The sequence below is a fragment of the Sphingomonas sp. 37zxx genome, assembly GCF_000786205.1.
Classification (GTDB): Bacteria; Pseudomonadota; Alphaproteobacteria; order Sphingomonadales; family Sphingomonadaceae; genus Sphingomonas.
Genome location: NZ_JROH01000030.1, coordinates 1 through 44,099, shown reverse-complemented (window position 1 = coordinate 44,099; position 44,099 = coordinate 1). Strand labels below are relative to the sequence as shown.

The following is a 44,099-nucleotide window of genomic DNA, read 5'->3' as shown; positions in this document are numbered from 1 at the left end:
GCCAAGCCCTTTTTCAGCAGCCTGCTAAGTGCGGACAAGGAGTCGATCGTTCCAATCCGTCCATAGTTAGCCTGGCCGAGCAACGACGCGACATCTGCATCGAAATATAGCAATCCGGCTACGGGTATAGGCAGCATTCTGGCGTATCGTTTATTTCGTTCACGAGATGTGCGTAGTACATTCCGCGCTTCTTTCAATTCTCCGGCAATTACCAGATTTTCAGCGTGGGTCATCGTCGCTGCGATGTCCTCCTCTGGCGGGCAATTGTCCGCAATGCAATTTTCCAGCGCTTCGCGTGTCGCCCGGATGCGAGGCGCGGTCACTAAAATCGTATCATCAACACCCTGTACCTGAACCCGATTGACGATCGGGGCATCGACCACCCCGGCGCTCCAAGATGTGAGAAGCAACGAGGCAATAATCGACATGCCAAATCTCCTGTCGGCTCCCGGGACGGTCTATAAGGAGCGAGACGCGCTGGGTACTAAGGCTATGTTGCGGGCATGGCGACCGTCAAGGCTGCAGACTATCTGACTGAGCCCGGTTGCGCGCATACAGGCTACCGGAAAGAGCATATGACTGAACATTCGTTCAGCGTATCGCAACCTTTGGCATCTTCATCCATTTTCGCCTTTCGACAATTAAACCGTCAGGCGATTCCATGCGTAAGGCCGTACCTGTAATTTTGGCGCTCATCCCGCTGTTCGCGGTCGTGGGTGCCTGTGTCGCGGTGCCGTAAGTTTCTGCACCGAATTTGATATAAAAAAAGGGCCGCCCGGCATAACCGGACGGCCCTTTTTCATATCCGCACGTCGCGAGGCTTAGGCCGGTTCGGCTTCGTCCCCGGTCGCAGGTGCTTCGGCAGGTGCCGCGTCGTCGCTGCGCGCGATTTCGCCTGGCTCTGCGTTGGCGTCGTAATCCTCGGTGAAGCCGGCGGTGTCGGTTTCGAACATCGCCGCCATCACGTCGACGCCCTTGGCCTGCATTTCAGCTTCCTCAGGCGAACGGGCAACGTTCACCTTCACATTGACCGAAACTTCAGGGTGCAGCGCAACCTTCACTTCGTGCATGCCAAGCGTCTTGATCGGCTTGCCGAGCACCACCTGGCCCTTGTGGACCTTGTGGCCGTCGGCGACCAGCGCCTCGACCAGATCGCGAACCGCGACCGAGCCATAGAGCGCGCCGGCATTCGATGCCTGACGGATCAGCGTCACCGAAGCGCCCTCGAGCGACTTCGATTCGGCAGTCGCTTCCTCGCGGCGCGAAGCGTTTTCGGCTTCGATGCGCTCGCGATTGGCCTCGAAGACCTTGCGGTTGGCGGCGTTGGCGCGCAGCGCCTTCTTGTTCGGCAGCAGGAAGTTGCGGGCGAACCCGTCCTTCACGGTGACGACATCGCCGATGGCGCCGAGCTTTTCGACGCGCTCGAGCAGGATGATTTGCATGGGACCGGCCCTCCTTACTTAACGATGTAGGGCAGCAGGCCCAGATGACGGGCGCGCTTGATGGCCTGGGCCAGTTCGCGCTGCTTCTTGGCGCTCACCGAAGTGATGCGCGACGGCACGATCTTGCCACGCTCCGAAACGAAACCCTGAAGCAGCCGGACGTCCTTATAGTCGATCCGCGGCGCGTCCTTCGCGCTGAAGGGGCAGCTCTTGCGGCGGCGGAAAAACGGGCGGGCCATTAGTTGTTCTCCCCTTCTTCACGGTCGCGGCGCGGGCCACGGTCGGGACGGTCACCACCGTCGCGGTCACGACGACGCTCGCGGTCGCGCTCGCCCTTGCGCATCATCACGGTCGGGCCGGCTTCATGCTCGTCGACGCGGACGGTCATGTAGCGGATCACGTCTTCGTTGATCGCGGTCTGGCGCTCGAGTTCGGCGACGACGCCTGCGGGTGCGTCGATTTCGAGCAGCACATAATGTGCCTTGCGGTTCTTGGCGATGCGGTACGCCAGGCCGCGCAGGCCCCACGTTTCGGTCTTCACCACGGTGCCGTCATTGTCGGTGATAATCTTGGTGGCGTTTTCCGCCAGTGCATCCACCTGCGCTTGTGCCAGATCCTGGCGCGCAAGGAACACATGCTCATACAGAGCCATGCCTTGTCCTTCATCTTGGCCGATCGCTGACCGAGCGCCAATCGCGCGGCCCCTCCGGCTGTCGTCTCACAACTATCGCATGCAAATGCGAAGCGGGGCGGAAAGGACGATGCCTTCCACCCCGGATGCCAGTGCCATATCAATTTGTGGCCGAAAGGCAAGGAGGAAACCCCTGCCTGTCGCCGGGATGTGCCGGACGGAGCCCAAAAGCGTCACAGAATGTCGCAAGTCGGCGGGGACTTGAAAGCTTTCGGTGTTCGGGCGTACCCCGCCGGTCCTGAAAGCAGGAGATTACGATGCGCGCGTTCATTTTTCCGGGGCAGGGCAGCCAGGCAGTCGGCATGGGGCTGGCATTGTCACAGGCGAGCAGTGCGGCGCGCGAGCTGTTCCAAGAGGTCGACGATGCGCTGGGGCAGCATCTGTACCGGCTGATGACGCAAGGGCCTGAGGGAGACCTGCTGCTGACCGAGAACGCACAGCCTGCGATCATGGCGAATGCCATGGCGGTGCTTCGCGTGCTCGAGCGCGAATGCGGCGTGCGGTTGGCGGACAAGGCGGGGTATGTCGCGGGACACAGCCTTGGCGAATATACCGCTTTGTGCGCGGCGGGCGCGATTGATGTCGCGACCACGGCCCGGCTGTTGAAGCTTCGCGGGCAGGCGATGCAGGCGGCGGTGCCGGTGGGTGAGGGGGCGATGGCGGCGCTGCTGGGGGCCGATCGTGATAAGGCGCAGGCGATTGCCGATGCCGCCGCACAAGGCGAGGTCTGCACCGTCGCCAACGACAATGATCCGGGGCAGGTGGTGATTTCGGGCGCGCGCGCCGCGATCGAGCGTGCCGTGGCGCTGGCCAAGGAAATGGGGGCCAAGCGCGCGGTGCTGTTGCCGGTCTCGGCGCCGTTTCACTGCCCGTTGATGCAGCCCGCTGCCGAGGCGATGGAAGCCGCGCTCGCCGACGTCGCGCTGCAGGCACCGCTGGTGCCGGTGTTCGCCAACGTCACCGCAGCGCCGGTCGCCGACCCGCAGGTGATCCGGGCGCTGCTGGTCGAGCAGGTCACAGGCATGGTGCGGTGGCGCGAATCGGTGCTGGCGATGTGGGATGCGGGGGTGACCGACTATGTCGAACTCGGCGGCAAGGTGCTCGGCCCGATGGTGAAGCGCACCGCGTCTGACGCTACGACCGCTAGCGTGATTACGATGGATGACATCGAGGCGCTGGCGAAAGCGCTGTAATTTAGAAGGTGACGGTTCGCGCAGAGGCGCGGAGGACGCGGAGGGTTGGATGCGCGATGTTGATACGATTACCGGCGACGTCATTGATCTATCGATCCGCATCCATCGCGACCTGGGGCCAGGATTGCTCGAAAGCGTCTACGAAACGGTATTGGCAGCAAAATTGTCGGTGATTGGTTACCAGGTCGTCCGCCAACATCCGATCGACATCGAATTTGAAGGGTTTTGCTTTGCCGCCGCGTTTCGGATCGACATCCTGGTCGAAAACACGCTGATCGTTGAAATCAAGTCGGTCGAACAGTTTGCAAAGGTACATGCAAAGCAGGTGCTTACCTATTTGAGGCTGACCAAGCAGCCCGTCGGGCTGCTGATAAATTTTGGTGGCGAAACGTTGAAGCAGGGGGTTCGCCGACTAGTCAATAACTACACCCCCTCTGCGTCCTCTGCGCCTCTGCGCGAAAAACAATAGGAACTGAAATGTTCGATTTGACAGGTATGACCGCGCTGGTGACCGGCGCATCGGGGGGGATCGGTTCGGCGATCGCGCAGGCGCTTGCGGCGCAGGGCGCGCGGCTGGCGGTTTCGGGATCGAATGCCGAAAAGCTCGAAGCATTTCGCGCGCAGCTTGGCGGCGAACATGTCGCGGTGCCGTGCAACTTGTCCGACGGGGCTGCGGTCGATGCTCTGGTGCCGCAAGCCGTCGAAGCGCTGGGTGGGCGGCTGGATATTCTGGTCAACAATGCCGGGGTTACCCGCGACAATCTGGCGATGCGGATGAAGGATGACGAATGGAGTGACGTCATCCGCGTCAATCTGGAGGCGGCATTTCGCCTCTGCCGGGCAGCGGCTAGGCCGATGATGAAGGCGCGGTTCGGGCGGATCGTGTCGATCACGTCGGTGGTCGGTACGACGGGTAATCCGGGCCAGGCCAATTATGCCGCATCGAAAGCCGGCCTTGTCGGCATGTCGAAGGCGCTGGCGCAGGAGCTGGCCAGCCGCAACATCACCGTCAATTGCGTCGCGCCCGGCTTCATCCGCTCGGCAATGACCGACGCATTGCCCGAGGCGCAGAAAACCGCGCTGCTGGGCCGGATTCCAGCCGGCGACCTGGGCAATGGCGGCGATGTCGCAGCGGCGGTAGTCTATCTTGCCAGCCGCGAGGCGGGCTATGTCACCGGGCAGACGCTGCACGTCAATGGCGGCATGGCGATGGTGTAAGCGCTGGCCGAGGCTTGCCAGCCCTCGCACCGCGTTCTAGGTGCGTTCAGGAATCATGAATATCCGCAACTGAGGGATCACACTACCATGAGCGACACCGCCGATCGCGTGAAGAAGATTGTCGTCGAAAACCTGGGCGTCGAGGCCGAGAAGGTCACCGAGGAATCCAGCTTCATCGACGACCTGGGCGCAGACAGCCTCGACATCGTCGAGCTGGTGATGGCGTTTGAAGAAGAATTCGGCGTCGAGATCCCTGACGATGCCGCCGAAAAGATCACCACCGTGCGCGATGCGATCACCTATATCGATGAGCACAAGGGCTGATCGCAGCTGATGTCGACCGGCTCCGCCTGCGGGGTCGATGAATTGCAACGGCTCTCCGCCAACGGGCTAGTATCCCGGGTGGAGAGCCGTTTTGCTTTGATGAACTGAACGGAGAGATGCGATGCGTCGCGTAGTCGTAACTGGCCTGGGGCTGGTCACCCCGCTGGGGGCCGAGGTGGAAACCGTCTGGAAAAACCTGCTCGCGGGCAAGTCGGGTGCTGCGACGATCACGCGCTTCGACGCCAGCGAATATCAGTGCCGGATCGCTTGCGAGGTAAAGCCAGCCGATCATGCCTATGGCTTTGATCCGGGCAAGCGGGTCGATCACAAGGTGCAGCGCCAGGTCGATCCCTTCATCATCTTCGGCATCGACGCCGCGGGTCAGGCGATCGAGGACGCCGGCCTTACCGACATGACCGAGGCCGAGCGGTATCGCGCGGGTTGCTCGATCGGTGCCGGTATCGGCGGCCTGCCGGGTATCGAGAGCGAATCGCTGGTGCTCGCCGCCAAGGGGCCGCGCCGCGTCAGCCCCCATTTCGTGCATGGGCGGCTGATCAACCTGATTTCGGGCCAGGTCAGCATCAAATACGGCTTGATGGGGCCGAACCACGCGGTCGTCACCGCGTGCTCGACCGGCGCACATTCGATCGGCGACGCCGCGCGGATGATCGCGATGGACGATGCCGATGTGATGCTGGCGGGCGGCGCCGAAGGGGCCATTTGCCCGTTGGGGATCGCAGGCTTTGCCCAGGCGCGGGCGCTGTCGACCAATTTCAATGACACGCCCGAGCGGGCGAGCCGCCCTTATGACGTCGATCGCGACGGTTTCGTGATGGGCGAGGGCGCTGGCGTTCTCGTGCTCGAGGAATATGAGCGCGCAAAGGCACGCGGTGCCAAAATGTATGCCGAAGTGATCGGCTATGGTCTGTCGGGCGATGCCTATCACGTAACCGCGCCGCATCCCGAAGGTTCGGGGGCGTTCCGGTCGATGGAAATGGCGATGCGGAAGTCGGGGCTGAGCCTGAGCGACATTGATTATGTCAACGCGCATGGCACTTCGACCCCGCTTGGGGACGAGCTTGAGCTTGGCGCGGTGCGGCGGCTGTTCGGGTCGTCGATCGACACGATGTCGATGAGCTCGACCAAATCGGCGATCGGCCATTTGCTGGGCGGCGCGGGCGCGGTCGAATCGATCTTCTGCATCCTGGCGATGCGTGATCAGATCGTGCCGCCGACGCTGAACCTGGATAACCCAAGCGAAGCATGCCGCGGCGTCGATCTGGTGCCGCATGTCGCCAAGGAGCGCCGGGTAAAGGCAGTGCTGAACAATTCGTTCGGCTTTGGCGGGACCAATGCCAGCCTGGTGATGGTGCCGGTGGCTTGACCGATTCCCGCCGTTCGCACTGAGCTTGTAAAAATGCCGTCCTTCCTATCAGCGTCGAAAAGAAGAACAGTGCTTCGACAAGCGCAGCACGAACGGTTGAGGGGAGGTACCCGCACATGAAACGCCTCGGCTGCTTCGGCCTGTTTACGGGCCTCGCGCTCATCGCGGCATTGTTTTTCGTGATGCAGAGCTGGGGCGGGGCGGGTTCGCTCGAGCGGAACGTCAACGTCGTAGTGCCCGAAGGCGCGACCTTGACCCGCGCCGCTGAGGCAATGGAGCAGGCCGGGGTGATCCCGTCAGCCCGCCGGTTCACCCTGTATGCGCGGTTCCTGGGGTCGAGCGATCCGATCCGTGCGGGTGAATATCCGGTGCCGGCGGGTATCAGCCAGTCGGACGTGCTCAAGCTGATGCAGGGCGGGCGCACCGTGCAGCGGTTCGTGGCGGTGCCTGAAGGCTGGCCGTCGGTGCTGGTGCATGACGCGCTGATGAAAGCGCCTCAGCTCGACGGCGATGTCGAAATGCCCGCCGAAGGATCGGTGTTGCCCGACAGCTATAGCTACCAGCGCGGCGAAACGCGCGAGGCGGTGCTGGCGCGGATGCAGACCGCGATGGCCGACTATCTCGCTGCCGCCTGGGCAAAGCGCAAAGCCGACATTGCGGTATCGACGCCCGAAGAAGCGCTGATCCTCGCCTCGATCGTCGAAAAGGAAACCGGCAAGGAGGAGGAACGTCGGACGGTTGCGGCGGTCTATTCCAACCGGCTGCGGATCGGGATGCGGCTACAGGCCGATCCGACGATCATCTATCCGCTGACCAAGGGCAGGCCGCTTGGCCGGCGGATCCTGCGGTCCGAAGTTCGGGCGGTGAATGACTACAACACCTATGCGATGGCGGGGCTGCCCAAGGGGCCGATCGCCAATCCGGGGCGCGCCAGCATCGACGCGGTGCTCGATCCTGCCGAAACCAGCGCGTTGTATTTCGTCGCCGACGGCACCGGCGGCCATGTCTTTGCCGACACGCTGGAGCAGCACAACGCCAATGTCGCGAAATGGTATGCGCTGCGCCGCGCGCGCGGCGAGATGTAGGCGATCCCCCCTCCCATGCGGGAGGGGGAAGCGAGCATTAGCGGAGGTTGGCCGCCGCCTTTGCCTTTGCCTCGACATCGGCCATCGCCGCACCTGCTGGCGTTACCCAGCTACCGCCGACGCACAGCACCTTCTCGAACGCCAGCCAGTCGCGCGCCGACGTTTCGGTGATGCCGCCGGTGGGGCAGAACAACGCTTCGTGAAACGGTGCCGCCAGCGCCTTGAGCGCCTTCAATCCGCCCGAGGTTTCGGCGGGGAAGAATTTGAAATGGCGAAGGCCCAGGTCATAGCCACGCATGATGTCGCCCGCGGTGGCGATTCCGGGAAGGAAGGGCACGCGGCTGTCGACGATCACGCGCCCAAGTGTCTCGGTGAGGCCCGGCGACACGATGAACTCGGCACCGGCATCCATCACTTCGTCGAACTGGCCGGTCGATACCACGGTCCCCGCGCCAACGATTGCGCCCGGCACCTGCTTCATCTCGCGGATCGCGTCGAGCGCGGCGGCGGTGCGCAGCGTCACTTCGAGGACACGAAGGCCGCCCGCCACCAGCGCCTGCGCCAATGGACGCGCGGTTGCGGCATCCTCGATCACCAGCACCGGGATGACCGGGCTGGTACGCATGATGGTTTCGATCGTGACGTCGTTCATTGGGTGTGCTCCTGGGCGAAGGCGGCAGCCGCGCCATACAGGCCGGGCTGCGGATGGGTGATGAGTTTGACCGGGATCGACGCCATCAGCGATTGGAACCGCCCCTTGGCAACGAAGCGCTGGCCAAAGCCCGATGAAATCAGTCGGTCCTTCAGCCGCAGCCCGAGACCGCCTGCGATCACGACGCCCTTGGGGCCGTGCGCCAGCGCCAGGTCGCCTGCGACCGCGCCGAGGCTGAGGCAGAAGCGGTCGAGCGCGGCGCTGGCCAGGCTGTCGGTGCCGCTGAACGCCAGATCCCAGATCGCGCGATCGTCGAGCTGGTGGACCGGACGCCCCTCGATCCCGGCAAGCGTTTCATAGATCGCGACGATGCCTGGCCCGGCGACGATCCGCTCGGCCGAGACGCGGGTGAAGGTGCGGCGCAGGCGCTTGAGGATCGCATCCTCGATCCCGTCGAGCGGGCTGAAATCCATATGGCCGCCTTCGGTTTCGATCACGTGATAGCGATCGGCAGCGCGAAACACTTGCGCGACGCCAAGACCGGTGCCCGGACCACATATGGTGATCGAACCCTTGGCCGGCAGCGGCGCGTCGGGCCCGCACAGATGGACAAAAGCGTCATCGTGCATCTGCGCGACGGCATGGCCCACCGCGCCGAAATCATTGATGAGCGTGTAGGTATCTACCCCGAGCCGCTCCTGGATCAGCGGCGGGCGGATGATCCAGGGGTTGTTGGTCATCCGGATCATCTCGTCATTGATCGGCGACGCGATCGCGATGCCGGCGGCGCGCGGCAGCGGTCGGCCCAGTGCTTCGCCAAAGGCCTGCCAGGCGAGCTGCAGGCTCGAATGATCCTTGGTCTTTTGCGTGATCGGGTCGCTCATCGACACGACGCGGCCATTTTCGACCTCGGCGATGGCGAAGCGCGCATGCGTGCCGCCAATGTCTACCGCGATGATTTCCATATCGTCTTACTCCCTCTCCCCTCCGGGGAGAGGGCAGGGGAGAGGGGCAGGATCGCCGCCGTCTCGCACTGCCCCTCTCCCCGACCCTCTCCCCAGAGGGGAGAGGGAGGCTTGGTTACAGCCCCGCCGCCGCCAGCATCGCCGACGCGCCCTTTTCGGCTTCGTCAGCACCGAAGTTCATCATGTTGAACAGCTCACGCCCGGTGCCGTCGGCGCGTGGTGGTGCCTCGACCAGCTCGCGCGCTTCCCATTCGGCGGCGTCGACCAGCGCGGCGAGCGTGCCGGCTTCGGCATCGAGGCGGATGATGTCGCCGTCGCGCACCTTGCCCAGCGGCCCGCCACCCAGCGCTTCGGGCGAGAGATGGATCGCTGCGGGCACCTTGCCCGACGCCCCCGACATCCGCCCATCGGTGACCAACGCCACGCGGAAGCCGCGGTTCTGAAGGACGCCGAGCGGCGGGGTGAGTTTGTGCAGTTCGGGCATGCCGTTGGCGCGCGGCCCCTGGAAGCGCACGACCACGACAACGTCGCGATCGAGTTCGCCCGCCTGGAACGCCGCCTGCACATCGGCCTGGGTGGCAAACACGCGCGCCGGCGCCTCGATGATCCAGCGATCGGGATCGACCGCCGAAACCTTGATGCACGCACGCCCCAGATTGCCCTGCAGGATGCGGAAGCCGCCTTCGACCGAGAAGGGCGCGTCGATGGTGCGGACGATGGTGTCGTCGCCGCTGGTGGCGGGCAGATCCTGCCACACCAGCTTTTCATCCTCGATCACCGGCTTGCGGCCATATTCGGTGAAGCCGCCATCGGCGATCGTCAGGATGTCGCCATGCAACAACCCACCGCGCAGCAATTCGCGGATGACGAAGGGCGGGCCGCCGGCATCCTCGAAGCCGTTCACATCGGCCGACCCGTTGGGATAGACATGGGTCAGCAGCGGCACCGCCTTGCTCAGCCGGTCGAAATCCTCCCAGTCGATGATGATGCCTGCCGCGCGGGCGATGGCGGGCAGGTGGATCAGATGGTTGGTCGATCCGCCTGTGGCGAGCAGCACGACCGCCGCATTGACGATCGCGCGTTCATCGACGCATTCGCCGAGCGGGCGGTAGTCAGCGCCGTTCCAGCCGATCTGCGGCAGGCGCTGGACGGCGGCGCGCGTCAGTTCCTGGCGCAATTTGGTCTGTGGATTGGCGAAGGCGGCACCGGGAACGTGCAGCCCCATCGCCTCCATCATCATCTGATTCGAATTGGCGGTGCCGTAAAAGGTGCAGGTGCCCTTGCCGTGATAGGCCGAGATTTCAGCGTCGAGCAGCGCCTCGCGATCGACCTTGCCTTCGGCGTAGGCCTCGCGCACCGCCGCCTTGTCCTTGTTCGCCATGCCCGATCGCATCGGGCCGCCGGGGATCATCACCATCGGGAGATGGCCGAATCGAAGCGCGCCGATCAACAGACCAGGGACGATCTTGTCGCAAATACCAAGCAGCGCCGCGCCCTCGAAGGTGCGGTGCGACAATGCGACCGCCGTCGCCATAGCGATCGCGTCGCGGCTGAACAGCGACAATTCCATGCCCTGATAGCCCTGCGTCACCCCGTCGCACATCGCCGGCACGCCGCCCGCGACCTGCGCGGTCGCCCCGGCCGCGATCGCCCAAATCTTCATTTGTTCTGGATAGCGATAATAGGTCGCGTGCGCCGACAGCATGTCGTTGTACGCGGTGACGATGCCTATGTTCATCGCCTTGCCGTCGCGCATCCGGTCGCGCTGCTCGTCGGTGCCGGCATAGGCGTGCGCCAGATTGGCGCAGCCAAGCTTGGGCCGGTCGAAGCCCGAATCGCGCTCGCGCTGCATCAGTGCGAGATAGGCGGAGCGACCGGGCTTCGATCGCTCGATGATCCGGTCGGTGACGGCGGCCAGGGCAGGGGCCAGAGCAGGGTTTGCGGACATCAGGCGCTCCAGTGAATGTCGACGGGAAGCTCGGTATCGGCCAGCACGCGGCCGATGGGGTAGGGCGAGCCGGCGCCCTCGGCGATTGCGGCTTCGAGCACGCCGCGCTTGGCCTGGCCGGTGATCGCGATCAGCAGCGCGCGCGCGGTGACGATGGCCGATCGCGACAGCGTGACCCGCGCCACCGGCGCTTCGGGGGGAAGCGGATCGGGCATCACGCCAAGCGCGCGGCGCTCCTTGGGACCGGACAATGCCTCGTCAAGATCGGGGCCGGGGAAGATCGACGCGGTATGGCCGTCGCCGCCCACGCCGAGCAGGCACAAATCGAGCGGCCAATGCACGTCCTGCAACCGCGCATCGGCGGCGCGTCCGGCGGCGCGATAGTCGGTCGCGGCTTCGCTGGTGATCGGGAACACGCGCGCGCCCTTGGGCACGAATACCTTGCCGATCGCGGTGATGTTGCTCAGCGGATCGCCCATCGGCACCAGCCGGTCGTCGGTGGGGACGATCATCACCTTCTTCCAATCGAGCTTGGCCTGGCTGAGCTTCTCATAGATCGGCAGCGGGGTCTTGCCGCCGGGTAGCGCGATTACCGCGCCGCCGCGTGCATCGAGTGCGCTTTCGATGATGAACTGCACGTCGCCAGCGACCGCTTCGGCCATTTCGGCGGCGTCGTCATATTCCCACCATTCGATCTCGGTCATGCTTGTTCCTTTATCTTCTTCCCCTCTCCCGCGTGCGGGAGAGGCTGGGTGAGGGTCTTCTTCTTCGCGTTCTTCAGCAAAAGAAGGCCCTCACCGACTACGACTAGGCCGCGCAAGGGCGCGACCAAGTCTTCGTTGCCTCTTCCGCGCGCGGAAGAGGGTGCAAAACCTACTCGTTCCAGGTCACGCCGTCGCGTTCGGTCAGCGCGACGCTGGCCGATGGACCCCAGCTTCCCGAGGCATAGCTTTTCGGCTTCACGTCGCTCGACGCCCAGCCTTCGCGGATGCCGTCGATCCACTGCCACTGCGCCTCTACCTCGTCGCGCCGCACGAACAAGGTAGGGTCGCCCTCGATCAGGTCGAGCAGCAGCCGTTCATAGGCGATTCGGCGACGGGTGCCGGCAAATTCGGTGTCGAGGCTGAGGTTCAGCGGCACTTCGCGCAGCCGCACGCCTTCGCGATCGAGGCCCGGCTGCTTGGCCATCACCAGCAGCCGGACATATTCCTCTGGCTGAAGGCGGATCACCAGCGTGTTGGGCTGCAGATCGCCGCCGCGCTCGGCGAAGATCGAATGCGGCACCGGCTTGAACTGGATGCTGATTTCGCTTCGCCGCTCGGGCATGCGCTTGCCGGTACGGAGGTAAAAGGGAACCCCCTGCCAGCGCCAGTTATCGACATGCGCCTTGATCGCGACAAAGGTTTCGGTGTTCGACTTCTTGTCCAACTCCTCGTCATAGCCGCGCACGATTTCGCCCTTCACCGCGCCGCCGCCATATTGGCCGGTGACGGTGAGCTGGTTGACATCGGCCCCGGTGATCGGACGCAGCGAGCGCAGCACCTTCACCTTTTCATCGCGAACCGCGGTGCCATCGACCCGCGCGGGCGGCTCCATCGCCACCAGCGCCAATAGCTGGAGCATATGGTTCTGCACCATGTCACGCAGCGCGCCGACTTCGTCATAATAGCCGGCGCGCCCCTCCAGCCCGACGGTTTCGGAGATGGTGATCTGGACATGATCGATGCCGCGCGCATTCCAGACCGGCTCGAACAGCGAATTGCCAAAGCGCAGCGCCAGGATGTTCTGGACGGTTTCCTTGCCCAGATAATGGTCGATGCGGAAGGTCCGCTCTTCGGGGAAGCCGGCGGCGACGATGTCATTGATCTCGCGGCTCGACGCCAAATCGTTGCCGAGCGGCTTTTCCAGGCCGATGCGGACATTGTCGCCGGCAAGACCTGCCGACTCCAGCCCCTTGATCGTCGGGCCGAACAGCCACGGCGCGGTCGATAGGAAGATCGCCAGGCCGCCCGAAATGTCGCCCAGTTTTTTTGCCAGTTCGTCAAATCCCTCGATCGTCGAGGCGTCGAGCGGCTGATAGTGCAATCGCTGGATAAAGCGGTCGATCGTCTGCGCGTCCTTGCGATCCTCCGCCAGATGCGCGTCGAGCGATTTGCGCGCGAACCCGCGAAACCAGTCATCGTCCTGATCCGAGCGCGCGGTGCCGGTGATCGTCAGGCCATCGGGCAACAGCCCATCGGCATGCAGGCCATAGAGCGACGGGATCAGCATGCGCTGCGACAGATCGCCGGTGGCCCCGAATAATAGCAATTTGCCGACCGGTTCGCGCATACCGTAACGTCTCCTTGGGTTGTCAGCCGCCGGACTAGCGGCTGAGGCGAGGCGCGCAACCCATCGAGGGGCGGGCGGCGCGATATTTCCGGGGCGATATAGCGATACGCTTGCCCGGAGTCGTCGCCATTGTCCTTACAGCCGCAACCCGGCGGTCGGATCGATGCCTGCCATGATGTTCAGATTCTGGACCGCAGCACCCGCCGCACCTTTGCCCAGATTGTCCAGCGTCGCGATCAGCCGCGCTTGCCCAAGCTCGGCATTGCCGAACACGCGCAGCGTCATGCGATCGGTGCCGGCATCCTCTTCGATCCGCACCAATTTGGTCTCGCCGGTTGCGGCAACGCGCACCACGGGTGAGTCGCGATACGCATCCCGCAACGCGGTTTCGATCGCCGCCAGCGATGGCTTGCGGGGCAGGGCGTGCAGCGGCAACGGCACCTCGACCAGCATCCCGCGATGCGTCTTGGCGACGGCGGGCTGAAAGATCGGGGCATGGGCCATGCGGGCATGGCGCTGCATCTCGCCCAGATGCTTGTGCGACAGATCGAGGCCATAGGCACGATGCGCGGTGGTTTCGGCACCGCTTTCGAAATCGGCGATCATCGCCTTGCCGCCACCAGAATAGCCCGACACGGCATTGACGCTGAGCGGCCAATCATGCGGGATCAGCCCGGTGCGGACCAGCGGGCGAACCAGCGCCAGAAAGCCGGTGGGGTAACAGCCCGGATTGCTGACCCGAGCCCCTTCGGCGATCGCAACCCCCTGTGCCGGCTCAAGCTCGGCAAAGCCATAGGTCCAGCCATCGGCAACGCGATGGGCGCTCGACGCATCGATCACGCGGGTGCGATCGTTGACGATCATCGCCACCGCTTCGCGCGCGGCATCGTCGGGCAGGCACAGAATGACGAAATCGGCTTCGTTGAGCGCGTCGGCGCGCGCGGCGGTATCTTTCCGCGCATCACCATCGAGCGTGACGACGTTGAACTCAGGCCGACCGCTCAGCCGCTCGCGAATCTCCAGACCGGTCGTGCCCACCGCACCGTCGATAAATACCGAATGGCTCATGCGATCCTCCGCCGGGCCAGGATCGGCCCATAGTCGCCCGCCAGCAAGGCTGAGGACGATATTTCACACACGCGATCGACGACATGCAGCGCCTTGTCGGGCGAAACAAGCATGGCAACATGATCGGTAAAGAACCAGATTTCGCCAGCGCTTGAGGTGGCATCTTGCGCCACGGCATCGCCCAGATCGGCGGCCTGCAGATCGCCAAAGCGCGGCGCTGCCTGCCCGCACAAATCATAGGCCAGGAACACCAGCCCGTGCGGATCGACACCTGCGCCCGAACGGCCACCGGCACGCGCCGGCACCCCCTTCAGCCCCGCTGCCGCCGCGACGATGTCGCTCGACCCATGATCGATCGCCGCCAGATCGGTTGCTGCGATATAGCCATAGTCGGTCAGCAAAAACCGGTCACGCTCGCCCAGCGCGGCGATCCGCGCGCCAGCCGGGAGCGTCGCCAATATCGCGGCATTGATATTGGGTGCCTCGTGCAACCGCGCGGCGACCGACAGCACGCGATGCGTTGGCGCAGCGAACTCCATCAGGCCATGGGCATCGACATAGCCGACCACGCTGTCGGTGGTGCCGATTCCCCAGGCGACGCCTTCGGATAGTTCGAGCGTTTCAAATGTTTCGCCGGGCAGCAATTCCGACAGCACCAGCGAATTGCGATCGGGCAATTGGCGGATCGGCAGGATCGACGCAGCCGTCTGCCGCATCGCCGCAGCATAATGCGGCGCGAATACCGATGCTGCCAGCCGAACGTCGGTCAAGTCGGCGCGGACGGCACTGATACGCCGATCGATCGCGGTCGATCGGCCGATAAGCGCATGGCGGCTACGCGGCTGCGCGCCGATCGGTTGATCCGTTGCTGCTGTCGCCAGCGAGGAAATGCCCGAACTCTGCAAGAAACTCCGTCCCTTCCGGTGTCTGCGTGACGAAGATATTGCGCTTGTCGCTGTCGTCGCGTTGGCGGCGCAGATAGCCGAGCGCACCCAACCTGTTCAAGGCGCGCGTGACTACTGGCTTGGAGACGTTCAACGCACGCGCCAATCCGCGCACGGTATGCGGCCCGCGTTCGAGGTACACCAGCAGCAGCAATGCCATCTGCCGGTTGGTGAGATCGGGCTCGCCCGAGCGAACATAGTCGACCAGGGTCTGCTTCCAGGAAGAGAGCGAGGCTTCGCTAATGGCATTCACAGGACAAACTCATATGGTTACAGTCGCGCAAGGATCGGGACTCTCTGCACGTTTAACGCCCATCAGCCGCTGTGGTTTCGCGCAGGGTGAATGAAATGTTACACAGGCGGTAAGTAGCGCGGGAGCGTGTGGGTTTAGGCATCCTGTCGTGCAGGGTGTTGATCACACGCTCGCACCCGCCTATGTGCCGCGCTTTCCTGAGGTTGAAAAAATCACACCATGCTGTTCACGTTTCTGCTCATCGTTCATGCCATCATCGCGGCGCTGCTGGTCACGGTCATCCTGATGCAGCGTTCGGAGGGCGGTGGCCTGACGTCGGGCGGTAGCTCGAACGGCCTGATGTCGGCGCGCGGCGCAGCGGATTTCCTGACGCGATCGACCTCGGTGCTGGCAGGCGCGTTCATCACGATGAGTATCGTGCTGGCGGTGATCGCGGCCAATCGCGGATCGGATGCGATCGACACCACGCTGGCGCGGCCGGCCACTGCTGCGCCGGCATCGGGAAGCTTGCCTGCGGCCGATCCGCTGGGTGCGGCAGCCGGCGAAGTCGTGACCAACCAGGCCGCGCCGGTCGACAATGGCGCGGTGCCATTGGCGCAATAACGCGCCAACCAGGCTGCGGCGGACCAGTCCGCCAATATCTTTATTCCATCGGCGCCGGATTCGTGCGCTTGTTGTTCAGCGCGTTTCGGCGGTAGGCCCTTTCTCCCATGGCACGGTATATTTTCATCACCGGGGGCGTGGTTTCGTCGCTCGGCAAGGGCCTCATGGCGGCCAGTCTCGCGGCGCTGTTACAGGCACGCGGTTATCGGGTGCGAATCCGCAAATTCGATCCTTATCTCAATGTCGATCCGGGCACGATGAGCCCGTATCAACATGGCGAGGTGTACGTCACCGACGACGGGGCCGAGACCGATCTCGACCTTGGCCATTATGAGCGATTCACCGGGGTTTCGGCACGCCAATCCGACAACGTCACTTCAGGCCGCATCTATCAGACGATCATCGCGCGCGAGCGGCGCGGCGATTATCTGGGGGCGACGGTGCAGGTGATCCCGCACGTCACCGACGCGATCAAGGCGTTCGCGCAGGCCGAGACCGAAGACCTGGATTTCGTGCTGTGCGAGATTGGCGGCACCGTGGGCGACATCGAATCGCTGCCGTTCATCGAGGCGATCCGCCAGCTCCGCAACGATCTGGGGCGCGGCAATTCGATCAGCATCCATGTGACGCTGGTGCCCTATATCGCCGCAGCCGGCGAGCTGAAGACCAAGCCGACCCAGCATTCGGTGCGCGAACTGGCGGCACTCGGGGTGCAGCCCGATGTGCTGGTCTGCCGATGCGAGCACCCCTTGCCGATGAGCGATCGCCACAAGATCGCGCTGTTCTGCAACGTGCCGACCGAAGCAGTGATCCCGGCGCTCGACGCCAAGAGCATCTATGCCGTACCGCTGCAATATCATGCCGAAGGGCTGGACAACGAAGTGTTGCGCGCGTTCGGCATCGAGCCGGGTGAAGCGCCCAACCTCGATCGCTGGACCGAAATCGTCGATCGCCTGACCAACCCCGAGGGCGAAGTGACCGTCGGCGTGGTCGGCAAATATGTCGGGCTGCAAGACGCCTATAAGTCGCTCAACGAAGCGCTGATTCACGGCGGTATCGCCAACCGGGTTCGGGTTAACATCCGCTGGATCGACGCCGAGCTGTTCGAGGGCAATGATGACGAGGTCGCGGCGGCGCTGGAGCCTTGCGACGCGATCCTGGTGCCTGGCGCGTTCGGCGAGCGCGGGGCCGAGGGCAAGATCGCCAGCGTCCGCTTTGCGCGTGAGCGCGAGATTCCCTATTTCGGCATTTGCTTCGGCATGCAGATGGCGTGCGTCGAAACCGCGCGCGACTTGGCCGACATTGCCGGCGCATCCTCGACCGAGTTCGGCGCGACCAACGAGCCGATCGTCGGCCTGATCACCGAATGGATGAGCGAGAAGGGCCTGGAGAAACGCGAGGCCAATGGGGACCTGGGCGGCACGATGCGGCTTGGTGCCTATGAAGCGCGACTGGCCGGGAACAGTGTGGTCGCCTCGATCTATGGCAGCGACACGATTTCGGAGCGTCATCGCCATCGCTATGAGGTGAACACCCATTATCGCGAGGCGCTGGAGAAGTCGGGGCTGGTATTTTCGGGCATGTCACCCGACGGGACTCTGCCGGAAATCGTCGAGCGGCCCGATCATCCGTGGTTCGTCGGCGTTCAATTCCACCCTGAATTGAAGTCGCGGCCATTCGAACCGCATCCGCTGTTCGCAAGCTTCATCGCCGCGGCGGTGCGCCAGAGCCGGCTCGTCTGATCGATCGCTGATGCGATAACGCAAAAGGCACCCGGACCGATGATCCGAGTGCCCTTCGCTGCGGCACCCAAGGGAGCAAGGTGCCTGCTAGCTGGTCGACACCCTTATGCGGCTTCGGCCGTAGGGTGCGTCAGGATCGTGGTGTCGCGCGGCTGGCTGCCGGCAATCGCGATCCTGCGTGGCTTCATTGCTTCGGGTACTTCGCGGATCAGGTCGATCGTCAGCAAGCCATCGGCCAACGCAGCGTTTTCGACCCGGACGAAATCGGCCAATTCGAAGCGTCGCTCGAAGCTGCGGTTGGCGATCCCCAAATGCAGGAACGCGCCGCGCTGCTCGTCGCTCTCTTCGGCCTTCTTGCCCGACACTTGCAGCAAATTCTGTTGTGCCACGATGTCGATTTCGTCGCTCTTGAACCCGGCGACCGCAAGCGTGATCCGATATTGGTCTTCGGCGGTCCGCTCCAGATTAAAGGGCGGGTAATTGTCGCCCGATGCCTGGCGCGAGCTTGCTTCGAGCAGGTCGAACAAGCGATCAAAGCCGATCGTCGAGCGGCGATAGGGGGTGAAATCAAAACGGCTCATGTCAAATCCTCCATGTGAGCAACGTGACGATGTGGATGCGCCCACCATTGTGCGGCGCGGCTAAAGGGCGGCCCATCTGGCACCGCCCTGCCATTAATTTGGTTTTGCCCGCTCAGACTTCAAGTATCGCAACACGGGTTTTTGGACGGGATGGCCGGTGGCTCGACGGCGCCTGCCCCGGCAAGATGGGCCGATCCGATTTCAGCAAGGTCTGACAAATGGATGTGGCAGTGGCGGCAAGACATCCCCAGGACTGCTCACCACGAACAAAAGAACATCATCAGACACACAAACGCCCGGATCGTTGCCGATCCGGGCGCCTGCGTGACGATCGCTCGTCAGCCCCCATTTTTTCGCTTCCGCCAGCGCGCCGATCTTTCGATCAGCGGGGCCTGAAGCCTCCCCGAACCGCGGCCATTGCCTGCGTCTCGACGTCTTTTGACTAGGCGGGTCGTCGGTCGATGTCATCGGAAATGCACCAAGGTGAATCCGAATCGCTTCACCATGTGTTCATTTGGCAACAGCATTGATTGCGCGGCGTGTGACAGGCCCTTAAGGCACCCATAGCAGCATGAATTCATACCCCGTAACCCAAGGCTTCCCATGATCCTGTCGCGCTACGAACGCATGATCGCCCGGCGCTATTTGCTGCCGGGCAGGGGCGAGGCGTTCATCTTCCTGGTCGCGGGTATCAGCCTGTTCGCGGTGATGCTGGGTGTCGCGGCATTGGTCATCGTCATGAGCGTGATGAATGGCTTTCGCGCAGAGTTGTTCGACAAGATCGTCGGGCTGAACGGCCATGCCGTGGTGCAGGGCTATGGCGGCCAGTTGCGCGACTGGCGCGACATTGTCCGCGAAGCGCGCGCGACGCCCGGAGTCACCAGCGCGACGCCGCTGATCGAGCAGCCGCTGATGGCCGATTTCAACGGGCGCACCCAGGCGGTGTTGCTGCGCGGCATGCGGGTCGAGGACATTCGTGGCAACCCGACGATCAGCGACAATGTCGTGCTGGGCGACCTGTCGCGGCTGACCAACGGGTCAAATACCGTCGCGGTCGGGTCCCGATTGGCCGAGGCGCTGGGGGCGACCGTGGGCACCGATATTTCGCTGATCAGCTTTCAGGGGGTGGCAACGCCGATGGGCACGGTGCCGCGCATCGTATCCTATCGGATCGGTGCGATCTTCGAGGTTGGGGTGTTCGACTATGACAAGGCGTTCGTCATCTTGCCGATGGAGGATGCACAGACCTTGCTGCTGATGGGCGATTCGGTCGGGATGGTCGAAATCGATACCGTCGATCCTGACAAGGTGGGCGAGATACTTCAGCCGCTGGCGGTAAAGATCGGCGCGCGCGGCGTGCTCAACGACTGGCGACGATTGAACTCCGAGATATTCGAGGCGCTGGCGGTCGACCGGCTGGTCACCTTCACCGTGCTGTCGATCCTGATCCTGGTGGCGGTGTTCAACATTCTGTCGTCGCTGATCATGCTGGTGCGTGCCAAGACGCGAGACATCGCGATCCTGCGGACGATGGGGGCAACGCGCTATGGCCTGATCCGCATTTTCGTGACGGTGGGCACGACGATCGGCTCACTTGGCATACTCGCCGGGCTAATCCTGGGCTTCATCTTTCTGTTCTTCCGCCAGCAGGTGCTGAGCTTCATGGGCGCGGTGACCGGGCAGCAGATCTGGGACCCCTCGATGCGCTACCTCACCGAATTGCCCGCCAAGACCGACCCCTGGGAGGTTGCAGGCATCGTGCTGATGGCGTTCGTCTTTTCCTTCCTCGCCACCTTGTACCCCGCGTTCAAGGCGGCGAGTACCGATCCGGTTCAGGTGCTTCGCTATGAATGAACCCGTCCTCCAGACCAGCGGGCTGAAGCGCTCCTTTCACCAGGGCGGGCATAAGATCGAGGTGTTGCGCGGCGTCGACCTGGCCGTGGCACCCGGCGAAATCGTCGCGCTGCTGGGGCCTTCGGGATCGGGCAAGTCTACGCTGCTGCAAGCGGTGGGCCTGCTCGAAGGCGGGTTCGAGGGGTCGATCCGCATCGCTGGCACCGAAGTTGCCAAGCTCGACAGCAATGGCCGCACCGTCACAAGGCGCGACCAGATGGGGTTCATCTATCAGTTCCACCATTTGCTGCCCGACTTCACCGCTGCCGAAAACGTCATCCTGCCGCTGCTGATCCACGGCGCGACCCAGGCCGAGGCCGAAGCGCGGGCCGAAGAATTGCTGTCGGCGCTTGGCCTGGCACAGCGGCTGACGCACCGGCCCAGCCAATTGTCGGGGGGCGAGCAACAGCGGGTCGCGGTAGCCCGCGCGCTCGCCAATCGGCCGGCTTTGGTGCTGGCCGACGAGCCGACCGGAAATCTCGACGAAGCAACCGCCGATGTGGTTTTTGCCGAATTTCTGCGGCTGGTGCGCGGCGAGGGATCGTCGGCGCTGGTGGCGACGCATAATGAACGGCTCGCGCTGCGAATGGATCGGGTGGTACGCCTGCACGAAGGGAGATTGCAATGACCAAGCTGACCGCCATTCCCGTCACCGCCGCCGATGGCAAGACCACCGATCTTTCGGATCATGCCGGCAAGGTGCTGCTGATCGTCAACGTCGCATCGAAATGCGGCTTTACCCCGCAATATACCGGGCTCGAAGCGCTGCACCGCCGCTTTGCCGATCGCGGGTTCGAAGTGCTGGGATTTCCCTGCAACCAGTTCGGCGCGCAGGAACCGGGCGACGCCGCCGAAATCGCGAAATTTTGTTCGCTGACCTATGACGTGACCTTCCCGGTCTATGCCAAGCTCGACGTCAATGGCGACAAGGCAGCGCCGCTATACCGCTATTTGAAGGAACAGGCCCCGGGGTTGCTCGGCAGCAAGGCGGTGAAGTGGAATTTCACCAAGTTTCTGGTTGATCGCGACGGTCACGTGGTCGAACGCTACGCCCCGCAGACCACGCCTGAAGCGATTGCCAAGGATGTTGAAGCACTACTGTAAATCCCCCTCCCGCTTGCGGGAGGGGTTAGGGGAGGGTGTGTCTTCCAAGAACTGGCCGTATTTGACAGGCCCTCCCCCGACCCCTCCCGCAAGCGGGAGGGGGGAAGAAGGACGCCGGAAATGGGGAAAGAAGGTTGTGGATAATTTGCCCCCGCCCTTTCCACGCTCCGCCGCACGACCTACCCTGAAGCTATGTCTCATTCAGGCTTCGTGCCCCTCCGCGTCTTTTCCTGTTACACCATGCTCGACGGCGCGATCGAGCCAAAGGCGATTGCCAAGCATGCGCGCCGGCTGAACTTCCCCGCGGTCGCGCTTACCGATCGCAACGGGCTGTATGCGGCGATGGCGTTCGGCGATGCATGCAAGAGCGAGGGCGTCCAGCCGATCGTCGGCACGATGCTGTCGATCGCGCGACCCGGCAGCCCCGAGGGGCGCGCGCCGATTGTCGATTGGTTGGCGCTGTATGCGCAGGACGAGGCCGGATATAATAACTTATGCGCGCTGGTTTCCGAAGCGCATCTGGGCCGCCCGGTCGAATGGGAGCCGCATGTTCAGCTATCGGCGCTCGAAAGCCGCACCGACGGGCTGATCGCGCTGACCGCTGGCGGCGAGGGTGCGCTCGCGCGGCTGCTTGCCGAGGGGCAGGACAGTGAAGCGGTTGCCTATCTCGCCGCGCTCGAACAGCTCTTCCCCGACCGGCTCTATATCGAGCTGACACGGCGCGGCGATCCGATCGAGATGCGCGCCGAGGCCGGCCTGATCGACTTCGCCTATGACCGCTATCTGCCGCTGGTCGCCACCAACCCTTCGTGCTTTGCCGAGGCTGATTTCCACGCCGCGCACGACGCGATGCTGTGCATCGCCAGCTCGTCCTATGTGATGTCCGAAGACCGGACGCGAAGCTCGCCCGAGGCGTGGATGAAGCCCGCGCAGGAGATGGAGCGGCAATTCGCCGACCTGCCCGAGGCGCTGGCGAACACGCTGGTGGTGGCACAGCGATGCGCGGTGGCGGCACCCTATCGCAAGCCGATCCTGCCCAGCCTTGCCGGCGACCGCGAGGGCGAGGCGACGAAGCTGCGCGAGGATGCGCGCGCTGGGCTCAAAGCGCGGTTGGCGAAAATCGCGTCGCTCAAATTCCCCTCCCGCTCGCGGGAGGGGCTAGGGGAGGGCGTGTCGGCGAATGCGGCACATGAGCTTACAGGCCCTCCAGAAAGCGGGAGGGGGGAAGAAGAAGCTGACTGGACCCAGCCCTATCGCGACCGGCTGGAATTCGAGCTCGACGTCATCGTCGGCATGGGCTTCCCCGGCTATTTCCTGATCGTCGCCGATTTCATCAAATGGGCCAAGGATAATGGCATCCCGGTCGGTCCGGGGCGTGGTTCGGGTGCGGGCTCGGTCGTCGCCTGGGCGCTGACGATCACCGATCTCGACCCGATGAAGCTGGGGCTGCTGTTCGAGCGATTCCTCAATCCCGAGCGCGTGTCGATGCCCGACTTCGACATCGATTTCTGCGAAACCCGCCGCGGCGAGGTGATCCGCTACGTCCAGCAGAAATATGGCAGCGACCATGTCGCGCAGATCATCACCTTCGGTAAGCTGAAGGCACGCGCGGTGCTCAAGGATACCGGGCGCGTGCTCCAGATGAGCTATGGCCAGGTCGATCGCCTAGCCAAGCTGGTGCCCAACCACCCGACCGATCCCTGGACGCTCGAACGCGCGATCAACGGCGTGTCCGAAATGGCGCATGCCTATGAGCGCGAGGACGATGTTCGCCGGCTGCTCGACCTGGCCAAGCAGCTAGAAGGCCTGCCGCGCCATTCATCGACCCATGCCGCGGGCGTCGTGATCGGCGACCGGCCGCTGGCGCAACTGGTGCCGCTCTATCGCGATCCGCGATCGGACATGCCGGTGACCCAGTTCGACATGAAATATGTCGAGGGTGCCGGGCTGGTGAAGTTCGACTTTCTGGGCCTCAAGACGCTGTCGGTGCTGCGCAAGGGCACCGACCTGCTCGCCAAGCGCGGGATCAGCGTCGATCTCGACACGCTCGAATGGGATGATGCCGGGGTCTATGAATTGCTCCAGCGCGGCGACACCGTCGGCGTGTTCCAGCTCGAATCCGAAGGAATGCGGCGGACGCTGTCGGCGGTGCGCCCGTCGAACTTCGGCGACATCATCGCGCTGGTCTCGCTCTATCGGCCAGGCCCGATGGACAACATCCCGATGTTCGGCGCGCGCAAGAACGGGCGGGAGCCGGTCACCTATCCGCACCCGCTGCTCGAGCCGATCCTGAACGAAACCTATGGGATTTTCGTCTATCAGGAACAGGTGATGCAGGCGGCGCAGGTGCTGGCTGGCTACAGCCTTGGCGGCGCAGACATGCTGCGGCGCGCGATGGGCAAGAAGATCAAGGCCGAGATGGACGCGCAGCGCGCGGGATTCGTCGATGGCTGCCTGAGCGTCAACGGCATCAAGGCGGCAGAGGCGAATGCGCTGTTCGACTTGATCGACAAGTTCGCGGGCTATGGCTTCAACAAGTCGCACGCCGCCGCCTATGCGCTGCTCGCCTATCAGACCGCGTGGATGAAGGCGCATTATCCGCATGAATTCTATGCCGCGTCGATGTGCTTCGACATGGGGCAGACCGACAAATTGGCGATCTTCGTCGACGATATGAAGCGGCTGGGGGTGACCTGCCTTGGCCCCGATGTGAATGCGAGCGAAGCCGAGTTCGACGTGCAGGCGTATGGCGACGGGCTGGCGGTGCGCTATGCCCTGGGTGCGCTGAAAGGCGTTGGCGAGCGCGCGATGGAGCAGATCGCCGAAGAGCGCCGCAGCGCCGGCTTTGCCTCGCTCGACGATCTGGCGCGCCGGGTCGATCCCCGGATGCTGAATAAGCGCCAGATCGAAACGCTGGCCGCCGCCGGGGCATTTGATTCGCTCGAACCCAACCGTCCGGGCGTCCATGCCGCCGCCGAAACGGTACTGGCGACCGCGCAGCGGATTCATGCCGGCAAGACCAGCGGGCAGGGCGGCTTGTTCGGTGAGGGGGAGGCAAGCGAGCCGCCGATCCGCCTGCCAGCCAAGGCGAGCTGGACGCTGGCCGAACGGATCGGGGCGGAGAAGGACGCCTTCGGTTTCTTCTTCTCGGCGCATCCCCTCGATCGCTACGCGCATCTCGCCAAGGTACACGCCGCCCGGCCGATCGCGGCGCTGGGGGATGTCCATGTGCCCGATGGCGCGCGGGCAGGGGCGACGATCTCGGCGCTGATCGAGGATGCGCGCTGGCGGACTTCGGCGCGCGGCAAACGCTATATGATGGTCACGCTGTCGGACGCATCGGCGACGATCACCGCCACTTGTTTCGAAGAATCGACCGCCAACGCGCTGGAGGAAGCGGCAAAGGCGGGTGGCTGCGGGTTGTTGCAGGTCGAGCTTGATCGCCGTCCGGGTGAGGATGCCGCGCGCGTGACCGTGAAGACGGTGCAGGGGTTCGAGACGCTGTCGAACAATGCCAAGCTGGTGCTGACCTTGTGGCTGGAGTCAGCGGCGGCGGTTGCGTCGCTGGCGGCGGCATTGCGCGATCAGCGCGGCGGGCGCGGCCGGGTGCGGGTGATGGCGGCGCTGGCCGGTGGCGGCGAGGCCGAAGTGCTGCTGGGCGAGGATTTCCTGCTCGACGGTGAGTTGGTCGCGGGCTTGGAGGCGATACCCGGCATCAGCGCGGTCGATCTGATGAGTCCGAAACTGGCCTTGGCGGGCTGAAGCGTCGCCCGCAAGCCCCGGTTCGCCGCTGCCTTCACCACCATACTCAAAGCTGCTGGACGCGCGCGCGCTAAGGGCTATTCTCCATACCAAAGAAACGAATGGAGAGAGCCATGCTTGGTGGAATGCAGGATTTTGAACTGCGCATCCCGCGCCTGATCGAACATGCCGAACGCGAACATCCCACGCGCGAGATCCTGACGCGCTGGGCCGATGGCAGCGAAACCCAAACCGATTGGGCCGGCATCGGGCGTGATTCGCGCAAGCTGGCACAGGCGCTCGAGCGCTTGGGGCTGACGCCGGGCGATCGCGTCGCGACGCTGGCGATGAACCATTCGCGCCATCTGGTCGCCTGGTATGGCACGGTCGGCATGGGCGGCGTCATCCACACGATCAATCCGCGCCTGTTCCCCGATCAGCTCGCCTATATCGCCAATCACGCCGAAGACCGGGTGTTGATGTACGACCGGATGTTCCAGCCGATCGTCGACAAGATGAAGGCGCACTGGACAACCATCCAGCATTATGTCGTCTTCGATGGCGACGGCCCCGACAGTTTCGAGGCGCTGATCGCCCCCGAAAGCGGCGACTATGCCTGGGTCGAGGGGAGCGAGCGCGACCCGTGCATGTTGTGCTACACCAGCGGCACGACCGGCAATCCCAAGGGGGTGCTCTACACCCATCGCTCGTCGATGATCCATGCGCTGGTCGAATTGCAGCCATCAGTATTCGATCTGTCGGCCCGCTCGGTGGCAATGCCGATCGTGCCGATGTTCCACGCGGTGGGTTGGGGGATGCCGTTTGCCGGGCCTGCGGTTGGCGTGAAGTTCGTCTTTTCCTGCGTCAACGAGCCCAAAATCCTGTGCGACTTGATGAACCGCGAAAAGGTGACGCATTCGGCGGGGGTGCCGACGGTGTGGTTCGGCATGTTCCAATATATGGACGCTACCGGCGAAGCACCGCAGCATTTACAGGTCGTCACCATCGGTGGGTCGGCGGCGCCGCGATCGATGGTCGAACGGATCATGAAGATGGGGGTGCGGGTCAATCACGCCTGGGGGATGACCGAGACGTCGCCGATCGGCACCATCGGGGCCAAAAGCTATGACTGGGACGATCTGACGTTCGAACAGCAGGTCGATCAGGTGTGCAAGCAGGGCCGCGCGCCGTTCGGCGTCGATATGCGGATCGTCGACGATTCAGGGAAAGCATTGCCGCGTGACGGCAAGAGCTCGGGCCGGCTGCAAGTGCGTGGACCCTGGATCATCCATCAGTATTTCGGTGAGGAAACGCCGTGCTGCGATGCCGACAACTGGTTCGACACTGGCGATGTCGCGGTAATCCATCCCGACAATGTGATGCAGATCACCGACCGGGCCAAGGATGTGATCAAATCGGGCGGCGAATGGATCAGCTCGGTCGAGCTTGAAAATGCAGCGGTTGGCTGCCCGGGTGTTGCCGAGGCGGCTGCGATCGGGGTGCATCATCCGCGCTGGGAAGAGCGGCCGATCTTGCTGGTGGTACGCAAGCCCGGCAGCGATGTGACGGCGGAGGCGATCAACGCGCATCTGGTCACTGAGGTCGCCAAATGGTGGCTGCCCGACGAAATCCACTTCGTAGAATCACTGCCGCATACCGCGACCGGCAAGCTGCTGAAAACCGCGCTTCGTGAGCAATATAAGGACTTCAGCCTGGCGGCGACATGATGCGAAGCCTTGCCCGGGTTCGCCCGGGCAAGGCTTCGTCGCGGGCAGTTAGTGCTGCGCGCCCATTGCGGTTTCGAGGTTGACCCGGACAGCCTCGAAAAACTGCTCGGTGGTCATCCACGGCTGATCGGGACCGATCAGGATCGCCAGATCCTTGGTCATCTGGCCCGCCTCGACCGTCTCGACGCAGACGCGCTCGAGCGTTTCGGCGAAGCGGGTGACTTCGGGCGTGCCGTCGAACTTGCCGCGATATTTCAGGCCGCCGGTCCAGGCGAAGATCGACGCGATCGGGTTGGTCGACGTTGCCTTGCCCTGCTGATGCTGGCGATAGTGGCGCGTGACAGTGCCGTGCGCTGCTTCGGCCTCGACGGTCTTGCCGTCGGGGGTCATCAACACTGAGGTCATCAGCCCGAGCGAGCCGAACCCCTGTGCGACGGTGTCCGACTGGACATCGCCGTCATAATTCTTGCACGCCCACACGAATTCGCCGTGCCACTTGAGTGCCGAGGCGACCATGTCGTCGATCAGGCGATGCTCGTAAACGATGCCCGCATCCTTGAACTGGGCCTCGAACTCGGTTTCGAACACTTCGGCGAAGATGTCCTTGAAGCGCCCGTCATAGGCTTTCATGATCGTGTTCTTGGTCGACAGATAGACCGGCCATTTGCGGTCCAGGCCGTAGTTCAGGCTCGATCGTGCGAAATCGCGAATCGAATCGTCGAGATTGTACATCGCCATCGCCACGCCGGCGCTCGGGAAGCGGAACACTTCCTCGTCGATCACGACGCCGTCATCGCCTTCGAACACCAGCCGCAGCTTGCCGGGGCCGGGCACGCGATAATCGGTCGCGCGATACTGGTCGCCAAAGGCATGGCGGCCGACGACGATCGGCTTGGTCCAGCCCGGCACCAGCCGCGGCACGTTCGAAATCACGATCGGTTCGCGGAACACCACGCCGCCCAGGATGTTGCGGATCGTGCCGTTGGGCGATTTCCACATCTTCTTGAGGCCGAATTCCTCGACGCGCTGTTCGTCGGGGGTGATCGTCGCGCACTTCACGCCGACCCCATATTTCTGGATCGCCTTGGCGCTGTCGACGGTGATGCGATCGTCGGTCTCGTCGCGCTTCTCGATCGACAGGTCGTAATATTCAAGGTCGATGTCGAGATAGGGGAGGATCAGCCGCTCGCGAATCCATGCCCAGATGATCCGAGTCATCTCGTCGCCGTCAATCTCCACGACGGGCGTTTTTACCTTGATCTTCGCCATCAATGTCTCTCTGTTCCTGAAGGGGGAGTTGCCAGCCGTCTACGGGGATGCGGCGGCGGGATCAACTCTATGCCAGCGATGAAGCGTTGTATCGTCGGGGCGGGAGCGCTATCCCCTGTAAATGGCATCGCTAGACAAGCCACCCGTCGGGACATCGACGGTGAAGTGGCGCTTCCCCGCAATGCACCCCGAGGGCCGTAAATACGCGCTCATCGCGGGCGCACTCGCTTTCCTCGTAATCATCTGGGCCGGCTGGTTCTGGGGCTGGCCGCTGATTATCCTGACGATCTGGGTCATTTCCTTTTTCCGCGATCCGGTGCGCGTGACACCGCAAGGGGAGGGGCTGATCGTGGCCCCCGCCGACGGGCTGGTGACGATGATCGAGCGGGTGGCGCTGCCGCCCGAGCTGCGCGGTCCGGGCGGCCTTGGCGACCAGCCCCTGGTGCGCGTATCGATTTTCATGAGCGTGTTCGACGTCCATATCAATCGCACCCCCGTGACCGGCACGATCCGCCAGGTGATTTATATTTCGGGCAAGTTTTTCAACGCCGATCTCGACAAGGCAAGCGACGAAAATGAGCGCCAGCATTTTCTGGTCGAGACTAGCGACGGCATGCGGGTCGGCTTCACCCAGATTGCCGGCCTGGTGGCGCGGCGCATTCTGGCATTCACCAAGCCCGGCGACATGGTCGTGGTCGGCCAGCGCATCGGCCTGATCCGCTTTGGCAGCCGGGTGGATGTGTTCCTGCCCGACGGGATCGAGCCGCAGGTGGCGCTGGGCCAGCGCAGCGTTGCGGGTGAGACCATTCTGGGGCGTCCGGGCCTGTCGGCGGCGCGCGGCGTGGCGCAATAGTGGCCAAGCGGGTTTCGCGCGCACGCGGCATTCCGCTGCGCGCCATTGCTCCCAACGCGGTCACCGCGCTCGCTTTGTGCTCAGGTCTGACCGGGGTGCGCTATGGCATTTCGGGTGAGTGGGAACGCGCGGTTCTGATGATCCTGCTGGCGGGGGCGCTGGACGGGATTGACGGCCAGATCGCACGGATGGTGCGCGGCGAAAGCCGGTTCGGGGCCGAGCTCGATTCGCTGGCCGATTCGATTTCGTTCGGCGTTTCGCCTGCGCTGGTGATGTATCTATGGTCGCTGATGGCGTTTCCGCGCATCGGCTGGATCGTGGCCCTGGTCTATGCAGTATTTGCCGCGCTTCGGCTGGCACGGTTCAATGCCCAGATCGACGTCGTTGAACAACCACACAAGTCTGCCGGTTTCCTGACCGGCGTTCCGGCTCCCGCCGGCGCAGGCCTGGCGATGCTGCCGATGTACCTGTCGTTCTGGACCGGCGAGGAACTGTTCCGCTCCTATTGGCTGGTCACCCCCTGGGTCGCGTTCGTCGCGTTCCTGATGGTGTCGAACCTTGCCACCTTCTCCTGGTCGTCGCTGAAACTGCGGCGGACGATACGGTTCGAGGCGATCATCGCGGTCGTCGTGGTGGCAGCCGCGATGGTATCGGCACCCTTCCAGACGCTGTCGGTGGTCTGCGTCGCCTATCTGGTGTCGATCCCGTTCAGCATCGCAAGCTATGGCCGGGTCAAGCGGCAGCGCGCAACCGTGCCGGCATCACCGTCACCCTCGGTGTGACGCCAACAGCGGCGCGCGGGCGTGGTGCGGGCAGTGGCATCGAGCGATACTGAACGCCGTGGGTGAGCAACGACCGGATGCGCATGGCATAGGGGCGGACGGTAAGCGTTATCGTCGCCAATGCTGCGGCGAGCGACGTCGAGAACAAGGTGGCGGCTAGAAAACTATCCATCAAACAGCTCCTGGTCTGAACGCGACCTTCCCGTTCAGCGACGTTGTAAGGATTTCGTAACCAAAGCCTGTGGCCAAAGGTTCCGCGTTCCCGGCGTAAGCGCCTTATGTTCCATTTCCGTTCCGCGTGTCAATGGTTGATTGCGCAGCCGTTTTGCGGTAAGCGCTACCTCTCAACCCCACATGGGAAGCACATATCCGGTGCCGCAACCTGCCTTTCAGGCTGGCCAGGTCCTTCGCTTCCCAGAGGAACAACCGGTAAGGAGTTATCCCTATGGCGGCACCCGTCGTCTCCATGCAGCAGCTGATCGAATCAGGCGCGCATTTCGGCCACCAGAAGCATCGGTGGAACCCCAAGATGAAGCCGTACATCTTTGGCGATCGCAACGGCGTTCACATCCTCGACCTGTCACAGACCGTGCCGCTGTTTGCACGCGCGCTCGATTTCGTGTCGGCCTCGGTCGCCGGTGGTGGCAAGGTGCTGTTCGTCGGCACCAAGCGCCAGGCACAGGAGCCCGTCGCTGAGGCGGCGCGTCGTTCGGGTCAGCATTTCGTCAACCATCGCTGGCTGGGTGGCATGCTCACCAACTGGAAGACCATCTCGGGCTCGATCAAGCGCCTCAAGGCACTTGAGGAGCAGCTGTCGGGCGACACCGCCGGCCTGACCAAGAAGGAAGTGCTTCAGCTTACCCGTGAAAAGGACAAGCTGGAAATGTCGCTGGGCGGCATTCGCGACCTGAACGGCATTCCCGACATCATGTTCGTGATCGACGCGAACAAGGAAGAGCTGGCGATCAAGGAAGCCAACACGCTGGGCATTCCCGTCGTCGCGATCCTCGATTCGAACGTGTCGCCCGACGGCATCGCCTTCCCGGTTCCGGGTAACGATGACGCGGCACGCGCGATCCGCCTGTATTGCGAAGCGATGGCGATCGCCGCCACGCGCGGCAATAACGAAGCGCAGATGCGTGGCCAGGACTTCGGCGCGATGGCCGAGCCTCCGGTCGAGCCAGTGCTGAGCGAGCCTGCCCCTGAAGCAGCGCCTGCTGTTGCCGAGGCACCTGTCGCTGCAAGCGAGCCTGCACAGGCTGCCGAGGGCGAGCGCCAGATCGACGCATGAATCGACGCCCCGTCGCGGGGTGTCACTCGATTGTAATCCGGGCGGGGCAGGGCGTGAAGCACTGCCTCGCCCGCACCCATGATGAAGGAAATGAATATGGCCGAGATCACTGCCGCTGCGGTAAAGGAACTGCGTGAGCGCTCGGGCGCGGGCATGATGGATTGCAAGAAGGCGCTGTCCGAAAACGGTGGCGACATGGAAGCCGCAGTCGATTGGCTGCGCACCAAGGGTCTTGCCGCCGCGCAGAAGAAGTCGAGCCGCACCGCCGCCGAAGGGCTGGTCGGTATCGCGGTCGCCGGCACCAAGGGTGCGGTGATCGAGGTTAACTCGGAGACCGATTTCGTCGCCAAGAACGACCAGTTCCAGGCATTCGTCCGCGACGTGACCCAGATCGCACTCGAGATCGGCGACGATATCGAAGCGATCAAGGCCGCCAAGATGCCAGCCGGCGGCACCGTCGACGAGGCGCTGACCAACAACATCGCAACGATCGGCGAGAATCAGGCGCTGCGTCGCGCCAACCGGATCGAAGTGTCGCAGGGCGCAGTGATCCCCTATGTCCACAACGCGGCGGCCCCCGGCCTCGGCAAGATCGGCGTGCTGGTCGCGCTCGAAAGCGCTGCCGGCGTCGACGTGCTCGAGCCTTTGGGCAAGCAGATCGCGATGCACATCGCCGCTGCCTTCCCGTTGGCGCTGCACGAGGACGAGCTCGACCAGGAAATCATCGAGCGCGAGCGTCAGATCGCGACCGAAAAGGCTGCCGACAGCGGCAAGCCTGCCGACATCATCGCCAAGATGGTCGAGGGTTCGGTCAAGAAGTTCGCCAAGGAAAACGCGCTGCTGAGCCAGCCGATCGTGATGGACGGCAAGACCCCGGTCGCCGACGTCGTCGCCAAGGCGGCCAAGGATGCCGGCAGCGCGATCAAGCTGGTCGGCTATGTCCGCTATCAGCTGGGCGAGGGCATCGAGCGCGAGAAGAGCGACTTCGCTGCCGAGGTCGCTGCGACTGCGGGTATCAATAAGGCGTAATTGGTCTTAACCCTTCTCCCGCCAGCGCGAGAAGGTTTGCCAATCGCCGGTTGGCATTGCGGCGCGGCCCTTCTAAGGTCCGCGCCGTTTTGCTGCTCCCTCAGGACCGATGGAATCCATGACCAAACCGCGCTTCAACCGCATCCTCCTCAAGCTTTCAGGCGAAGTCCTGATGGGCCAGGGCCAGTTCGGCATCGACCCCGCCACGTGCGAGCGAGTCGCCAATGAAGTGCTTGCGGCCAAGGAAACCGGGCTGGAAGTCTGCATGGTCGTCGGCGGCGGCAATATCTTCCGCGGACTGGCGGGCGCAGCGCAAGGGTTTGACCGGGCCAGTGCCGATTATATGGGCATGCTGGCGACGGTGATGAACGCGCTGGCGATGCAGAATGCGCTCGAGAAGGTTGGTGTCGAAACCCGCGTTCAGTCGGCGATCCCGATGGCGTCGGTGTGCGAGCCGTATATTCGTCGCCGGGCCGAGCGGCATATGGAAAAGGGCCGCGTGGTGATCTTCGCTGCGGGCACCGGCCTGCCGTTCTTCACCACCGACACCACTGCGGCCCTGCGCGCCGCCGAAATGGGCTGTGATGCGTTGTTCAAAGGCACCAGTGTCGATGGTGTCTATGATGCCGATCCCAAAAAGGTGCCGACCGCTACCCGCTATGATACCCTCAGCTTCAATCGCGTCCTTGCCGACGATCTGAAGGTGATGGACGCAAGCGCGGTCGCTTTGTGCCGCGACAATAATATCCCGATCGTCGTCTTCAACATCCGCGGCGAGGGCAATTTGTCCGCCGTCCTGCGCGGCGAAGGCACGTCGACGATCGTCCAGAACAACGTTTGAAGAGGATTTCTCATGGCCGCATATGACAAGGCTGATCTGGAGCGTCGCATGGCCGGCGCGGTCGAATCGCTCAAGGGCGATCTGAGCGGGCTTCGCACCGGACGCGCGTCGATCTCGCTGCTCGATCCGGTTACCGTCGAGGTATATGGCGCGCACATGCCGCTGAACCAGTTGGCGACGGTTTCGGCACCCGAGCCGCGCATGTTGAGCGTACAGGTGTGGGACAAGAATAATGTCGGCCCGGCCGACAAGGCGATCCGCTCGGCGGGGCTCGGCCTCAACCCGATCATGGACGGCCAGAATCTGCGGCTGCCGATTCCCGACCTGACCGAAGACCGCCGCAAGGAGCTTGCCAAGCTTGCCAGCCAATATGCCGAAAAGGCACGAATCGCGGTGCGCAATGTCCGCCGCGACGGGATGGACAGCCTGAAGGTCGATGAGAAGAAGGGTGTCTATTCGGAGGACGAGCGCAAGCGCCACGAAGGCGAAGTGCAAAAGCTGACCGACGCCACCATCGCCGATATCGACGCAGCGTCGGCGGCGAAGGAAAAGGAAATTCTGAACAAGTGACGTCGGTTCTGGGTCAACGGGCCAGCTGCAATCCCGTTCGTGCCAATCGGATTGAAAACACGTTCTTCTTTGCCGTTCGCGCAAAACAAGGGCAGTGCATCGTTAAGCTTGGCACGAATGGCACAGGGGAGGGTGCATGATGGCAACGGCAATTGAACCCGTACCGGCCCCGCGCCCGCGCCATGTGGCGATCATCATGGACGGCAATGGCCGCTGGGCAAAGGCCCGGCGGCTTCCCCGGATCGCCGGGCACAAGCAGGGCGTCGAAGCCGTCCGCAAAGTGACTCGTGCCGCGCGCGAACAGCAGATCGAAGTGCTGACGCTATACGCCTTTTCTTCGGAAAACTGGCGGCGGCCCGAGGATGAAGTGCATGACCTGATGGGGCTGCTGCGCCATTTTCTGCGCGTCGAGTTGAACGAATTGGTGAGCGAGAATGTCCGCCTGCGGGTGATCGGTGACTATCGCGCGCTGTCGGACGATCTGGTTTCACTGATCGACGGCGCGATTGCGCGTACCGCCACTAATACCGGGCCGATCCTGGTGATCGCCCTGAACTATGGGGCGCAGGCCGAGATCGCCGCCGCCGCACGGCTATTGGCTGCATCGGTGCAGGCGGGCGAGATCGGCGTCGAACATATCGACGAGCAGCGCTTTGCCGCAGCGTTGCAAAGCGGCGACCTGCCGCCGGTCGACCTGATGATCCGCACATCGGGCGAACAGCGTCTGTCCAATTTTTTGCTGTGGCAGGCGGCCTATGCCGAATTGCTGTTCGTCGACACGTTGTGGCCCGATTTCAGTGGCGAGACGCTGGCCCGCGCCATCGATGTGTTCGGCCAGCGTCAGCGCCGCTTCGGTGGTCTGTGACGGCTGATCATGCGGCCCGGCGTCAAGCCGATCTGCGCCAGCGCCTGATCGTCGGAGCAGCATTGCTGGTCGTCGCGGCTACTGCGCTGGCGATTGGTGGCCTGTTTTTCTGGCTGATCGTGGTCGTCGGCGCGCTGCTGACGATGGCCGAATGGGGGGACATGTTCAAAGCCGGGCTACGGACCAAGCGGATCACGCAATTCGCCTTGTCGGTGCCACTCGCCCTCATGGCCCCTGGCATCGCTTCGGGGCCGAGCTTCTTTGCGCTAGGCGTGTTGGTGGGGGCGGCGGTGTTCATCGTGGCGGTGACGCGCCGACCAGAGCTTGCGCGCGGCGTGCTGTATGTCGGCTTGCCCGCCTTGGCAGTGATATATTTGCGCAATCGCGACGATGGGCTGTTCCTGACATTTTGGGCGATGGGCCTGGTATGGGCGGCGGACACCGGCGCATTTTTCGTCGGGCGCACGGTCGGCGGACCAAAGCTTGCGCCGGCGATCAGCCCGAACAAGACCTGGTCGGGCTTGGGCGGGGGCGTGGTACTGGCAGCAGTGATGGGCGGCGTAATGATGATCTATGGCCTGTCGCCGTGGCTGGCGATCGCGACGCCCTTTCTGGCGATGCTGTCGGCGGCGGGCGATCTGTACGAAAGCTGGTTGAAGCGCCAGGCGGGCATCAAGGATTCGGGCAGTCTGCTGCCCGGGCATGGCGGATTTCTCGATCGGTTGGACGGGCTGGTGCCGGTCGCGCCGGTCGCCGCCTTGCTGGTTGTTATAAGCGGATCGCTGGCATGAAACGGGTAAGCATTCTCGGCGCGACCGGCTCGATCGGCACCTCGACGCTGGACTTGATCGAGCGCGAGCCACAGCGGTTCGAGGTCGTGGCGCTGACCGCCAATTGCGATGTCGAACGCCTGGCGGCGGCGGCGATCCGCACGCGCGCCAAGCTGGCGGCGGTGGCGGATGCGGCATGCCTGCCCGACCTCAAAACGGCGCTGCAAGGCACCGGGATCGCCGCCACAGGCGGGCCTGAAGCGATTTGCGAGGCTGCGCGCGTCGAAGCCGATTGGACGATGAGTGCGATCGTCGGCTGTGCCGGCCTGGAGCCGACGATGGCGGCGATCGAGGGTGGCCGCATCGTCGTCATCGCCAACAAGGAACCCTTGGTATCGGCGGGCGAAGTCATTCTGGCCGCAGCGGCGGCGGCAGGAACCACGCTGCTGCCTGCCGACAGCGAGCATAACGCGATCTTCCAATGCTTCGATCGCGATCGCCCCGAAGGCGTCCGGCGGCTGATCCTCACCGCCAGCGGCGGGCCGTTCCGCCAATGGCCGTCCGACGCGATGCGCGGCGTCACGCCCGAACAAGCGGTCGCGCATCCCAACTGGACGATGGGTGCCAAAATCTCGGTCGATTCGGCGACGCTGATGAACAAGGGCCTGGAGCTGATTGAGGCGGCGCGGCTGTTCCCGGTGCGCGGTGAGCAGATCGACATTATCGTTCATCCGCAATCGGTGATCCATTCGATGGTCGAATATGTCGATGGGTCAATTTTGGCGCAGCTGGGGCCTAGCGACATGCGCGTGCCGATCGCGCATACGCTGGCATGGCCGGCACGGATGGCGACGCCGATGGAGCCGCTGGACTTCGTCGCAATGGGCCGGTTCGACTTTGAAGCGCCTGATCCGGTACGCTTTCCCGCGCTCGCCCTGGCGCGCGCAGCGCTCGACGCCGGCGGCGCACGCCCCGCCATCCTGAACGCAGCCAACGAAATTGCGGTGGCGGCATTTCTGGCGCGGCAGATCGGCTTCCTCGAAATTGCCGCAATCGTCGCGGATACGCTTGCCAGCTATGATCCGCCGGCACCCGATACGGTTGAAGAGGTGCTGACGATCGATGGCGAAGCGCGGCGCATTGCGGCCGCTCGTGTGAAGGATTGCGTCGCTTGATCGAAAATCCGGGATTGCTGTTTACGCTGGTCGCGTTCGTCCTGGTTTTGGGGCCGCTCGTGTTCATTCACGAGATGGGCCATTATCTGGCGGGGCGCTGGTTCGGGGTGAAGGCCGAGGCTTTTTCGGTAGGCTTTGGTCGCGAGATCGCGGGCTTTACCGACAAGCGCGGAACTCGCTGGCAGTTCGGGTGGCTACCGCTGGGCGGCTATGTCCGCTTTGCCGGTGACATGAACCCGGCGAGCCAGCCCAATCCCGAATGGCTGGCGCTGCCCGCCGAGGAGCGCGCGCAGACCTTCCAGGCCAAGCCGCTGTGGCAACGCGCCATCATCGTGGTGGCGGGACCGGCGATCAACTTCGCGCTGGCCATTCTGATCCTGGCGGGCTTCGCTTTTGGCTATGGCGAGAGCAGGACGCCGCCGGTGATCGGCCTGGTCACCGAACAAAGCGCTGCGGCGAATGCAGGGCTAAGGGTGGGCGATCGGATCACCGCGATCGGCGGCCGCACGGTCGAGACCTTCGACGATTTGGTGAACTTCACCCGCATCCGCCCGAGCGAGCAGGTGCGCGTCGACTATGTCCGCGCCGACGCCTCGGCGTCTACGGACATGCGGATCGGCCTGGTCCGCGACCGCGACCGTTTCGGCAATGAATTCGATCTTGGCCGGATCGGGATCGGCCCGGCAGAGGCAGTGCGCGTTCCGGTCGAATGGTGGCGCGCGCCGATCATCGGGATCGAGCGGACCGGTGCGATCGTCGGCATGATGGTCGACACGATCGGCCAGATCATCACCGGACGGCGTTCCATTAAAGAATTGGGTGGCCCGCTGCGGATCGCGCAGGTCTCCGGCCAGCAAATGTCGCTGGGCGTGGTCGAGTATGTTGGCCTGATTGCGCTGATCTCGATTAATTTGGGGTTCATCAATTTGTTGCCAGTGCCGATGCTGGATGGCGGGCATCTGCTATTCTATGCGATCGAGGCGGTGCGCCGGCGGCCGGTGCGGCCCGAAGTGTTCGAATGGGCGTTTCGCGGCGGATTGGTGGCGTTGCTCGGGCTGATGTTCTTTGTGACGATCAACGATCTTGGTGGGTTCGGTGTGTGGCGAAGCCTCGCCGGCTTGATCGGTTGAGCCCATTGGGGCAGGGGGCGTGCCAATGCCGGTACGCCCGGAACGATATTCTCCTGTATTTTCGGGGTAAACGACGGTGACGGCGATCATGGGTAGCAAATACCATGCACAGGCTGCGGCAGTGCTGTTGGCAGGAACGATGCTGGCAGGCGTTGCCGAGGCGCAGACCGCGCCAGCCGGGAACGCACCGGCAATAGCGACGCAGGGCGCGCGTCAGGCCACCAGCCCTGCCACCCCGGTGGTGCAGCCGGCGCGAACGATCCGCTCGCTGCGCGTGCTGGGATCGCAGCGGATCGAGCCCGACACGGTGTTGTCCTACACCAAGCTGCGGATCGGTGAGCCCTACACCAACGAAACCGTCGATGCCGCGATCAAGGATTTGTATGCCAGCGACCTGATCGCCGAAGCGCAGATCGAAGGCGTCGAAAGCGGCGACCTGATCGTCCGTATCCGCGAAAATCCGGTGATCAACCGCGTGGTGCTAGAGGGTAACCGCCGGCTGAAGAACGACAAGATTCTGCCCGAAATCAAGCTGGCCCCGCGCCAGATCTTCACCCGCACCGCGGTGCGCGCCGATGTCGCGCGGATCGTCGAACTGTATCGCCGCCAGGGACGCTTTGCTGCGGTGGTTGAACCCAAGCAGGTGGTTCTCGATCAAAACCGCGTCGATGTGGTGTTCGAAATTGCCGAGGGGCCGAAATCAAAGGTTCGCCAGATCAACATTCTGGGCAACGAACAGTTCAGCGACAATGCGCTGCGCAAGGAAATGGCGACCAAACAGTCGCGCTTCTTCCGCTTCTTCAGTTCGGCGACCAGCTACGATCAGGATCGCATGGCCTATGATCAGCAGAAGCTGCGGCAATATTATCTGACCGAGGGCTATGCCGACTTCCGCGTCATTTCGGCGGTGGCGGAGCTTACGCCCGACAAGGAAGACTTCATCATCACCTATGTGGTGGAAGAAGGCCCGCGCTATAAATTCGGTGACGTCACCGTCGAAAGCGGCATCCGCGACTTCAACGGCGAGCAGCTGGCCAACAGCCTGCAGATCAAGAAGGGCGAGTGGTTCAACGCCAAGATGGTCGAGGATTCGGTCACCTCGCTAAGCGAGGCGGCGGGGCTGTTCGGCTATGCCTTTGCCGATGTCCGTCCCGAATATCAGCGCGATGCCGAAACGCTGACGATGGGGCTGGCGTTCAACATCGCCGAGAGCCAGCGCACCTATGTCGAACGCATTGAAATCACCGGCAACACCCAGACGCAGGACGAGGTGATCCGCCGCGAAATGCGTATTGCAGAGGGCGACGCCTATAACTCGTTCCTTCGCAAGCGTTCGCAGGACCGCATCAACTCGCTGGGCTATTTCCAGGACAAGTTCGAGATCGAGGAGCAGCCCGGCTCCTCGCCCGATCGCGTGGTGCTGACGTCGAACGTCGAGGAACGTTCGACGGGCGAGTTGACGCTTTCGGCTGGTTTCTCGAGCCTTGAGCGGTTCATCCTGCAAGGGTCGATCCGCCAGCGCAATTTCCGCGGCAAGGGCCAGGATCTGCGACTTCAGGTGAATTACTCGGCCTTCTCGAAGTCGGTCGAGGCAGGCTTCACCGAGCCTTATCTGTTCGACAAGAATATCGCGCTGGGCGGCACGGTGTTCCGCCGCGATTTCAGCAACTTCAACTTCATCGGCGACCAGCGCAACACCACATTTTCGCAGGTGTCGACCGGCTTCAATATCGTTGCGGGTATTCCGCTGACCGAATATTGGTCGCTGTCGGGCCGCTACAATCTGCAACAGGATGACGTCACGCTGGATGAAGCGACGTTCTTCAGCAACGGACAGTGCGATCCACTGCGGGCAGGGCGCTTCCTGTGCGAACAGCTCGGCAACCGTATCACCTCGCTGGTCGGCGCATCGGTGGTGTTCGACAGCCTCAACAGCCGGTTGCGGCCGACCGCCGGCCAACGCCTGTTGATCGGTGCCGATTTTGCCGGGCTTGGCGGCGACGTTCGTTACGCGCGCGCACGCTTCGACGGCATCAAATATTTCAACATGGGCAGCGGGTTCATCCTGTCGGGCGCGGCGCAGGGCGGCTACATTAAGTCGCTCGAGGATAGCCCCGGCGTCGGCATCGATCCGGTGCGGATCATCGATCGCTTTTATCTTGGCGAACCGCAGTTTCGCGGCTTCGACATTCGCGGCGTAGGCCCGCGCGTGCAGCGTATTCCCTTTACCACCGACAGCGACGGCAACACCGTGCTGGTCACCGATCGCGACCAGATCGTCGACGATGCGATCGGCGGCAAAGGCTATTACCTGACCAAGGCCGAAATCGAGATCCCGTTGGGTTCGGGCGCGCAGGAAATGGGGCTTCGTCCGTCGGTCTATGTGATGGCAGGTGCGCTGTTCAACGTGACCCGCCCGTTGCCGACGGTTACCTTCACCCAGGCAACCGATTCCAGCGGCAACCCGGTGTTCAACGTCGATGGTTCGCCCAGCCTGTTGCCAGTGACCACCCCCGTCTTGACCCCCGGTGGCGCGCCGTTGTTCGTCAACACCTTCACCAGCAACGGGGCAATCGGCCAGCGGCAGACGACGTGCAGCACCGGCTATGCCGATACTTTTGGCGGCACCTGCGTCGGCACCGAACAGAATAGCGCGCAGATGAACACCACCACGCCGTTCCTGGAGCGCTTCGTCGGCGATTCGATCAAGCCGCGTATTACCGTCGGTATCGGCGTGAACTGGAATTCACCGTTCGGGCCATTGCGTATCGATCTTGCGAAGGACATCATCTCGGTCGACGGCGATGATCCTAAGCTGTTGACCTTCAACGTCGGTGCTGGTTTCTGACGCAGAACGATTTTTACCTGACCTAAGGACCGTATCATGAAATTCATCAAGACCCTGTTGCTCGCCGCCGCGCCCGTCGCGATCGCGACTGTGCCGCTGCCCGCCGCCGCGCAGACCGCTGGCGTCGCCGTTGCCAATCCCGAAGGCGCGGTTGCCCAGAGCAATGCCTGGCGCACCGCCCAGTCGCAGATCCAGACGACCTACAAGGCGCAGATCGATCAGGCACAGGCACGCCAGACCGCGTTGCAGAATGAACTGAGCCCGCTGGTGCAGGCGTTCCAGACCGCGCGTGCAGCGCCCAACGCGAACGAGGCATCGCTGCGCACGCAGGCAACGACGATCCAGCAGCGTGAGCAGGCAGCCAATGCCGAGCTGGAGCGGCTGACCGCACCGGCAACGCGCGCGCGCCAATATGTCATCGAACAGATCAGCGCGCAGTTGCCGGCGGCGGTCAATGCCGCGGTCGCGCGTAAGAACGTGACGCTGTTGCTGCGTCCCGACGCGGCACTGTTCACCCAGCCTTCGAACGACATCACCGCCGATGTGACCACCGAGCTGAACCGGTTGGTGCCCAACGTATCGATCACGCCGCCCGCCAATTGGCAGCCCGGCCAGCAGGGTCAGGACGCACCCCAGGCGGCAGCACCTGCACCCGCACCTGCGGCGGCTCCCCGGGGCCGATGACCGAGGCGGCTGAAGCAAAGCCTGCCATCGGCCCGCTCGATATTACGCGGGTGATGGCGGCGCTGCCGCATCGCTATCCGATGCTGCTGGTCGATCGCGTCGAGGAATTGCTCCCCGACCGATCGATCCGCGCGATCAAGGCGGTGACGATCAACGAAGGCTTTTTCCAGGGGCATTTCCCCGGACGCCCGATCATGCCGGGTGTGTTGATCGTCGAGGCGCTGGCACAGGCGGCGGGCATCCTCGCGGTCGAAAGCCTGGGCCTCGCCGGCTCGGGCAAGCTCGTCTATTTCATGGCGATCGAAGAAGCCAAGTTCCGCAAACCGGTCGAGCCCGGCGTACTGCTGACGCTCGAGGTCGAGTTCCTTCAGAAGCGGTCGAGCGTGTGCAAGTTCGCCGGTCGCGCGATGCTGGGTGACCAGGTTGCGGCAACGGCAAACTTCACCGCGATGATCGCCGATCCGCCCAAGCAGGGCTGATCGCGGCAGGCGCAATCATTGCACCATCGGCGCGGCTCTGCTACGGGCCGCGCCTTCGCTGCTGGTCGGAAACCAGCGGCATGACTTCGGAGAATTCGACGTGAAGAAAGATACCCACCCCGACTACCACATGATCAAGGTCCAGATGACCGACGGCACCGTGTTCGAGACTCGCTCGACCTGGGGCAAGGAAGGCGACCTGATGCAGCTGGAAATCGATCCGCTGGCGCATCCGGCATGGACCGGTGGCAACCAGCGTCTGCTCGATGCGGGCGGCCAGGTGGCACGCTTCAACAAGCGTTTCGGTGGCGGGCTTTCGCTTCGCGCCAAGAAGGACGCCTGACGCGACCTCTCGGCGGTGAAGTGGCGGGGGTGGATAATCCACCCGCCGCTTCGCCGCCGATACGACTTATCGCTTCCATCTTGATGGCGAAAGCGCCATGATCCGGCCATAATTAAGGCCGGAGGCAGTAATGGCGGCTGGAATAATCGCAGGCTTTACGCTGTCGATAGCGGCGATACCCGGTGTTGCCGTCGCCGGATCGATCGACGATCCGCAGCCCTTTTCGGCTGCAAGTGCCGCTTCCGGGCCAGAGCTTGCCGATACACTCCCCCGTATTCGCATCTTTACCAATGCACAGCGCAATCGTGATGTCGTCGCCGGCTTTCGCGTGACGCAGGTCGAGCCGCGTCAGCCTGAAATCCCGCGAATCGACGTGCTACCCGATACCGCGCTGGACTTATCGCCGGGTGATCGGGGTATCGACATCGCCGCCGGCACCCATCTTGGCCAACAACGCCGCCGGGAGCCGGGTGCGACGGTCGATGCCAGAATGTCGATGCGGCTCGATCCCGGCAGCAGGTCCGATCCCGATTTCGGCATGGGCGGCATTGGCGGTGCTCTGATGCGGATGACATCGGCGCTGATCGACTGATCGGGCGCGGCATGCGCCCTGGTGGCACAGCCGCTATCGAACCACGGTGATCGACGCGGTGCCCTCGGCCCATACCGGCAAATACAGCCCTCGGCCCGCCGCCTGCAATTGCCCGGTTCTGGCGCGTTTCAGATCGGCCCGGATCACGACACGATCCTCACGCTTGTTCGATATCGCGCGATCGACCTTGCCGATCAGCTTGGCATAGTCATTTTCGAAATTCTGGGCGAGCAACCCCGCGATCATGCTGGCAACCCCGGGGGCATTGGCGAGGTCGAGGATCAAATCCCCCCCGGTCATGTCGGTCGTGCCGCTCACCGCGAAATCCTCGAAGCCGACGGCACGCGAATCGGGAGAGGTTACCGGCTTGCCGGTCATCCATACGGTGCCGCTGGTCGGCTTGTTTCTGCCGGCTTCGAGCGCCGCGAACGTCAGCCCGACGGCGATCCGTCCATTGGCGGTGCCATATATTTCCACCGAATCGAAACGCGCGCGAACCGGTTTGAAGCCGGGAATGTCGAAAGGACGCAACGATCGCTTCCGCAGCGCTTTCATCAACACCGGTTCAAGCACGCGATAATCGGCAAAGACCGGAATGAAGAACGATAGCTGCCCAACCGATGTTTCCAGCGGACGAAGCGGTGGCAAAGGAACAGGCGCGGGGGCAGGGGGCGCGCTGCCGACATAGGTTTCGGTGATCGCGCGCAGCCCGATATTCAGCCGCAACCGGCCACCTGCCACAGTGTAGCCGCCATATCGCAGCTCGCGCGGCGTCACCCGCATCCAGGCTTCGGGGTTTTCGCGGTTCAGCGACACCGTCGTGAATGCCGAACGCCAGGCATCGTCGATCGCCTCGCGAAGCCCCAACTTGCCAACTTCTTTCGGCAATTCGCGCTCGAGCCGTGCCAGAATGGGGGCCAGTGCTTGGTCGGCCTGGTCGGCGAATTCGATGCGCTGGCCCAGAAACTCGATATGCGGCGCATCGGTCCACGCATAGTCCAGCTTGACCGTGCCACGCGGGGTCCAGTCGTCGCTGAACGTCATGCGTACCACCGCCGTTACCACTGCATCGGCGGTCGCCGTCTCGCGCTTGAACACGCCGCCAATATCCTCCGCCCGGATGACGGCGCGCAGCGGGATGGTAACGCGGATCGCCTCGCCCTGGCCGGCCAGCGCGACGTTGCCGCGCGTGACCGATCCAACGATGCGACATTTGATGGTCGGCGTCTTGAGGGTGGCGATACCCAGATCGACCCGCTTGCTGCCCACACATTCCTGGTCGGGCTTGTCGATGCTGAACAGCCGGGCGGGAACCTCCCGCTCGATCAACCGCGATAGATTGGCCAGTTCGACCTCGACGGGCACCGCCAGGATCGAAGGCTGCGGATCAATGGTGATCGCATCGTCGGCGCGCGGCGGCTGGCCTCGGTCGCGATGACACCCCCCGACCAGCAGCAGCACAGGCGCGAGGATCAAGGCAATGCCGGCCCGCGAACTGCGGCGGCGGGCAGGGCACAGGCCTGGCAGCGGCTGAGGTCGTAACACTGGGTTGGCGTGTCACATCTTGTAGGCGCTCGCAACTGACGTTTCGGCGATCACGTCGAGAGATTGCGTCGACAGGCGGATCGTCATGACCGACTTGCCCAAACACCAATCAATCAAGTGATATCATGGACATCGCCTCTTGTA

Annotated in this window: 43 protein-coding genes and 1 pseudogene; 28 read left to right on the top strand and 16 right to left on the bottom strand. The window is 63.5% G+C overall.

Features of this window, described 5'->3' with window-relative positions; translation table 11 throughout:
- The 4 genes and pseudogenes from QU44_RS18280 to rpsF all read right to left on the bottom strand — a co-directional run.
- Positions 1 to 428 (bottom strand): annotated as a pseudogene (locus tag QU44_RS18280) (hypothetical protein); the annotation flags it as partial.
- A gap of 393 nt (positions 429 to 821) precedes the next feature.
- Positions 822 to 1,442 carry a 50S ribosomal protein L9 gene (gene rplI / locus QU44_RS12275; RefSeq protein ID WP_033922551.1) on the bottom strand — a complete coding sequence of 207 codons (621 nt, stop codon included), beginning with the start codon at positions 1,440 to 1,442 and terminating at the stop codon, positions 822 to 824.
- Positions 1,443 to 1,456: 14 nt separating this feature from the next.
- Complete coding sequence (gene rpsR / locus QU44_RS12270) at positions 1,457 to 1,681, bottom strand: 30S ribosomal protein S18 (RefSeq protein WP_010543816.1); 225 nt, start codon at positions 1,679 to 1,681, stop codon at positions 1,457 to 1,459.
- Positions 1,681 to 2,094, bottom strand: a complete 414-nt coding sequence (rpsF, locus tag QU44_RS12265; protein WP_033922548.1) for a 30S ribosomal protein S6 — start codon at positions 2,092 to 2,094, stop codon at positions 1,681 to 1,683. The genes rpsR and rpsF overlap by 1 nt, the downstream gene beginning before the upstream one ends.
- 296 nt (positions 2,095 to 2,390) lie before the next feature.
- Between rpsF and fabD the strand changes: the two genes are divergently transcribed.
- From fabD to mltG, 6 genes are all read left to right on the top strand, one after another.
- A complete protein-coding gene (fabD, locus tag QU44_RS12260; protein WP_033922546.1) occupies positions 2,391 to 3,326 on the top strand; it encodes an ACP S-malonyltransferase in 936 nt (311 codons plus the stop codon).
- A 49-nt stretch (positions 3,327 to 3,375) separates the two neighbouring features.
- Positions 3,376 to 3,795, top strand: a complete 420-nt coding sequence (locus QU44_RS12255; RefSeq protein ID WP_033922544.1) for a GxxExxY protein — start codon at positions 3,376 to 3,378, stop codon at positions 3,793 to 3,795.
- A gap of 8 nt (positions 3,796 to 3,803) precedes the next feature.
- The gene (gene fabG, locus QU44_RS12250) at positions 3,804 to 4,544 is read left to right on the top strand and encodes a 3-oxoacyl-[acyl-carrier-protein] reductase (RefSeq protein ID WP_033922543.1); all 741 of its coding nucleotides are present in this window, start codon (positions 3,804 to 3,806) and stop codon (positions 4,542 to 4,544) included.
- An 87-nt stretch (positions 4,545 to 4,631) separates the two neighbouring features.
- Positions 4,632 to 4,868 carry an acyl carrier protein gene (locus QU44_RS12245; RefSeq protein ID WP_033922541.1) on the top strand — a complete coding sequence of 79 codons (237 nt, stop codon included), beginning with the start codon at positions 4,632 to 4,634 and terminating at the stop codon, positions 4,866 to 4,868.
- A 121-nt stretch (positions 4,869 to 4,989) separates the two neighbouring features.
- Entirely contained in the window at positions 4,990 to 6,252 is a 1,263-nt protein-coding gene (gene fabF / locus QU44_RS12240) for a beta-ketoacyl-ACP synthase II (protein WP_033922540.1), read from the top strand.
- Positions 6,253 to 6,368: 116 nt separating this feature from the next.
- Positions 6,369 to 7,337 (top strand): endolytic transglycosylase MltG, encoded by a 969-nt coding sequence (mltG, locus tag QU44_RS12235; protein ID WP_033922538.1) that lies wholly within the window; start codon positions 6,369 to 6,371, stop codon positions 7,335 to 7,337.
- 37 nt (positions 7,338 to 7,374) lie between these two features.
- Here the strand turns inward: mltG and eda are convergent, their stop codons facing one another.
- The 8 genes from eda to QU44_RS12195 form a co-directional block, all read right to left on the bottom strand.
- Positions 7,375 to 7,989: a bifunctional 4-hydroxy-2-oxoglutarate aldolase/2-dehydro-3-deoxy-phosphogluconate aldolase gene (gene eda / locus QU44_RS12230; RefSeq protein WP_033922537.1), complete on the bottom strand. Its 615-nt coding sequence runs from the start codon at positions 7,987 to 7,989 to the stop codon at positions 7,375 to 7,377.
- Positions 7,986 to 8,954 carry a glucokinase gene (gene glk / locus QU44_RS12225; protein ID WP_033922536.1) on the bottom strand — a complete coding sequence of 323 codons (969 nt, stop codon included), beginning with the start codon at positions 8,952 to 8,954 and terminating at the stop codon, positions 7,986 to 7,988. The genes eda and glk overlap by 4 nt, the downstream gene beginning before the upstream one ends.
- A 115-nt stretch (positions 8,955 to 9,069) precedes the next feature.
- Complete coding sequence (gene edd, locus QU44_RS12220; protein ID WP_033922535.1) at positions 9,070 to 10,902, bottom strand: phosphogluconate dehydratase; 1,833 nt, start codon at positions 10,900 to 10,902, stop codon at positions 9,070 to 9,072.
- Positions 10,902 to 11,606, bottom strand: coding sequence for a 6-phosphogluconolactonase (gene pgl, locus QU44_RS12215; RefSeq protein ID WP_033922534.1), 705 nt, complete (start codon positions 11,604 to 11,606; stop codon positions 10,902 to 10,904). Before pgl ends, edd begins: the two co-directional genes overlap by 1 nt.
- A gap of 169 nt (positions 11,607 to 11,775) precedes the next feature.
- The gene (zwf, locus tag QU44_RS12210) at positions 11,776 to 13,233 is read right to left on the bottom strand and encodes a glucose-6-phosphate dehydrogenase (RefSeq protein WP_033922533.1); all 1,458 of its coding nucleotides are present in this window, start codon (positions 13,231 to 13,233) and stop codon (positions 11,776 to 11,778) included.
- 135 nt (positions 13,234 to 13,368) lie between these two features.
- Positions 13,369 to 14,301 (bottom strand): N-acetyl-gamma-glutamyl-phosphate reductase, encoded by a 933-nt coding sequence (gene argC / locus QU44_RS12205; protein WP_033922532.1) that lies wholly within the window; start codon positions 14,299 to 14,301, stop codon positions 13,369 to 13,371.
- On the bottom strand, positions 14,298 to 15,206 hold the full coding sequence (locus QU44_RS12200; RefSeq protein ID WP_156141142.1) for a C40 family peptidase: 909 nt from the start codon (positions 15,204 to 15,206) through the stop codon (positions 14,298 to 14,300). The genes argC and QU44_RS12200 overlap by 4 nt, the downstream gene beginning before the upstream one ends.
- On the bottom strand, positions 15,136 to 15,489 hold the full coding sequence (locus QU44_RS12195; RefSeq protein ID WP_197054308.1) for a MarR family transcriptional regulator: 354 nt from the start codon (positions 15,487 to 15,489) through the stop codon (positions 15,136 to 15,138). Before QU44_RS12195 ends, QU44_RS12200 begins: the two co-directional genes overlap by 71 nt.
- Before the next feature lie 231 nt (positions 15,490 to 15,720).
- Between QU44_RS12195 and secG the strand changes: the two genes are divergently transcribed.
- The gene (secG, locus tag QU44_RS12190) at positions 15,721 to 16,101 is read left to right on the top strand and encodes a preprotein translocase subunit SecG (RefSeq protein WP_033922558.1); all 381 of its coding nucleotides are present in this window, start codon (positions 15,721 to 15,723) and stop codon (positions 16,099 to 16,101) included.
- 107 nt (positions 16,102 to 16,208) lie between these two features.
- Positions 16,209 to 17,843: a CTP synthase gene (locus tag QU44_RS12185; RefSeq protein WP_033922531.1), complete on the top strand. Its 1,635-nt coding sequence runs from the start codon at positions 16,209 to 16,211 to the stop codon at positions 17,841 to 17,843.
- Positions 17,844 to 17,947: 104 nt separating this feature from the next.
- Here the strand turns inward: QU44_RS12185 and QU44_RS12180 are convergent, their stop codons facing one another.
- The gene (locus QU44_RS12180; RefSeq protein WP_033922530.1) at positions 17,948 to 18,424 is read right to left on the bottom strand and encodes an Hsp20 family protein; all 477 of its coding nucleotides are present in this window, start codon (positions 18,422 to 18,424) and stop codon (positions 17,948 to 17,950) included.
- Between the two features lie 603 nt (positions 18,425 to 19,027).
- Here QU44_RS12180 and QU44_RS12175 point away from each other — a divergent pair.
- The 5 genes from QU44_RS12175 (at position 19,028) to QU44_RS12155 (ending at position 26,889) form a co-directional block, all read left to right on the top strand.
- Positions 19,028 to 20,278, top strand: a complete 1,251-nt coding sequence (locus QU44_RS12175) for a lipoprotein-releasing ABC transporter permease subunit (protein ID WP_033922529.1) — start codon at positions 19,028 to 19,030, stop codon at positions 20,276 to 20,278.
- Complete coding sequence (locus tag QU44_RS12170; RefSeq protein ID WP_033922528.1) at positions 20,271 to 20,945, top strand: ABC transporter ATP-binding protein; 675 nt, start codon at positions 20,271 to 20,273, stop codon at positions 20,943 to 20,945. Before QU44_RS12175 ends, QU44_RS12170 begins: the two co-directional genes overlap by 8 nt.
- Positions 20,942 to 21,421 (top strand): glutathione peroxidase, encoded by a 480-nt coding sequence (locus QU44_RS12165; RefSeq protein ID WP_033922527.1) that lies wholly within the window; start codon positions 20,942 to 20,944, stop codon positions 21,419 to 21,421. Before QU44_RS12170 ends, QU44_RS12165 begins: the two co-directional genes overlap by 4 nt.
- Before the next feature lie 192 nt (positions 21,422 to 21,613).
- The gene (gene dnaE, locus QU44_RS12160) at positions 21,614 to 25,183 is read left to right on the top strand and encodes a DNA polymerase III subunit alpha (protein WP_033922525.1); all 3,570 of its coding nucleotides are present in this window, start codon (positions 21,614 to 21,616) and stop codon (positions 25,181 to 25,183) included.
- Between the two features lie 113 nt (positions 25,184 to 25,296).
- Positions 25,297 to 26,889 carry a long-chain fatty acid--CoA ligase gene (locus QU44_RS12155; protein WP_197054307.1) on the top strand — a complete coding sequence of 531 codons (1,593 nt, stop codon included), beginning with the start codon at positions 25,297 to 25,299 and terminating at the stop codon, positions 26,887 to 26,889.
- Between the two features lie 48 nt (positions 26,890 to 26,937).
- Here QU44_RS12155 and QU44_RS12150 read toward each other — a convergent pair whose 3' ends face one another.
- Positions 26,938 to 28,158, bottom strand: a complete 1,221-nt coding sequence (locus QU44_RS12150; RefSeq protein ID WP_033922523.1) for an NADP-dependent isocitrate dehydrogenase — start codon at positions 28,156 to 28,158, stop codon at positions 26,938 to 26,940.
- Between the two features lie 121 nt (positions 28,159 to 28,279).
- Here QU44_RS12150 and QU44_RS12145 point away from each other — a divergent pair, with 121 nt between their 5' ends.
- Both QU44_RS12145 and pssA read left to right on the top strand, forming a co-directional pair.
- Complete coding sequence (locus QU44_RS12145) at positions 28,280 to 29,011, top strand: phosphatidylserine decarboxylase (RefSeq protein ID WP_033922522.1); 732 nt, start codon at positions 28,280 to 28,282, stop codon at positions 29,009 to 29,011.
- On the top strand, positions 29,011 to 29,793 hold the full coding sequence (gene pssA / locus QU44_RS12140; RefSeq protein ID WP_231621731.1) for a CDP-diacylglycerol--serine O-phosphatidyltransferase: 783 nt from the start codon (positions 29,011 to 29,013) through the stop codon (positions 29,791 to 29,793). Before QU44_RS12145 ends, pssA begins: the two co-directional genes overlap by 1 nt.
- Here pssA and QU44_RS18275 read toward each other — a convergent pair.
- On the bottom strand, positions 29,744 to 29,965 hold the full coding sequence (locus tag QU44_RS18275; RefSeq protein WP_131602131.1) for a hypothetical protein: 222 nt from the start codon (positions 29,963 to 29,965) through the stop codon (positions 29,744 to 29,746). The genes pssA and QU44_RS18275 overlap by 50 nt on opposite strands.
- Positions 29,966 to 30,238: 273 nt before the next feature.
- On the opposite strand from QU44_RS18275, the gene rpsB reads away from it, so the two are divergent.
- The 13 genes from rpsB to QU44_RS12075 all read left to right on the top strand — a co-directional run bounded on the left by rpsB (position 30,239) and on the right by QU44_RS12075 (position 42,410).
- A complete protein-coding gene (gene rpsB / locus QU44_RS12135; protein ID WP_033922519.1) occupies positions 30,239 to 31,084 on the top strand; it encodes a 30S ribosomal protein S2 in 846 nt (281 codons plus the stop codon).
- Positions 31,085 to 31,180: 96 nt separating this feature from the next.
- Positions 31,181 to 32,113, top strand: a complete 933-nt coding sequence (tsf, locus tag QU44_RS12130) for a translation elongation factor Ts (RefSeq protein WP_033922557.1) — start codon at positions 31,181 to 31,183, stop codon at positions 32,111 to 32,113.
- Positions 32,114 to 32,231: 118 nt separating this feature from the next.
- Positions 32,232 to 32,954, top strand: a complete 723-nt coding sequence (gene pyrH / locus QU44_RS12125) for a UMP kinase (RefSeq protein ID WP_033922556.1) — start codon at positions 32,232 to 32,234, stop codon at positions 32,952 to 32,954.
- A 12-nt stretch (positions 32,955 to 32,966) separates the two neighbouring features.
- Positions 32,967 to 33,524 carry a ribosome recycling factor gene (frr, locus tag QU44_RS12120; protein WP_033922518.1) on the top strand — a complete coding sequence of 186 codons (558 nt, stop codon included), beginning with the start codon at positions 32,967 to 32,969 and terminating at the stop codon, positions 33,522 to 33,524.
- A gap of 136 nt (positions 33,525 to 33,660) precedes the next feature.
- The gene (locus tag QU44_RS12115) at positions 33,661 to 34,389 is read left to right on the top strand and encodes an isoprenyl transferase (RefSeq protein ID WP_033922516.1); all 729 of its coding nucleotides are present in this window, start codon (positions 33,661 to 33,663) and stop codon (positions 34,387 to 34,389) included.
- Complete coding sequence (locus QU44_RS12110; protein ID WP_033922514.1) at positions 34,386 to 35,180, top strand: phosphatidate cytidylyltransferase; 795 nt, start codon at positions 34,386 to 34,388, stop codon at positions 35,178 to 35,180. The genes QU44_RS12115 and QU44_RS12110 overlap by 4 nt, the downstream gene beginning before the upstream one ends.
- The gene (gene dxr / locus QU44_RS12105) at positions 35,177 to 36,334 is read left to right on the top strand and encodes a 1-deoxy-D-xylulose-5-phosphate reductoisomerase (RefSeq protein ID WP_033922512.1); all 1,158 of its coding nucleotides are present in this window, start codon (positions 35,177 to 35,179) and stop codon (positions 36,332 to 36,334) included. Before QU44_RS12110 ends, dxr begins: the two co-directional genes overlap by 4 nt.
- Complete coding sequence (locus QU44_RS12100) at positions 36,331 to 37,464, top strand: M50 family metallopeptidase (protein WP_033922511.1); 1,134 nt, start codon at positions 36,331 to 36,333, stop codon at positions 37,462 to 37,464. The genes dxr and QU44_RS12100 overlap by 4 nt, the downstream gene beginning before the upstream one ends.
- Positions 37,465 to 37,552: 88 nt before the next feature.
- On the top strand, positions 37,553 to 40,312 hold the full coding sequence (gene bamA / locus QU44_RS12095) for an outer membrane protein assembly factor BamA (RefSeq protein WP_033922555.1): 2,760 nt from the start codon (positions 37,553 to 37,555) through the stop codon (positions 40,310 to 40,312).
- 36 nt (positions 40,313 to 40,348) lie between these two features.
- Complete coding sequence (locus QU44_RS12090) at positions 40,349 to 40,996, top strand: OmpH family outer membrane protein (RefSeq protein ID WP_033922509.1); 648 nt, start codon at positions 40,349 to 40,351, stop codon at positions 40,994 to 40,996.
- Complete coding sequence (gene fabZ / locus QU44_RS12085) at positions 40,993 to 41,475, top strand: 3-hydroxyacyl-ACP dehydratase FabZ (protein ID WP_033922508.1); 483 nt, start codon at positions 40,993 to 40,995, stop codon at positions 41,473 to 41,475. Before QU44_RS12090 ends, fabZ begins: the two co-directional genes overlap by 4 nt.
- Positions 41,476 to 41,575: 100 nt before the next feature.
- Positions 41,576 to 41,818, top strand: a complete 243-nt coding sequence (gene rpmE / locus QU44_RS12080) for a 50S ribosomal protein L31 (RefSeq protein WP_033922506.1) — start codon at positions 41,576 to 41,578, stop codon at positions 41,816 to 41,818.
- Between the two features lie 130 nt (positions 41,819 to 41,948).
- On the top strand, positions 41,949 to 42,410 hold the full coding sequence (locus tag QU44_RS12075; RefSeq protein WP_033922504.1) for a hypothetical protein: 462 nt from the start codon (positions 41,949 to 41,951) through the stop codon (positions 42,408 to 42,410).
- Positions 42,411 to 42,443: 33 nt separating this feature from the next.
- On the opposite strand, the gene QU44_RS12070 is transcribed toward QU44_RS12075, so the two are convergent.
- Positions 42,444 to 43,886 (bottom strand): DUF4403 family protein, encoded by a 1,443-nt coding sequence (locus QU44_RS12070; RefSeq protein WP_331377469.1) that lies wholly within the window; start codon positions 43,884 to 43,886, stop codon positions 42,444 to 42,446.
- Positions 43,887 to 44,099 lie beyond the last annotated feature (213 nt).

What these genes read in the sequence shown, in the direction of transcription:
- eda (WP_033922537.1), bottom strand. Translation starts at nt 7,989, where the DNA reads ATGAACGACGTCACGATCGAAACCATCATGCGTACCAGCCCGGTCATC.
- QU44_RS12245 (WP_033922541.1), top strand. Translation starts at nt 4,632, where the DNA reads ATGAGCGACACCGCCGATCGCGTGAAGAAGATTGTCGTCGAAAACCTG.
- QU44_RS12075 (WP_033922504.1), top strand. Translation starts at nt 41,949, where the DNA reads ATGGCGGCTGGAATAATCGCAGGCTTTACGCTGTCGATAGCGGCGATA.
- QU44_RS12185 (WP_033922531.1), top strand. Translation starts at nt 16,209, where the DNA reads ATGGCACGGTATATTTTCATCACCGGGGGCGTGGTTTCGTCGCTCGGC.
- rpsB (WP_033922519.1), top strand. Translation starts at nt 30,239, where the DNA reads ATGGCGGCACCCGTCGTCTCCATGCAGCAGCTGATCGAATCAGGCGCG.
- zwf (WP_033922533.1), bottom strand. Translation starts at nt 13,233, where the DNA reads ATGCGCGAACCGGTCGGCAAATTGCTATTATTCGGGGCCACCGGCGAT.
- fabZ (WP_033922508.1), top strand. Translation starts at nt 40,993, where the DNA reads ATGACCGAGGCGGCTGAAGCAAAGCCTGCCATCGGCCCGCTCGATATT.
- QU44_RS12145 (WP_033922522.1), top strand. Translation starts at nt 28,280, where the DNA reads ATGGCATCGCTAGACAAGCCACCCGTCGGGACATCGACGGTGAAGTGG.
- QU44_RS12115 (WP_033922516.1), top strand. Translation starts at nt 33,661, where the DNA reads ATGATGGCAACGGCAATTGAACCCGTACCGGCCCCGCGCCCGCGCCAT.
- rplI (WP_033922551.1), bottom strand. Translation starts at nt 1,442, where the DNA reads ATGCAAATCATCCTGCTCGAGCGCGTCGAAAAGCTCGGCGCCATCGGC.
- dnaE (WP_033922525.1), top strand. Translation starts at nt 21,614, where the DNA reads ATGTCTCATTCAGGCTTCGTGCCCCTCCGCGTCTTTTCCTGTTACACC.
- pyrH (WP_033922556.1), top strand. Translation starts at nt 32,232, where the DNA reads ATGACCAAACCGCGCTTCAACCGCATCCTCCTCAAGCTTTCAGGCGAA.
- mltG (WP_033922538.1), top strand. Translation starts at nt 6,369, where the DNA reads ATGAAACGCCTCGGCTGCTTCGGCCTGTTTACGGGCCTCGCGCTCATC.
- fabG (WP_033922543.1), top strand. Translation starts at nt 3,804, where the DNA reads ATGTTCGATTTGACAGGTATGACCGCGCTGGTGACCGGCGCATCGGGG.
- fabF (WP_033922540.1), top strand. Translation starts at nt 4,990, where the DNA reads ATGCGTCGCGTAGTCGTAACTGGCCTGGGGCTGGTCACCCCGCTGGGG.
- edd (WP_033922535.1), bottom strand. Translation starts at nt 10,902, where the DNA reads ATGTCCGCAAACCCTGCTCTGGCCCCTGCCCTGGCCGCCGTCACCGAC.
- frr (WP_033922518.1), top strand. Translation starts at nt 32,967, where the DNA reads ATGGCCGCATATGACAAGGCTGATCTGGAGCGTCGCATGGCCGGCGCG.
- QU44_RS12175 (WP_033922529.1), top strand. Translation starts at nt 19,028, where the DNA reads ATGATCCTGTCGCGCTACGAACGCATGATCGCCCGGCGCTATTTGCTG.
- tsf (WP_033922557.1), top strand. Translation starts at nt 31,181, where the DNA reads ATGGCCGAGATCACTGCCGCTGCGGTAAAGGAACTGCGTGAGCGCTCG.
- QU44_RS12180 (WP_033922530.1), bottom strand. Translation starts at nt 18,424, where the DNA reads ATGAGCCGTTTTGATTTCACCCCCTATCGCCGCTCGACGATCGGCTTT.
- fabD (WP_033922546.1), top strand. Translation starts at nt 2,391, where the DNA reads ATGCGCGCGTTCATTTTTCCGGGGCAGGGCAGCCAGGCAGTCGGCATG.
- pgl (WP_033922534.1), bottom strand. Translation starts at nt 11,606, where the DNA reads ATGACCGAGATCGAATGGTGGGAATATGACGACGCCGCCGAAATGGCC.
- QU44_RS12155 (WP_197054307.1), top strand. Translation starts at nt 25,297, where the DNA reads ATGCTTGGTGGAATGCAGGATTTTGAACTGCGCATCCCGCGCCTGATC.
- dxr (WP_033922512.1), top strand. Translation starts at nt 35,177, where the DNA reads ATGAAACGGGTAAGCATTCTCGGCGCGACCGGCTCGATCGGCACCTCG.
- rpsR (WP_010543816.1), bottom strand. Translation starts at nt 1,681, where the DNA reads ATGGCCCGCCCGTTTTTCCGCCGCCGCAAGAGCTGCCCCTTCAGCGCG.
- QU44_RS12150 (WP_033922523.1), bottom strand. Translation starts at nt 28,158, where the DNA reads ATGGCGAAGATCAAGGTAAAAACGCCCGTCGTGGAGATTGACGGCGAC.
- rpsF (WP_033922548.1), bottom strand. Translation starts at nt 2,094, where the DNA reads ATGGCTCTGTATGAGCATGTGTTCCTTGCGCGCCAGGATCTGGCACAA.
- bamA (WP_033922555.1), top strand. Translation starts at nt 37,553, where the DNA reads ATGGGTAGCAAATACCATGCACAGGCTGCGGCAGTGCTGTTGGCAGGA.
- QU44_RS12165 (WP_033922527.1), top strand. Translation starts at nt 20,942, where the DNA reads ATGACCAAGCTGACCGCCATTCCCGTCACCGCCGCCGATGGCAAGACC.
- glk (WP_033922536.1), bottom strand. Translation starts at nt 8,954, where the DNA reads ATGGAAATCATCGCGGTAGACATTGGCGGCACGCATGCGCGCTTCGCC.
- QU44_RS12090 (WP_033922509.1), top strand. Translation starts at nt 40,349, where the DNA reads ATGAAATTCATCAAGACCCTGTTGCTCGCCGCCGCGCCCGTCGCGATC.
- QU44_RS18275 (WP_131602131.1), bottom strand. Translation starts at nt 29,965, where the DNA reads ATGGATAGTTTTCTAGCCGCCACCTTGTTCTCGACGTCGCTCGCCGCA.
- QU44_RS12170 (WP_033922528.1), top strand. Translation starts at nt 20,271, where the DNA reads ATGAATGAACCCGTCCTCCAGACCAGCGGGCTGAAGCGCTCCTTTCAC.
- argC (WP_033922532.1), bottom strand. Translation starts at nt 14,301, where the DNA reads ATGAGCCATTCGGTATTTATCGACGGTGCGGTGGGCACGACCGGTCTG.
- QU44_RS12255 (WP_033922544.1), top strand. Translation starts at nt 3,376, where the DNA reads ATGCGCGATGTTGATACGATTACCGGCGACGTCATTGATCTATCGATC.